Origin of the sequence: Pseudomonas sp. UBA6562, from assembly GCF_002434265.1 — a bacterium.
GTDB lineage: Bacteria > Pseudomonadota > Gammaproteobacteria > Pseudomonadales > Pseudomonadaceae > Aquipseudomonas.
Genome location: NZ_DJJS01000002.1, coordinates 1 through 56601 on the forward strand (window position 1 = coordinate 1; position 56601 = coordinate 56601).

The 56601-nt window shown below is 63.9% G+C and carries 50 protein-coding genes and 2 pseudogenes (1 of these 52 only partly in view); 30 read left to right on the forward strand and 22 right to left on the reverse strand.

Annotated elements, in window-relative coordinates; genetic code table 11:
* Positions 1-156 precede the first annotated feature (156 nt).
* The 11 genes from B4M43_RS01870 to B4M43_RS01920 all read left to right on the forward strand — a co-directional run bounded on the left by B4M43_RS01870 (position 157) and on the right by B4M43_RS01920 (position 11604).
* On the forward strand, positions 157-831 hold the full coding sequence (locus B4M43_RS01870; RefSeq protein WP_296263624.1) for a tail fiber assembly protein: 675 nt from the start codon (positions 157-159) through the stop codon (positions 829-831).
* A gap of 86 nt (positions 832-917) precedes the next feature.
* Entirely contained in the window at positions 918-2084 is a 1167-nt protein-coding gene (locus tag B4M43_RS01875) for a phage tail sheath family protein (protein WP_296263626.1), read from the forward strand.
* A gap of 12 nt (positions 2085-2096) precedes the next feature.
* On the forward strand, positions 2097-2606 hold the full coding sequence (locus B4M43_RS01880; protein ID WP_296263628.1) for a phage major tail tube protein: 510 nt from the start codon (positions 2097-2099) through the stop codon (positions 2604-2606).
* Between the two features lie 30 nt (positions 2607-2636).
* Positions 2637-2933: a phage tail assembly protein gene (locus tag B4M43_RS01885; RefSeq protein ID WP_296263630.1), complete on the forward strand. Its 297-nt coding sequence runs from the start codon at positions 2637-2639 to the stop codon at positions 2931-2933.
* Positions 2934-3064: 131 nt separating this feature from the next.
* A complete protein-coding gene (locus tag B4M43_RS01890; RefSeq protein ID WP_296263632.1) occupies positions 3065-6520 on the forward strand; it encodes a phage tail tape measure protein in 3456 nt (1151 codons plus the stop codon).
* A 9-nt stretch (positions 6521-6529) separates the two neighbouring features.
* On the forward strand, positions 6530-7375 hold the full coding sequence (locus tag B4M43_RS01895; protein WP_296263634.1) for a phage tail protein: 846 nt from the start codon (positions 6530-6532) through the stop codon (positions 7373-7375).
* On the forward strand, positions 7350-7562 hold the full coding sequence (locus B4M43_RS01900) for a tail protein X (protein ID WP_296263637.1): 213 nt from the start codon (positions 7350-7352) through the stop codon (positions 7560-7562). The genes B4M43_RS01895 and B4M43_RS01900 overlap by 26 nt, the downstream gene beginning before the upstream one ends.
* A gap of 59 nt (positions 7563-7621) precedes the next feature.
* Positions 7622-8674 carry a phage late control D family protein gene (locus tag B4M43_RS01905; protein ID WP_296263639.1) on the forward strand — a complete coding sequence of 351 codons (1053 nt, stop codon included), beginning with the start codon at positions 7622-7624 and terminating at the stop codon, positions 8672-8674.
* Between the two features lie 25 nt (positions 8675-8699).
* Entirely contained in the window at positions 8700-9269 is a 570-nt protein-coding gene (locus tag B4M43_RS01910; protein WP_296263640.1) for a glycoside hydrolase family 19 protein, read from the forward strand.
* Positions 9266-9835: a lysis system i-spanin subunit Rz gene (locus B4M43_RS01915; RefSeq protein WP_296263641.1), complete on the forward strand. Its 570-nt coding sequence runs from the start codon at positions 9266-9268 to the stop codon at positions 9833-9835. The genes B4M43_RS01910 and B4M43_RS01915 overlap by 4 nt, the downstream gene beginning before the upstream one ends.
* 230 nt (positions 9836-10065) lie before the next feature.
* Entirely contained in the window at positions 10066-11604 is a 1539-nt protein-coding gene (locus B4M43_RS01920; protein WP_296263642.1) for a TIR domain-containing protein, read from the forward strand.
* A gap of 444 nt (positions 11605-12048) precedes the next feature.
* Here B4M43_RS01920 and B4M43_RS01925 read toward each other — a convergent pair whose 3' ends face one another.
* The 4 genes and pseudogenes from B4M43_RS01925 to B4M43_RS21060 all read right to left on the reverse strand — a co-directional run.
* Positions 12049-12471 (reverse strand): hypothetical protein, encoded by a 423-nt coding sequence (locus B4M43_RS01925; RefSeq protein WP_296263644.1) that lies wholly within the window; start codon positions 12469-12471, stop codon positions 12049-12051.
* A 2-nt stretch (positions 12472-12473) separates the two neighbouring features.
* Positions 12474-13340, reverse strand: a complete 867-nt coding sequence (locus B4M43_RS01930; protein WP_296263648.1) for an endonuclease/exonuclease/phosphatase family protein — start codon at positions 13338-13340, stop codon at positions 12474-12476.
* Between the two features lie 1037 nt (positions 13341-14377).
* A complete protein-coding gene (locus B4M43_RS21055) occupies positions 14378-15259 on the reverse strand; it encodes a methyl-accepting chemotaxis protein (RefSeq protein ID WP_414707808.1) in 882 nt (293 codons plus the stop codon).
* Positions 15233-16042, reverse strand: a pseudogene (locus B4M43_RS21060) (MCP four helix bundle domain-containing protein); the annotation flags it as partial. The gene B4M43_RS21055 and the pseudogene B4M43_RS21060, both read right to left, overlap by 27 nt.
* 130 nt (positions 16043-16172) lie before the next feature.
* Between B4M43_RS21060 and B4M43_RS01940 the strand changes: the two are divergent.
* From B4M43_RS01940 to B4M43_RS01950, 3 genes are all read left to right on the forward strand, one after another.
* Positions 16173-16814: a DUF3885 domain-containing protein gene (locus B4M43_RS01940; RefSeq protein ID WP_296263653.1), complete on the forward strand. Its 642-nt coding sequence runs from the start codon at positions 16173-16175 to the stop codon at positions 16812-16814.
* A gap of 117 nt (positions 16815-16931) precedes the next feature.
* Positions 16932-17168 (forward strand): hypothetical protein, encoded by a 237-nt coding sequence (locus tag B4M43_RS01945; protein ID WP_296263655.1) that lies wholly within the window; start codon positions 16932-16934, stop codon positions 17166-17168.
* 606 nt (positions 17169-17774) lie between these two features.
* Positions 17775-18080, forward strand: a complete 306-nt coding sequence (locus B4M43_RS01950; protein ID WP_296263658.1) for a DUF3077 domain-containing protein — start codon at positions 17775-17777, stop codon at positions 18078-18080.
* 95 nt (positions 18081-18175) lie between these two features.
* Here the strand turns inward: B4M43_RS01950 and B4M43_RS01955 are convergent, their stop codons facing one another.
* Positions 18176-18445, reverse strand: coding sequence for a hypothetical protein (locus B4M43_RS01955; RefSeq protein ID WP_296263661.1), 270 nt, complete (start codon positions 18443-18445; stop codon positions 18176-18178).
* A gap of 341 nt (positions 18446-18786) precedes the next feature.
* On the opposite strand from B4M43_RS01955, the gene B4M43_RS01960 reads away from it, so the two are divergent.
* The 3 genes from B4M43_RS01960 (at position 18787) to B4M43_RS01970 (ending at position 21225) form a co-directional block, all read left to right on the forward strand.
* Positions 18787-19038 carry a hypothetical protein gene (locus tag B4M43_RS01960; RefSeq protein ID WP_296263663.1) on the forward strand — a complete coding sequence of 84 codons (252 nt, stop codon included), beginning with the start codon at positions 18787-18789 and terminating at the stop codon, positions 19036-19038.
* Positions 19039-19353: 315 nt separating this feature from the next.
* Positions 19354-20619 (forward strand): APC family permease, encoded by a 1266-nt coding sequence (locus tag B4M43_RS01965; RefSeq protein ID WP_296263925.1) that lies wholly within the window; start codon positions 19354-19356, stop codon positions 20617-20619.
* 276 nt (positions 20620-20895) lie between these two features.
* Positions 20896-21225: a hypothetical protein gene (locus tag B4M43_RS01970; protein WP_296263665.1), complete on the forward strand. Its 330-nt coding sequence runs from the start codon at positions 20896-20898 to the stop codon at positions 21223-21225.
* Between the two features lie 215 nt (positions 21226-21440).
* Here B4M43_RS01970 and cobA read toward each other — a convergent pair whose 3' ends face one another.
* The 7 genes and pseudogenes from cobA to B4M43_RS02005 form a co-directional block, all read right to left on the reverse strand.
* Positions 21441-22220, reverse strand: a complete 780-nt coding sequence (gene cobA, locus B4M43_RS01975) for a uroporphyrinogen-III C-methyltransferase (RefSeq protein WP_296263667.1) — start codon at positions 22218-22220, stop codon at positions 21441-21443.
* Positions 22221-22275: 55 nt separating this feature from the next.
* A pseudogene (locus tag B4M43_RS01980) lies at positions 22276-23943 on the reverse strand (protein kinase domain-containing protein).
* 9 nt (positions 23944-23952) lie between these two features.
* Positions 23953-25164, reverse strand: coding sequence for a nitrate/nitrite transporter (locus B4M43_RS01985; RefSeq protein ID WP_296263669.1), 1212 nt, complete (start codon positions 25162-25164; stop codon positions 23953-23955).
* 455 nt (positions 25165-25619) lie between these two features.
* Positions 25620-25793, reverse strand: coding sequence for a hypothetical protein (locus B4M43_RS01990; protein WP_296263671.1), 174 nt, complete (start codon positions 25791-25793; stop codon positions 25620-25622).
* A 54-nt stretch (positions 25794-25847) separates the two neighbouring features.
* Entirely contained in the window at positions 25848-26423 is a 576-nt protein-coding gene (locus B4M43_RS01995) for an ANTAR domain-containing response regulator (RefSeq protein WP_296263674.1), read from the reverse strand.
* A complete protein-coding gene (locus B4M43_RS02000) occupies positions 26424-27638 on the reverse strand; it encodes a CmpA/NrtA family ABC transporter substrate-binding protein (protein WP_296263677.1) in 1215 nt (404 codons plus the stop codon). It abuts the gene before it with no gap.
* Positions 27639-27699: 61 nt separating this feature from the next.
* Positions 27700-31923: a bifunctional nitrate reductase/sulfite reductase flavoprotein subunit alpha gene (locus B4M43_RS02005; protein ID WP_296263681.1), complete on the reverse strand. Its 4224-nt coding sequence runs from the start codon at positions 31921-31923 to the stop codon at positions 27700-27702.
* 586 nt (positions 31924-32509) lie between these two features.
* On the opposite strand from B4M43_RS02005, the gene nirB reads away from it, so the two are divergent.
* The 4 genes from nirB (at position 32510) to B4M43_RS02025 (ending at position 37200) form a co-directional block, all read left to right on the forward strand.
* Positions 32510-35062: a nitrite reductase large subunit NirB gene (gene nirB / locus B4M43_RS02010; RefSeq protein WP_296263683.1), complete on the forward strand. Its 2553-nt coding sequence runs from the start codon at positions 32510-32512 to the stop codon at positions 35060-35062.
* Positions 35062-35433: a nitrite reductase small subunit NirD gene (gene nirD / locus B4M43_RS02015; protein WP_296263685.1), complete on the forward strand. Its 372-nt coding sequence runs from the start codon at positions 35062-35064 to the stop codon at positions 35431-35433. The genes nirB and nirD overlap by 1 nt, the downstream gene beginning before the upstream one ends.
* Before the next feature lie 125 nt (positions 35434-35558).
* Entirely contained in the window at positions 35559-36620 is a 1062-nt protein-coding gene (locus B4M43_RS02020; RefSeq protein ID WP_296263687.1) for an ankyrin repeat domain-containing protein, read from the forward strand.
* Positions 36621-36654: 34 nt separating this feature from the next.
* Positions 36655-37200, forward strand: coding sequence for a hypothetical protein (locus tag B4M43_RS02025; RefSeq protein ID WP_296263689.1), 546 nt, complete (start codon positions 36655-36657; stop codon positions 37198-37200).
* A gap of 85 nt (positions 37201-37285) precedes the next feature.
* On the opposite strand, the gene B4M43_RS02030 is transcribed toward B4M43_RS02025, so the two are convergent.
* Positions 37286-37735 carry an RcnB family protein gene (locus B4M43_RS02030; protein WP_296263691.1) on the reverse strand — a complete coding sequence of 150 codons (450 nt, stop codon included), beginning with the start codon at positions 37733-37735 and terminating at the stop codon, positions 37286-37288.
* 278 nt (positions 37736-38013) lie between these two features.
* Between B4M43_RS02030 and B4M43_RS02035 the strand changes: the two genes are divergently transcribed.
* A complete protein-coding gene (locus B4M43_RS02035; RefSeq protein WP_296263693.1) occupies positions 38014-38835 on the forward strand; it encodes a DUF2314 domain-containing protein in 822 nt (273 codons plus the stop codon).
* A gap of 86 nt (positions 38836-38921) precedes the next feature.
* On the opposite strand, the gene tri1 is transcribed toward B4M43_RS02035, so the two are convergent.
* The gene (gene tri1 / locus B4M43_RS02040; RefSeq protein ID WP_296263695.1) at positions 38922-39938 is read right to left on the reverse strand and encodes an ADP-ribosylarginine hydrolase Tri1; all 1017 of its coding nucleotides are present in this window, start codon (positions 39936-39938) and stop codon (positions 38922-38924) included.
* Positions 39939-40247: 309 nt separating this feature from the next.
* A complete protein-coding gene (locus B4M43_RS02045; RefSeq protein WP_296263697.1) occupies positions 40248-41018 on the reverse strand; it encodes an SDR family oxidoreductase in 771 nt (256 codons plus the stop codon).
* 119 nt (positions 41019-41137) lie between these two features.
* On the opposite strand from B4M43_RS02045, the gene B4M43_RS02050 reads away from it, so the two are divergent.
* Entirely contained in the window at positions 41138-41581 is a 444-nt protein-coding gene (locus tag B4M43_RS02050; protein ID WP_296263699.1) for a winged helix-turn-helix transcriptional regulator, read from the forward strand.
* 41 nt (positions 41582-41622) lie between these two features.
* On the opposite strand, the gene B4M43_RS02055 is transcribed toward B4M43_RS02050, so the two are convergent.
* Both B4M43_RS02055 and B4M43_RS02060 read right to left on the reverse strand, forming a co-directional pair.
* On the reverse strand, positions 41623-41940 hold the full coding sequence (locus B4M43_RS02055; protein WP_296263700.1) for a hypothetical protein: 318 nt from the start codon (positions 41938-41940) through the stop codon (positions 41623-41625).
* 203 nt (positions 41941-42143) lie between these two features.
* Entirely contained in the window at positions 42144-43325 is a 1182-nt protein-coding gene (locus B4M43_RS02060) for an MFS transporter (RefSeq protein ID WP_296263703.1), read from the reverse strand.
* 99 nt (positions 43326-43424) lie between these two features.
* Here B4M43_RS02060 and B4M43_RS02065 point away from each other — a divergent pair, with 99 nt between their 5' ends.
* The 3 genes from B4M43_RS02065 to B4M43_RS02075 all read left to right on the forward strand — a co-directional run bounded on the left by B4M43_RS02065 (position 43425) and on the right by B4M43_RS02075 (position 46471).
* Positions 43425-43988, forward strand: a complete 564-nt coding sequence (locus B4M43_RS02065; RefSeq protein WP_296263705.1) for a TetR/AcrR family transcriptional regulator — start codon at positions 43425-43427, stop codon at positions 43986-43988.
* A gap of 187 nt (positions 43989-44175) precedes the next feature.
* Positions 44176-44745: a glycoside hydrolase family 19 protein gene (locus tag B4M43_RS02070; RefSeq protein WP_296263707.1), complete on the forward strand. Its 570-nt coding sequence runs from the start codon at positions 44176-44178 to the stop codon at positions 44743-44745.
* Between the two features lie 316 nt (positions 44746-45061).
* Complete coding sequence (locus tag B4M43_RS02075) at positions 45062-46471, forward strand: LLM class flavin-dependent oxidoreductase (RefSeq protein ID WP_296263708.1); 1410 nt, start codon at positions 45062-45064, stop codon at positions 46469-46471.
* An 86-nt stretch (positions 46472-46557) separates the two neighbouring features.
* Here the strand turns inward: B4M43_RS02075 and B4M43_RS02080 are convergent, their stop codons facing one another.
* A complete protein-coding gene (locus B4M43_RS02080) occupies positions 46558-47796 on the reverse strand; it encodes an acyl-CoA dehydrogenase family protein (protein ID WP_296263710.1) in 1239 nt (412 codons plus the stop codon).
* Positions 47797-48131: 335 nt separating this feature from the next.
* Between B4M43_RS02080 and msuE the strand changes: the two genes are divergently transcribed.
* Positions 48132-48695 carry an FMN reductase gene (gene msuE, locus B4M43_RS02085; protein ID WP_296263711.1) on the forward strand — a complete coding sequence of 188 codons (564 nt, stop codon included), beginning with the start codon at positions 48132-48134 and terminating at the stop codon, positions 48693-48695.
* Between the two features lie 27 nt (positions 48696-48722).
* Positions 48723-49811 (forward strand): dimethylsulfone monooxygenase SfnG, encoded by a 1089-nt coding sequence (sfnG, locus tag B4M43_RS02090; protein ID WP_296263713.1) that lies wholly within the window; start codon positions 48723-48725, stop codon positions 49809-49811.
* A gap of 167 nt (positions 49812-49978) precedes the next feature.
* On the opposite strand, the gene B4M43_RS02095 is transcribed toward sfnG, so the two are convergent.
* From B4M43_RS02095 to B4M43_RS02105, 3 genes are all read right to left on the reverse strand, one after another.
* The gene (locus tag B4M43_RS02095) at positions 49979-51082 is read right to left on the reverse strand and encodes a sigma-54 interaction domain-containing protein (protein ID WP_296263715.1); all 1104 of its coding nucleotides are present in this window, start codon (positions 51080-51082) and stop codon (positions 49979-49981) included.
* An 8-nt stretch (positions 51083-51090) separates the two neighbouring features.
* A complete protein-coding gene (locus B4M43_RS02100) occupies positions 51091-52278 on the reverse strand; it encodes an acyl-CoA dehydrogenase family protein (protein WP_296263717.1) in 1188 nt (395 codons plus the stop codon).
* Between the two features lie 547 nt (positions 52279-52825).
* Positions 52826-53884, reverse strand: a complete 1059-nt coding sequence (locus B4M43_RS02105; protein ID WP_296263719.1) for a DUF1176 domain-containing protein — start codon at positions 53882-53884, stop codon at positions 52826-52828.
* A 188-nt stretch (positions 53885-54072) separates the two neighbouring features.
* Here B4M43_RS02105 and B4M43_RS02110 point away from each other — a divergent pair, with 188 nt between their 5' ends.
* Entirely contained in the window at positions 54073-54588 is a 516-nt protein-coding gene (locus tag B4M43_RS02110) for a hypothetical protein (protein ID WP_296263721.1), read from the forward strand.
* Between the two features lie 40 nt (positions 54589-54628).
* Here B4M43_RS02110 and B4M43_RS02115 read toward each other — a convergent pair whose 3' ends face one another.
* Positions 54629-55981 carry a PBS lyase gene (locus B4M43_RS02115; RefSeq protein ID WP_296263723.1) on the reverse strand — a complete coding sequence of 451 codons (1353 nt, stop codon included), beginning with the start codon at positions 55979-55981 and terminating at the stop codon, positions 54629-54631.
* A 263-nt stretch (positions 55982-56244) separates the two neighbouring features.
* Here B4M43_RS02115 and B4M43_RS02120 point away from each other — a divergent pair, with 263 nt between their 5' ends.
* Positions 56245-56601 carry the 5' portion of an alpha/beta fold hydrolase gene (locus B4M43_RS02120; protein WP_296263727.1) on the forward strand. It continues 420 nt past the right edge of the window, so only the first 357 of its 777 coding nucleotides appear in the window; it begins with the start codon at positions 56245-56247; the stop codon falls past the right edge of the window.

Consider the following 56601-nt stretch of genomic DNA (forward strand, 5'->3'; position numbering starts at 1 on the left):
CGGCGACCAAGAAAGCGACGGGTACCAAACCGTTTCCACCAGCTCGGGCGGGGCTCACAAGCACTCCGTTATTATCGCCGCGTCCGGTGAGAGCGAGGCGCGCCCGTACAACACCGCCTATCTGCCGTGCATCAAATACTGAGACAGGACCGCACTATGCAAGAGCAAGAAACCACCAATTCCATCGACGACCTGACGCCCTGGTGGCAGTTGCCGGGCGTCATGGCCCCGCAGATCTGCAACCTGGCACCAAGCACGGGTGAATTCCTGTCGAGCAGTTTGGCTGACCCCAGCCCCTTAGAGCCGGGTGAATGGCTGTTCCCAGCGCATAGCTGCCAACTAGAGCCGCCGGAAGTAGTGGAAGGCTTCGTAGCGGTCGCGGTCGAGGATGGCAAGGCCTGGCAGCTTGTGGCCGACCATCGCGGCGCTTTGGTGTACAGCACCAAAACTGGCGAGCCGCAGCAGTGGCAAGAACTGGGCGATCTGCCGGACGGCTACACCGCCCAGGCGCCAGAAACGGCGTTCGACACCTGGCAGGAAGACAAGTGGGTGCCGGACGAGGCGGCCATTGCTGAGGCGGCGCGCCGCACGGCTTACCGCAAGCAGCTGCTGGCCAACCAGTACGCCACCGGGCGCATCAACACCCTGCAGGATGCCGTAGATCTGGACATGGTCAGCGAAGCCGAAGCCGATGCGCTCAAGGCGTGGAAGATCTACCGCGTAAAGCTGGCGCGCTTGGACATCACTACCAACGCCCCGGCCGACGACGACTGGCCGAGCAGTCCCAACGACGAAGCGCTGGCCACCTGGCTGGCTTCGCAAGCCGAATAGACGCCCCGCACTGACGGGGCGTTTTCATTTCCGCAGTACCACAAGCCCCGCGCGCGGGGCTTTTTCCATATCTGGAGATTGATTTTATGAGTGGTTTCTTTCACGGCGTTACCGTAACGAGCGTCGACGCCGGCGCGCGCAGCATTGCCCTGCCGTCGTCCTCGATCATTGGCCTGGTCGACACCTTCACGCCGGACGCCGGTGCCACCGCCAAAGCCAACGACCTGGTGCTGATCACCACCGAGCGCGAAGCCATTGCCGCCTTCGGCGCCGACGCGGCGATCACCAAGGCCTGCCAGGCGATCTTTACCCGAGCCAAGGCGGCAATCGTTGCCTGTGGCGTGGCCAAGCTGACCGATCCGGCCGAACAGACCTCGGCCATCATTGGCGGCGTGCTGGCCAATGGCACGCGTACCGGCCTGCAGGCGCTGCGCGACGGTAAAAGCCGGTTCAACGCACAGCCCCGTTTGCTGATCGCGCCCAAGCACACCGCCACCCAGGCAGTCGGCACGGCGCTGGTGGCGCTGGCGGACAAGCTGCGCGGTATCGCCATTATCGACGGTCCACGCACGACTGACGAAGCGGCCATCGCCTATGCCGCCGGATTTGGCGCCAAACGCGCGTTCATGGTCGACCCCGGCGTGCAGTATTGGGACACCGCCAAAAGCGCCACCGTCGACGCGCCAGCGTCTGCTTGGGTCGCCGGCCTGTTCGCCTGGACCGACAGCGAGTATGGCTTCTGGGCCTCGCCGTCGAACAAAGAGTTCGTCGGAGTTACCGGCACCACCCGCCCTATCGAGTTCCTCGACGGCGACGAGACGTGCCGGGCCAACCTGCTCAACAACGCAAAGATCGCCACGATCATCCGCGAAGACGGTTTCCGCCTGTGGGGCAACCGCACCCTGTCGAGCGATGCGAAATGGGCCTTCGTCACTCGCGTGCGCACCATGGATATCGTCATGGACGCGATCCTGTACGGCCACAAGTGGGCGGTCGACCGCTCGATCACGGCCACTTACGTCAAGGACGTGACCGAAGGCCTGCAGAACTTCATGCGCGACCTCAAGGCCCAGGGCGCAATCATCAACTTCGAAGTGTACGCAGACACCGAGTTGAACACGGCCAGCCAGCTGGGCCAGGGCAAGGTGTACTGGAACATCCGCTTTACCGACGTGCCTCCGGCCGAAAACCCCAATTTCCGCGTTGAAGTCACCAACCAGTGGCTGACCGAAGTCCTCGACACCGCCGCTTAAGGAGCGCACGACATGGCAATGATTCCCGAAACCCTGGCCAACCTGAACCTGTTCGTGGACGGCGTCAGCTTCCAGGGCGACGTACCCAGCCTGACCCTGCCCAAGCTCACGCTCAAGATGGAAGAGCACCGGCCAGGCGGCATGGATATGCCCGTCGAGCTGGACATGGGTATGGAGAAGCAGGAAGCGAACTTCACCACCACCGGCGTGCGCCGTGAGTCCTTGAAGTTCTTTGGCCTGGCCGATGGAACCGCGTTCAACGGCACGTTCCGTGGCGCCTTCAAGGGCCTGAAAGGCGCGATCAAGCCTGTCGCCGTCACCCTGCGCGGCTCGCTCAAAGAGGTCGACATGGGCGACTGGAAGCCCGGCGACAAGGCCGAGATCAAGCATGCCGTGGCGTTGACCTACTACAAGCTCGAAGTCGATGGCCGCACGGTGTACGAGATCGATGCCCTGGGCATGCGCCGCGTGATCGACGGCGTCGACCAGCTGGCCGCGCAACGCCAGGCCCTGGGGCTGTAACCCCCCCTCTCTTATTCAAGGAACCGAACCATGACCAAGCCACTGCCCAAGTACCTGCAACTGGACGCGACCGGCGTCACCGTCACGCTCACCAGACCGACCGATTTGAACGGCGTCGGGACCGATAAAATTCGCCTCCGTGTACCGACTGTGCGGGATATGCGCATCGCATCCAGCACTGCCGGCGGCGATGAAGAGCAGGGCGAAATGAATCTATTCGCCAACCTAGCCGAAGTCAGCACCAAGGATCTGGAGGGCATGGACCTCAAGGACTACACCCGTCTGCAGACTGGATACTTTCGCCTGGTGCGCGAAGACGAAGTTTGACGCAAAGGTGCAAAAGGGGCTGGCCAAGCGGCTGGCCACCGAACTGGGTTTTTCGTCTGCCGAAATCATGACCATGCCCTGGGAGGATATGGTCTGGTGGCTCACGGATTGAGCCGCTAAGGGGGTAACCGATGGCAAGCAAACTGGCGTTATCGCTGGTGATTGGCGGCGCTGTTGCGTCGTCGGTCGGGGCTGCGTTCCGCACGGTCGAAAGCGGCATCGACAAGCTCAAGAAAAAGGGCGACAAGGCCAAGGTACTGCAGAGCACCATTGGCGAAACCATAACGCTGCAGAGAGAGTGGAGGAAGGCGCACGAAACGGGCGCCGCCGGTGCCGACAAGCTGCTGCGCAAGCTCAATGGCAACCTCGATGCCCTGCGTCGGCAAGGCGTCGAGGTCGGCCGCCTGGGCAAGGAATACCAACGCCTGGGCCGGGATGCCAAGGCCGCCGACCTGCAGGTCAAAGGGCACGAACGTATCGCCGCCGGCCGGGCCTCGCTCAAGTCCACGGCCGGCACTGCTGCAGTGGGTATTGGCCTGACCGCCGTGCCCACCAAGATCAGCGCGGATTATCAAGCGATCATCCGTGACATTGCGATCAAGGCCGATGCCGCCAACCAGCCCGAAGAGGTGCAGCTAAGCCGTTCGGTCATTCAAACGTCGAACGAAACCGGCATGGCGCGCAACGACGTGGCCGACCTGATCAACCAGCTAGTCGGCGCCGGCATGGAGCTGGACAAGGCCATGGCCTACTCCAAGACGGCGGCAAAGTTCGCGGTCGGGCAGGGGTCGTCAGGCGTCGACACGGCCAGCATGATCATGGCACTGCAGCAGAACGCCAAGATCACCGATCCGAAGGTCATGCACCAGGCCCTTGAGGCCATCGCCTATCAAGGCCAGGCGGGGAGCTTCGAGGCCAGCGACATGGCCAAGTGGTTCCCGCAGCTGCTGGCGGGCATGGAAAAGAACGGCATCACCGGTCTGGATGCCGTGTCCTCGCTGGGCTCGATGCTGCAAGTGCAGATGAAGACTGCCGGCAGCTCGGACGAGGCGGCCAACAACTTCAAAAACTGGATGGAGAAGATCGGCGCAAGCGACGTGGTCAAAGCCTACAAGGATGTTGGCATCGACTATCAGGCTTCGCTCAATACCGGCCTGCAAAAGGGCATGAACGTCATTGAAGCGTCCATGGGCCTGGCCATGCAGTACGTGCAGGCCACGGACCCTGCCAAGGCGCAAAAGATCAAGGATGCCCAATCCAAGATCGACAAACAGGCCGACCCGGAGAAAGCCAGAGCAGCGCTGGAGGCGCTGGAAAAGACCCTGCGCACCGGCGATCTGTTTGCCGACATGCAGGTCAAGGCGGCGCTGACTGCCTACGGTCAGAACCGGGGGCTCTACAACGAGCTGAAAGCCGACGCCATGAAGTCGTCCGGCATCCTCGACAAGAACCTGGCCGAGCGGCGCGGCACGTCGGCGCAGATGTGGGCCGAAACCGCGCAAGCGGCCGACGATGCGATGCGCAGCATTGGCGATGCCATTCGCCCTGCCACCGATATGGCGGCGAAGGGGCTGACGGCAGTGGCCCAAGGCATCACCAAAATGTCGGACGACCTTCCGGCGGTGGTGATGGGCATTACCGGCGTCGTGTCTGCCGTTCTGGCGTTCAAGTCGGTTGCGAGCGCATTCAAAATCGGGCGCGGCTTACTCGATATTGCCCGTGGGAAACTGCTCGACCGTGGCGGTGATGCCAAGGATGTACAAAAGGTCTTTGTCACCAACCCGAGCGATGGCGACGGGGGTGGCGAAGAGCCCAAAACACGCCGGGAGAAACTGCTGGGGCTGGTGGAAACCGGCCTCAAGTCGTTCAAGGGCGAGGAAAAGCCGGACGCCGATGGCGAGGAATCGGAGGCGGCTGCCCCGGCCAAGCGACCTTTTAGCCTTATCGACACGGGGCTTAAGGTACTCGATGCCGTTCGCGAAGCTGGGGGCGACGATGGCAACGATGATGGCGGAGGGGATCGAGAAGACAGCGGGCCGCAGAAAGTATTTGTGGTCAATGCCTCCGATTTCGCTGGGCGAGGCGGCGCCGATGAAGGCAGCCGAAACGGGCGCAGGCGCAATCCTCGCGGCCGTCGTGCCGCGCGGCGCCGAAACGCATCCGGCGCTAATCCGCCGTCGCCTGGCCCGCGTCCCTCCCCAGGCCCGCGCCCACCATCGCCTGGGCCGCGCCCGTCCCCAGGTCCGCGCCCACCATCACCCGGACCGCGTCCCGCGCCGCCTACCCCGCCCGTGCCAAGGGGGCTGGGGCGGATAGGTTCGGCCATGAACTTGATGGGCGGCATTGCAGCTGTCGGCAAGCGTTTGCCCGGCGGCAACATCATGGATGCGGGCGCATCCATGCTCGATACGGCAATGAGCGATGGCACGCGGGAAGAAAAGGCCGAGGGGTATGGCCAAGCGGCCGGCGGGCTGGCGGGAAGTCTCGCCGGCGCTGCAGCAGGCGCGGCTATTGGCTCGGTAGTTCCTGTGATCGGCACTGCAATAGGCGGTGCCATTGGCATGGCCTTGGGCAGCCTGGGTGGTGAGTCCCTCGGGGGCTGGCTGGGTCGCTCGTTGTTTGGTGATGACGAAGACGAAGAGAAGCCCCAGCAGGACAAAAAGGAGGACGGCGATAAGCAAGACGAAGCCGCTCCGCAGTCGGCAGTACCGGCCCCTGTGGCGGCGATGCCGGCGCCAGTGCTCAAGTTGTCCAAGGATGTGCCATCCACTGTTCAACCGTCAGTCGTGGTGCCGCCTGCTCAGCCTGTGACCGTGACGCAGAGCCCGGTAGCAACTTTGCCGGAGCCTATCGCCAGGGCGCCGGCGCCGGTCACCCTCGGCCTGGCCCCGCCGCAAGCGCCGGTAGCGGTGCAACCCCCTGCTGTTACGGTAACAGCACCGGATCAGCAGCAGCCGGCACCGGTCGTGAAAGTCGAAAGGAACTCACCGCCGGCGCCGGTCAAATTCAGTCGGCAACCACCTGTGGCAACGCCTCTGCTGGCCAGTCCGAGACCGGAGCCGGCCGTGCCAGCACCTGTGCCGGGCAAGCCTAAGCAGGAGCCAGCAGCGGCAGTGCCGGCGCAGGGTAGGTCCGAACAGAAGCCAGTCGCGCCGGCCCCTGTCCCTGAGCCTGGCCAGGTGTTCCGGCCACCGGTGGCCGTAGCGCCGGCGCCAGTGGTTGTGCAGGTGCCTAAGCCTGAAAGTCGGGAGCGCCCTGCAGTGGCGCCGGGAATGCGTCGGGATGCTGCAGAGCAGGCCAGCGCTATGGGCGACGTAGTGCGTTCGCTGGTTGAAGTCCCTGCGCCGGTTGCTGCAGCACCGGCGGCGCCCAAGCCGGCCGAGCGCAACAAGTCCGAGCCTCCCAAGGTTGAACAGTCGTTTTCCATTGCCCTGAGCATGCCGGTCACGATTGAAGGGGATGTGAAAGACCCCTATCAGACCGTGGCCGCGATGGAAACGCCGCTGCGCGGCCTGTTCGAGCGTCTGCAGCGTGAGTTCGCAGGTAACCGGTTCAGCGCCCAGCTCTACGACGAAGCGCATACTTAAGGAGGTGCCATGCCTTACATGGAATTGATGAAGTCGACGCTGTCGTCGTTGGTGGCGGCCGGTGAGGCCGGCCGTACCACGGTCGACGGCATGCTGGGACCGCTTAACGGCGCCGTCAGCGACATGACCGGCGCCGCATCGGAGCTGGAAGGCCTGCCCATCATCGGGCCGGCCGTAGGGGCCAAGCTGCAGCGCAACATGCGGGCAATCAACGCGGCGCAATCGACCGTAGGCATGGTGGCGTCCAAATACAGCCAGGTCACTAGTGCGGCCACCCAGGTGCGCGAGCGCTTGGGCACGCTGGGGGAGCAGGCCAGTAAGGCGGGGTCGGCCATCAACCGGGTGGCCGGCAAGGTCAGTCCGTCGCTGGCCAGCGTTGTGCCAAGTAGCGCCTTTGCGCCAAATGTCACGCCTGCAGCCGCCGCTTCAACACCGTTCCCCCACTTGCTGACCCTGCAGCCGCTCAAGGCAGGGTCACAGCCCTTTTACTTCAACCTCGACACAGCAGCGTTTGACGAGCTGCAGCGGCGCACAGCATACCGCTGGGCTGCCCAAGAACGTCTGACGCGCGATATTGCCCAGCAGGCCGTGGGGCAGGGCGAGGACACGCTGACGATCAAGGGGGCCGTCTTCCCGTTGTTCCGAGGCGGTATCAGCCAGCTGGACGCGCTACGCGCCATTGGCCGCCTGCTGCTGCCCGTAAGCCTGACCACCGGCTACGGCGCAGTGCTGGGCAACTGGTGTCTGCGCAAGGTCGACGAGGATCAATCGTCGTTGCTCGCCGGCGGCATCCCACGAAAACAAGGCTTTACCCTGGAGTTCACGAAGTATGGCGACGACCTGCAGAACGTCTGACGGCGACGTGCTCGACACGCTGTGCCAGTCCTACTACGGCCACTTAATGGGCGCCGTTGAGCTGGTGATGGAGGCCAATCAAGGTCTGGCCGAAGAGCCGCAGCCGTTCCGTGCCGGCGTGCTGATATACCTACCCGATCTGCCAGCCGCTGAGGCTGAGGCCGAACACGTCACCCTTTGGGACTGACACCGCGTTACGCATAACAGACCTCGCCCCGTGCGGGGTTTTCCCTTTCTGGAGTCACCATGAAACCCACCTTTCGTATCGTCGCCGATGGCCGGGATATCACCCTGTTGATCAACGACCGCCTGCTGTTGCTGCGCACCCTGGACAAGCCCGGCATGGACTCGGACGAATTCGAACTGCGCATCGATGATCGCGACCAAGCCGTCACGCTTCCCGCGCGCGGCGCCTTGATCGAGGCCTTTTTGGGCTACGAGGGCAAGCCGCTGGCGCGCCTGGGCAGTTACCGGGTGGATGAAATCGAGGTGACTGGCCCGCCGGCGACGCTCACGTTACGCGGGAAGGCCAGCGACATGCGCGGCAGCGGCAAGACCATCCGTAGCGGCAGCTGGGAAGGCGTGCCGCTTGCGCAAATCGTCAGCGATCTGGCCGCGCGCAATGGCTGGAAACCTGGCTGCACCGTGCAGACCAAGGTGGCCCGCGTCGACCAGCGCAACGAGTCCGACTTTAACTTCATCACTCGGCTGGCCAAGCAGTATGACTGCACGGCCAAGGTGGGCGACGGGCAATTGCTGGTCATGCCACGCCAGGGTGGCAGCACGCCCGCCGGCAAGACCTTCGGCGCGATCACCCTGCAGCCCGGTGACATGAACCGCTACAGCTTCCGCCTGGGCGACCGCACGACGCAAAAGGCGGTGAAGGCGCAGCACCAAGACAAGAAGACCGGCGCGCTGAGGGTCGTGGAGCTGGACAACGACGAGGCGCCCGAAGGCCTGCCCGCTGTGCATACCGACCGCCATATCTACCCGGACAAGGGCGCTGCCGAGCAGGCGGCAAAAGCGCGCTTGGCGGCATTCAACCGCAGCACCGCTGGCGTGCGGCTGGAAATGCTCGGGCGCACCGACCTTTTTGCCGAACGCTCGATCAACGCCCAGGGCTTCAAAAACGGGCTCGATGGCGAGTACCTGGTGGACAGCGTGGAACAAGTCTTCATGCCCTCGGGCTGGTCGACGACGGTTGAGTGCAACGGCGGCAAAAAGGGCAAGGCCAAGGCCAAAGGCAAGAAGAAAAAGCAGACCAAACCGCTACGCACCGTCGACGTATCGGCCGCGTAGCCCCACCCATAGCAGGAGAAAGACCATGCCTATTACCGAAAAGCAGTTGCTTGAAATCCTCCCGAACGCCGGCCGCAAAGCCGGCGTTTTCGTTCCTGGCCTCAATGCCACCTTGGGCAAGTACGCCATCGTCACGCGGCGGCGAATGGCCGCATTCCTGGCCCAGGTCGGGCATGAGTCGGGGCAGCTGCAGTACGTGCGCGAACTGGGCAACGACAAGTACCTGGGCAAGTACGATACCGGGCGCTTGGCCGAGCGCCTCGGCAACTCGCCCGAGGCGGATGGCGACGGCCAGCTGTACCGCGGCCGTGGCCTGATTCAGGTCACGGGCCGAGCCAACTATCGCGACTGCAGCGAGGCGCTGTTTGGTGACAGCCGTTTGCTCAACACGCCGGAGCTGCTCGAGCAGCCGGTGTATGCCTCGCTGTCGGCCGGATGGTTCTGGCAGCGCGCGGGGCTCAACAGCCTGGCCGACAAGGTGACCAGTGCGAACGATGCGGTATTCGAGCGGATCACCCGCAAGATCAACGGCGGCACCAATGGCTTGGCGGATCGGCAGGCGCTCTACCGGCGTGCGCTGGAGGTGCTGCAATGATCCTGCCGGCGTGGCTGCCGTCCGTGTCGACGCTGGCCGCCGGCGTCGTGGCCGGTGTAGTCGTCGGCGGGGCATGCGCCTGGCTTTGGCAGGAGAACAGCTATACCCGCCAGTTGGCCGAGCAGTCGACGGGGTACGTCCGGCAACTGAAAGAACTGGGTGAGGGGTACGCACGTGAGCGCGCAGAAGCGGCCGCTGCAGCGCTGGACCAGCTGACCCAGCAACGTGACCAGCGCCGCGCGCTGGAAGAGCGCCTCGACCTGCAGGCGAGGACCCATTCCAAGGAGTTGAACGATGCTCAGAAAAGCCAAGCTCGCTTGCGTGATCAGCTGGCCACTAGCGATTTGCGGCTGTCAGTCCTTGTCGACCGAACCACCGTTGCCGGCGCGAGTTGTAACGGTAGGCTGCGAGAATCCCCCGGCGCCGCAGGCGTGGTTCATGGAGCCATTCGAGCCGACCTTGACCCAGCGCATGCTCAACGAATTGTCAGGATCACTGACGAAGGTGACCGAGGACTGATCGCCCTCAAGGCCTGCCAAGTCTATGTAAACGAAATCACTAAATAATAAAGAGTCAGACGAAGAGCGCAAGCTTCGATATGTCGGGGTTCGGGCGCTTTTCATATCTCCACAGCAGCAAAATCGTGGTGTGCAAAAGCAAAACCGCAAGGCAGCCGGCCGAGTTCATCAGTGTGCCAGGTGCACACGTCGAGATACTGAGTTACGGTAAAGCTATTTTCCATCTTTCCAGACGCCGGCCGCTTGGCTACACTCGGTTTTTTTCTTGGTTGATGATGATGACCACTACAGCCTCCGATACTGACAATGTTGAGCAGCCTACCCAGCTTCAGCATGTCTTTAAAAAAAGCGGTGTTCCTACCTATACGTTTGTCGAGCCGAGTGAGTTCAATAGAGTGGTTGTGGCACTACGGACGCCTGGTCGAGGCATGATTGTAGAGGGGCCTTCTGGTATTGGAAAAACCTCTTCAATTCTTCGCGCGATTGACCGAGTGTCAGGGATGTCCTGTAGGTTTCTATCTGGACGCAAAGCGGCTGATATTAAAGAGATTGAGGCTATTCCAGATAAAGATGGCCTTGGACTTATTATAATCGATGACTTTCACCGGCTTGATGAGAAGGTTCGTCAAAAGCTTGGAGATAAAATCAAGCTTTTATCTGATGAAGAAGATGAGTCAACGAAACTTGTTTTAATTGGTATTAATCGGGCTGGACAGTCCCTAATCGATTATGCACCTGATCTTTTGCATCGTGTTGAGATGATTCGGTTTGGTCGTACTAATATCGAAAGAATTCAAGAGCTAATTCAGAGGGGTGAGGTTGCTTTAAACTGTTCGATCTCTGCATCAGAGGCTATCGCTGAAGAAGCAGAGGGCAGCTTTGCTATGGCGCAAGTACTTTGCCATGAGGCGTGCTTGCAGGCTGATGTCCTTGAAAAAGGAACAGATGTTAAGAAAGTAGAAGCGAGCTTACCAGCAGTAAGAGAGGCTGTAATTCGTGATCTGGCTCCGGCGTTTTATCCTGTTGCTAGAGATTTTGCAACAGGGAACAAACTCCGGCGTGAAGGGCGCGCTCCCTACTTGCACCTATTAAAATGGCTATCCGCTACCTCTGAAGGTGATTTGGATACGCGAGAAGCTATCAGGGCAAACCCTACATTAAAGGCCAGTGTTTCTCAGGTTATTGAAAAAGAACATTTATCAACTCTTTTGCATTCTAATGCCCGTGTTTCAGCGATTATTCACTTTGATAGTGTAAGTCAACTTTTGACGGTCGAGGATCCCAAGTTTCTCTACTTTATACGCCATCTGGTGTGGTCAAAATTTGCGCGGCAAGTTGGTTACGATAGTATAGACTTTAAAGGTAAATACGACTTTGCGCTTTCGTTTGCGGGCGAAGATCGCAACCTAGCTCGTAGTATTTATGAGAGCCTACAGCAACGTGAATTGACAGTGTTTTACGATGAAAATGAATCCCATAGGATATTGGGTAATGATGTTGAAGAGTACTTGGCGCCTATTTATAGAAGCGAGGCCGACTATGTGTTGCCTCTGCTTAGTGGTAGCTATCCTCGCAAGATTTGGACGAAATTCGAATCTCAGCACTTCAAAAATAGGTTTGGTGATAATTCTGTTATTCCGATCATGGTTGATGATTTTTGTCCGTCGTTGTTCGATATAGCTGCAAGTGTAGGCTTCGCTAGTATTAAGAATGAGCAGCTTCAAGAAGATTTGATTCGCGTCGTTGACATGCTTTGCAAGAAGATTGTTGAAGAGCGTGAGGGAAATATCGAAACTGATGAGGATGCCCAGGTTTAATTTTGGAGCGAGTTTTGAGATCTCAGAATAAATTAAGGGTTTAACCCGGCCTTATGAAACCTAATCGGGCCATCTGCCTGATTAATATTTACTAGTTTTGTGAGCCTATACCAAATTATTGCGAGTGCCGGGCGATTTCTAAATTTCTACCTTGGTTCGGCAAGACCACAGCATGGTGGCTTGTCTCCATTGGTATAGACCACACGCAATTCGATGCCAGATTGTGCCTGTGCACACGCAGCTGCTAGAATGAAAAAAGGCGCCCAAGCCCTGTGGTTCTGGAGTTTTGGCGCCTTCACCTTCTCTTCTAGTGCCACGAACGGTTGATTCGTTTATATATAAAGTAGTTTTGCCCAATGATTCCCGCACGCCTAGATTAGCGAACTACCCGAACGGGGTACTAGCTGACTAACCGGGATATGTGGGGCCGGCTTTTCTTAAATGTTAGCTCTTCATCAGATCCGTGAGAGTCTTTCCAAATTTAGCGGAAGAAAGAAGAATTTTCATCGCGTCTGCAAGTTCATTTATATTGTTACAAATGAACTCGGCGCCATCTAAGGTCAAGATGCAAGGAAAACCTTCCTTGCTTTGTCGCCATCTTGCAACTGAAACAAGGGTGTTATCCAGAGCAAGGCAAAGTTGGTCGCTGTCGAAAAATTCTGTTGGTGCGCTGGAAGTGTCGAAAGAGGCAGTCGTTCTTTTTAGGCTGGCAATAAGTGAAGTTGTCTTCTGCAATCTAATTTCTTTGTTTGTTGCTACTTTGATTTCTTTTGAAATATCAGTTAGTAACAGATCTACCGCTTTGATATTGCTTTTGGCTTCAGTAGCCTTGTCCATTCCGGCTTGAATAAATTCCAAAAAGCTCATGATTAAATCCTTGCGACATGACTGAGTATGGGATAATGATCGGAAACGTCTTTCCATTGAGTGCTGGATTCAAAGAAAGTAATGTCTGATAAAATGGTCGCATGCTCTTTGAATTCCCACTCTCTGACGAAATGAGATGAGAAGAGTATCTGGTCAAAAATGGCTCCGCCACTACCCACGACTTTTGGATGAATGAAGGTGCCAGGAGGACCTTCCGGGTGTGGCGATAGACGAGACCAGAAAGGGTTGTAAAAATACTTGCTCGACTTTTTGACGTAATTTATGTCCCTGCTAGCACCAATTCCTCTCACGATAGATATATCGAACGGCTCATCGTTATAGTCTCCGAGCAACACGATAGGACTGTCGGGGTTTTGATCCAGAATTGTCATTGCTTTAGTACGTAGGGCATCACCAAGCCGGAGCCTCTCGGTGCTCCCGTCAGTGTATGTGCCTCGACTTTGCCAATGAGATAGCCCAAAAAATATTTCTTCACCATATGTGGGTGTGAGTCCTACGAACACTCCAGCTTTCAACCATTGGTCCGTATGCGAATCTTTGATGTTGGCAGCTAAAGCGTCCGTGGATAATGAAAGTTTTTCTGAGTTGAATATTAAGCAAAAATCGTCGATAGATTTTCCTGGGGTATATAGGTCTAGTACTTGATATCTTGAATGATCGCTCTGGTCTAGTGTCATTTGTAAGTGCTGAATATTTTCGCGGTCGACCTCGCACAACCCAAGGACATCCACGTCCCGCTGAAGAAGTGCGTTGATAACACAGTAAAATTTTTCAGTGACGGGATATTTGGTTGCGCCATTTTTTGGGGGGCTTAATTTGCAATTCCACCATGCGCATTTCAGTTCCATTATGGGTCCATCGTTAGGTTTTGTTATCGAAACTAGTCATATGCTAGGGCGTAAGCAGACGGCTCCTCTCCAGATAATACCCTCTACGACGCAAAAGGCCATCTCAAACCAGCCTGTTGTAGGTGAATTGTGAAGTTTGACAGGTGTACATCACCAGTATTCCGCAGGTAGGAATGCAGCTCGTTGGTACAAAAACGGTTCTGTAGGCTTGATAGATTGTGCTGTGGGCCTCTGAACTCAAAGGCTCCAGCGAAGGCACACTCGATTCCTCTACCATGTCCTTCAGCGGTCGGGATCAGTGATCTTCAAACCGGCTTTCGGCCTCCGAACAAGCAATCTAGGACCTCTTGGAGCTGGCGGAGGCGGGTAGGAAGAAAGATATGAGTGCTACAGAGCGTCTGGAGATGCTCGGGTTGCCGGCATCTACGAGGAGCCGGAAACTTTGAAAATCTGTTCCGCAACTGCACCGCATCCCTCTGGATTCATTGACCTACGAAGAATCTAAAAACACATTCGTGCGGAAGCTGTATCGCTTTAAGTCATTGATAAATAATAATTTTATTATCGGATTGCAAATCCGTCTAATCTAGTTTTTCCCGAGGCGACCGGAGCGGCTGGATTGCACTTAGTAGCAACCTCACCAAGGGGTTTTGGCCTAGGATAAACCAGCGGTTTTCATCCAAGCTGAGAACTGGGAATCGCGCCAGGTGGTACATAAATGGTACCGGCCGGTGATGGGTGCCCTAGAAGCCTTGCCGTATAAGGCGCTCAGCCAAAGTATTCCCAATCCATCATGGGTACGAGGCTAAAGCAGATGACGGCTCAGGGCATGGAATCTCTGGCTTTGATTCTATAGTTAGAAGCACTCAATCAAAAGGCCCGAACGCTCGTCCGAAAGCAGGCTGCCCAGCCTCGAAAGGCGTCGTTAGTCTGAACCGACACCTCACCAGGAGGTGGTTGGCCAGATTGCGCAAAGCGTATTTCTCCATACACTTCCCCCAACACCCCTGCCCGTAATCCGTCCCAACAACAGAAAATCAAGTCCGAAACCGCGCCACCATCTGATTCAAATTGATCGCCAACTGAGACAACTCCCCACTGGCAATCAACGTCTGCCGCGTCCCCTCGCTGCTTTGCAGCGCCAAGTCACGAATGCTCACCAAAGCCCGATCCACCTCACGCGCAACATAAGCCTGCTCTTCGGAAGCCGTCGCAATCTGCTGATTCCGGTCGTCGATCATCTGCGCGGCCTGGGTAATCACCTGCAACGATTGCCCGGCATCGTCCGCCGTACCCTGGGTGGTACTCACCTCACGCAAGCTGTCACCCATGGCCGTCACCACAGCGGTACTGCGCGCCTGGATCGAAGCGATCATGCCCTCGATTTCGCCCGTAGAGGTTTGCGTGCGATGCGCCAACGCACGCACTTCATCGGCCACCACCGCGAAGCCGCGGCCTTGCTCGCCCGCACGCGCAGCCTCGATTGCAGCGTTCAGGGCCAACAGGTTGGTCTGTTCGGCAATGGCCCCGATCACACCCAGCACCTTGCTGATCTCCTGGGTTTGCCCGGCCAATTGCTGCACCTGCTCAGCAGTGAGGTCTACGCGGTCTTTGAGGCTGCGCATGGCCACCAGGGTTTGCGTAACCTTCTGGTTACCCATCTCAGCCGCGATGGTCGATTCTTTGGCCGCTTGCGAGGTGGAGGTAGCGTTGCGTGCTACTTCGTCGACGGCCGTGCTCATCTGGTTCACCGCTGTCGCGGCTTGTTCGATCTCGCCGTTCTGCTGGTGCAGGGTGCGGTTGGCGCTTTCGGTGATGGCGGTCATCTCGACGGCGGCGGCGCTCAATTGCGTCGAAGCGTCTGAAATTTCGCTTATGGTCGTGCGCAAGTTGCCCTGCATGGCGTTCAGCGCCGTCATCAGTCGGCTGGCCTCGTCGACACCCACCACGGCCACCGAAGCGCGCAGATCGCCGTGGGCGATGTTCTCGGCCATCGACAGCGATGCGGCCAGTGGCACTACGATGCTGCGCGTGAGCAGCACGGCAAGCACGATGGTGAGCAGCAGCGCTGCGGCCACAACGATGGCAATCACTTCGTTGCTGCGGGTATACACGTCAGTGGCCTGAGCGCCCGCTGCAGCAGCGCCTTTTTCGTTGTGTTCGCGCAGGCGGGTGAGTGCTGTCTGGTAGGCCTCGGCATGCGCCTTTTGTTCGTTGTTGGCGTACGCCACCGCTTGTTCGTGGTCAGTAGCATCGAGGGTGACGATGTGCGCCAGACCGTCCAGGAAGGTGGCCATGCGCGCGGCGGCCGTTTCGAAGGTCTGGCGCTCCTGGTCGTCCGCAATCAGATGTTGGCGGTAATAGTCGGTGCGCTCGTTGAGGGTGTCGCGGGCGCTGCCCAATTGGGCGATGGCGGTTGTGCGGTCTTCCGGCCGGGTGGCAGCCAGCAGGCGAATGCTCTCCAGTCGCGCCTTCAGCACCGCGATCTGGATATCGTCGGCGGTCCGGGTACTGGCCAGCCAGTTGTTCTCGATGTCCTGTTCGGTACCGCGCAGCTTGCCCAATTGCAGGTAGGCGAACCCGCCCAAGGTGATCACCAGCAGGGTGATCAGGCCGAAACACAGCGAGGCCCGAGGGGCGATGTTCAGTGAGCGAAGGTTCATTGGTGCGGTTCCGGCAGTAGGCTCGCCTACCGAGCCCATACCGCGTTATCGGCCGTCCGAAGGGGAGCATGAGGGGTGGCTACATCAGGGCTGGTAAGTTAAGTTGCGTGCAATGTAACGCTGCCCCTGTAGACGAAGCTCGCTTCACACGGTTTTCAAGGAATTGTTGGTGAACCCGAGAGATAGAATCAGGAAGATTTTCGGCACGACGATCTTCAACAGGCCCCTGTTTTACGCTTATCCCGCAGGCCTACGGTTTGGACTTTCCGAAGGAGAGGATGCCAGCGAGCAGCTGGCGGTAGCACTGCGTAAATCCCAAGCCATCTGCAAGAGTATCTTTGCAGACGACCACGTCATCACTGTCTGCCTACGCACTTACTCCGACGATAATCGCTTTTGTCATCGAAAAAGCCTTCTTGCGTTAAGGCGTGCAGGTATTCATATCCCCGCTCAGCGGTGGTTGTGGAGCGAGGAAAGGGATGAGGACGATGGGTGTGATGAAGCACGCCCGGATTACTGGCTGTACCTTGCCTTTGAGAGTCCTGCTACGTCGCTTGAAGCGCTCCTGACCTGTGCGTTGGCAAAAGACCTGGACGAAGAAATCCATACCTGCTGCGATTTGTATTTATTTGATTTGGAAAAAGGCGTTGTAGCCTTTCCCTACGATGATAGAGGCATGGATGTCGTAGGGCCCAATGCAGAGGCGCTACGCAATCTTTACCATATCCATCAAGAATACATGCTTGGCTACGACCTGGAAATTATGGAGAAGACATTTGGCCCGGTGGCCTTGGATGCGAGAAAAATTTAATGTTTGGCGAGGAAGCTCGGTTAGCTATCAAGCCAAACTCCGCAGTTCAGTCCGGGCTTGATGGATGTTTGGCTGACATCCCGATATTTGAGCGGCTCTCGAGGCGGGCATTACAAGATGAACCATGAACTTTGGCAGGAACCGGATGGCTGTCAGACCTTTTGCCTGGCAGGCACGCGCGGCGAGCGCGCGCGCGCGCTGATGCAGCCTAGAGCAAAGCTGATCTGGGAGGTCGAAGCTGAAAGCTATTTCGAGGCCATGACTCTCTACTATGCGCACATGCAATGGGGCGAGTACCTGAGTGATTTTCCTGAGCAAGACATGATCCCCTACAAAGAGCGGGGCTGGGATTGAATACCTGACCGCGTTCGCAGCCTTTTCCGCATCATTGGAAAGTCAGAATTTTCCTATTCCTTGTAGTCCATTTCCCAAAGATACTCCCCCAGCCATCAATCTCTTGCGGTCAATTTTCATAGGTCATAGTCTCCGATCCCGTCGCTTCCCATTAGCGACCGGTTGTGACAGGCCGAGAGAAAAAGGACCGTACGAGCCATGCGTTATGGTGGCTGTGCGTGGGGCACCTCGTGTGCGCCGGTTTTTCCTTATTTCTCCGGTCTGTCAACCCGCGTACAGCCGCCACCCTTTTGTTTGACAGCGAAAGCGTGGCGGGTCCGTTCAAGAATAAGGAGCTCGCATGCTGAAAATTGTCCCAGACCCGCCGCCCACTGCTTCGCTAGCCATCCAGCGCACTGTCCTGTTGTGCAGACCTTCCCCAGCTTCGTTCTCTCGTTATACCCCTCATGCCCACCTGAATCCCGAAGCTCGCAAACGTTTGTCAAGCGATAGGCATCGAACGCTGCTCCGCTGGTAACCGAAAACGCCACCATACATTCAGAGCGATGTCGCCTTAATGGCCGGCTTGGCGCAGGCCATCAAGGTATGGAGGAGGGGGATTCATTTGTGAGCAGTCATTCTTCGAAGTGTGCCAAAGCAAAAACCGAATCCATCGGATCAGCCACCTTCGGCGAAGGAGCCAAGGGCAATAGCAGCCACCGCCTTTTCCGAGTCGAGCCAGGCCATGACCAGGATTATTTGCTGGAACAAGCCAATGTGCTGATGAACTGTGTGTACAAACTCACACGTGAGGCGAGCCTGGAGCCGGACGAATCCTTGATCGTTGCCGCTCACTTTTTGAGTGGGATGGCGAAGGCTTTGGTCGAGGACATCGCGATGGCGCGGATGATTGCTCCGGTTCAGGGCAGTTAGCAGGTAGTCCCGACGTCAGATAGTCACAGGTGATGTCGGCTTGCGTAATGTTCACTGTTCGTCTTTGGCAACATCGAAACGAAACCGAGAAAGGCTCACGGGCAAAACGGGCAATACAGGTTATCCAGGAAGTCCTCAGTCTCGATCCCTTTATCCAACACTTGCACCACCACCGTTCCATGCCGTTTGCATTCCAGCATCTGGCCCGCGCCGCTGTGGGTGGGCGGTTGGTCGTTGAACTCGTTGTTACCGCACCAGGGGCACTTGCTGATGGGGGTGTCGGTTTGGGCGAGGATGGCGAGGGTCCAGCCGCAGCCGGGGCAGGTGAGGCGGTTGAGGGGTTGGGCGGGGATGGGGGTTGGCATGGGGGAGGGCCTGGTTGGGGGAGGTTTTGGATTTGGCCATGTCTCGGGGTTTGGGGGGAAGCGCTGGTTATTTGAGTGGCGGGTTTTTCGGCATATGGGCTGGTTTAGTGAGGTTTTGTGGTGTTGGGGGGCGTTGTTGGTTGGCGGGTGATGGGGTTTTGGTTGGGGTGGGGCTGCTTTGCAGCCCATCGCGGCTGATCGGAGCGCCGAACCGGCCGCTCCTACAGGACGGCGCTTTGGCTCCTACAGGACGGCGTTTTGTCTGAACTTCGTGGGTGAGGGTTTATCGGAGGTTGAAGGGCGTGGGCTGTAGCCCTGATGGCTAACGGAAGGAGATCTCGATGTCCAGTACTCGCCTTGACAGCAACACCCAGCTAGCAGCCATCTTCGATCAGCTCCTGGCGCTGCGCGAAAGCGTTCATGAACTGCATGTCACGGAGCAAGAGCGCGCTATCACTTTGCGCGGCCATCAGACCGTGGACAACAACGAAGCCTTGGATCTCGCATTCGCCAAGCTGCAAACCGACATCGCGGGTATCGAAGAGGGTCTGGCAACCATTGCAGAGGCTATGGGCGATATCCCCAAACTCTGAGCTATCGGCACCCGCCCGTCAGCTCCACCGCACATCCTCTGGCATTAACCACAGCCCTCATCATCCCAAGCACCAAGCACCAAGCACCAAGCACCAAGCACCAAGCACCAAGCACCAAGCAACGGACCCGAACGCTAGGCTCCAACTCCCAGGCCTCAAGCTTCCAAGCCCAAAGCCCAAAGCCCAAAGCCCAAAGCCCAAAGCCCAAAGCCCAATGGCCAAGGCCCAAACCTCAAAGCCACCCACCCCCGACAGGAGTCGACCGTGCCCACCACCGCCGCCAAGCCCTCCCTACGCCGCGCCATCACCGGCCCCATGCTCTTCCTCTTCATCCTCGGCGACGTCCTCGGCGCAGGTGTCTACGCACTCGCCGGCACCATCGCAGGCGAAGTGGGCGGGGCAATCTGGGTACCGCTGCTGATCGCACTGTTCTTCGCCATGCTCACCGCCGGCTCCTACGCCGAGTTGGTGACCAAATACCCGCACGCCGGCGCGGCGTCGGTCTTTGCGGAGAAAGCTTTCAAGTCGCCGCTACTGTCGTTCCTGGTCGGCTTCTGCATGCTCGCGGCGGCCTTCACCAGTGCGGCGGGGTTGTCGCTGGCGTTCGCCGGGGATTACCTGAGCGCCTTCATCGATGTCTCGCCGTATCTGGCCGCCACCGTCTTCCTCGTCGCCATCGCCGCGCTCAATGCCCGGGGCATCAAGGAATCCCTGGGGGCGAACCTGGTGATGACGCTCATCGAACTGTCGGGCCTGCTGTTGGTGGTGGTGGCCGCGGCCTGGTATTTCCGCACGGGCGATGCGGACCTGGGCCGTACCTTGGCGTTCAAGCCGGGCATCAACCCCATGCTCGCCGTGCTTGGCGCGGCATTGCTGGCGTTCTATTCCTTCGTGGGTTTCGAAACGTCCGCCAACCTGGCCGAGGAAATCAAGGACGTGCGTACCGTCTACCCGCGCGCCTTGTTCGCCGCGCTGCTCACGGCGGGCGTGGTGTACATGGCGGTGGGGGTGGCGGCGTCGAGCGTCTTGCCGACCGATAAGCTCGTCGCCACCTCGGCGCCGCTGCTGGAAGTGGTGCGCGAGTCGGGGCTGAACATTCCGCCCATGCTGTTCGCCTTCATCGCGTTGGTGGCGGTCGCCAACGGCGCGCTGCTGACCATGATCATGGCCAGCCGGCTCACCTATGGCATGGCCAATCTGCGACTGCTGCCGGGCGCGTTGGGCGCGGTGCTGCCGGGGCGGCGTACGCCCTGGGTGGCGATCGTCGCGACCACGCTGGTGGCGATTGCCCTGACGCTCACCGGTACCTTGGCCACCCTGGCGCAGACGGTGGTGCTGCTGTTGCTGTTCGTGTTCCTCAGCACGAACGTCGCGGTGCTGGTACTGCGCCGCGATGCCGTGGCGGAGGAGCACTTCCGCGTGCCGACCTTCGTGCCGGTGCTGGCGATTCTGTCGTGCCTGCTGCTGCTCAGCCAGCAGGGCTGGGACACCTGGCTGCGGGCGGGTGGGTTGATGGTGCTGGGGGTGTTGCTTTATCTCTGCACGCGGGGCCGGCGACACATGGCCGGCACGTCTGATTGAAAGGGCTCGACAGCGGTCGACCAGTGCCGGAGGTGTGCCTGCACTTACCAAGTGCAGCGCAGGCAAGGGCATGATCGATCCAACCCTTTGGTACCGTTGAACAGCTGGTCGAAAAAGACTGCGATTCGTTGGCCAGAATCATCGCGCACCCACACAGGCGCTTGCAGGTGGCGACCGACTTGCAGTGCACAGTTTCCAGCCAAGGAGCGGCCCTGAACTTTCAGCCTTTCAAAACCTCAGACGTGACGCATCTCCCACTCTTGATAAGGATATTTTGTGCGCCACTTCAAATTTCTCGTTGCGGCCTTGTCATTCAGCGTATTGGCAGGCTGCGGTAACGATGCGCTGGAAGGCACTTACGAACAGACCACGACCGTGATGGGCATGAAAGGCCCTACGCAGAAGGTCGAGTTCTCCGATGACTACATCATCGCCAATGGCAACAAGCTGAAGGTCGACGAGTGGGAACGCAAGGACGATGTCGTGACGGCTCGAGACAAGAACGGCATGGCGTTGCTCAACGTTCGGGTGCTGGACGGTGGCAAACGTCTGGAAGCGATCGGTGGCAGCGACATGGCGAAGAATGTGTTCGTGCGGGTCGATTGATGGGCCCGGGCAACTTGGGCTGATCCAGTGTCGGGTCCAACTTGCCGATGAACGTATGGGGGGGGTGCCGGCTCGTCTCGTCGTCGAGGGGGCTCCCACCCTGTACGTGCAGTTTCGCTCGAATCTCCGATGCCTATCGGCTTGGGTGAAGCGCCGTTACCGTTTGCGAACATGACGGTTGCATGGCCCGACAGATCCATCGGGCATGAAAGCACTTAAAGTCCCGCCACTCGCCTGTCGTCCAGGTCCACCAGCGCCTTCACTGTGTTGCTGACTGCCTGCTTCGCACCTTGCGCCACCACCTCGCCGATCACCAACACCGCCGGCGCCTTCAGCCCGAACGCCAGCGCCGCCTCCTGCATTCCGTTCAAATCGCTGAAGCACTCTCGCTGCTGCGGCAAGGAGGCATTCTCGATCATCGCCACCGGCATCGCCCCGATCATGCCCCCCGCCAGCAGCTCCCGCCGCACTTCCTCCAGTTTCGCCACGCCCATGTACACCACCAGCGTGGTGCCGCTCTGCGCCAGCGCCTGCCAGTTCAACGCGCTGTCGTCTTCGGTATGCGCCGTCACCAGGGTCACGCCACGTGCCACCCCACGCAAGGTCAGCGGAATGTCGCACTGCGTGGCCCCCGCCAGCCCGGCCGTGATGCCGTTGACCAACTCCACTTCGATACCGCGCGCCTTCAACCATTCGGCTTCTTCGCTGCCGCGCCCGAAGATGCACGGGTCGCCGCCTTTGAGGCGCACCACGCATTTGCCCTGGCGGGCATAGCGCAGCATCAGCCGGTGGATGAACGCCTGCGGCGTGGAGCGGCAGCCGCCGCGCTTGCCGACGCCGATCACTTTCGCCGAGGGGCAATGCTCCAGCACGGCGGGGTTGACCAGTTGGTCGATCATCACCACATCGGCGCCGCGCAAGGCGCGCATGGCCTTGAGGGTCAGCAGTTCGGGGTCGCCGGGGCCGGCGCCTACCAACCAGACTTTTGCGTTCATGGGGTGTACCTCATCGGGGGAGCGGGCCGTCGGGTGCGGCCCTGGATAATGGGTTTCATGCGTGCAGCAGCCAGATCGACAGCAGCCCGTTCAGTAGCAGCGAGCCCAAGGCCAGGGTGCGCCACACCTTCAAGGGTTCGCGCTCCAGCAGCGGGCGCGGGCGGGGAGTGGGTTGCTGTTCGCCGTGTTGCAGCGCCAGTTGCCAGTGCTCGGCGGTTTCGAAGCGCTCGGCCGGGTCGGTGGCCAGTGCCTTGTCGAGGTTGTGCACCAGCCATTCGGGCAGGTCGGGGCGGTAGCGGCTGGCGGGTACGGGGGTGCCGAAGCGCGGGCGCTGGAAAGCCTCGATCTCGCCATGGGGGTAGTGGCCGGTCAGCAGGAAGTAAAGGGTCACGCCTGCGCTGTACAGGTCCTGGGCCACGCTCGGCGCGGCGCCTGCGTAGGCTTCCGGGGCGATGTAGCTGGGTGTGCCGGGCAGTTCGCCGGGGGTGTGGGCGGACAGCCCCGGGCAGTACGCCAGGCCGAAATCCAGGACGCGCAGGTCGCCGTTTTCGTCGAGCAGCAGATTGTCGGGCTTGATGTCACGGTGCAGGACGTTGCGCCGGTGCAGCATGCCCAGCGCCCGCAGCAGGTGCAGGGCGATGGCCAGGCCTTGGGTCAGGCTCAGCGTGCCGTGCTGGCGGTGGTGCTCGGCCAGCGTGAGGCCGGAATGTTCGCGCATCAGGTAGTAGAGGTGCTGGCGCTCGCTGGCGGGGTGCACCTCGGGGAAATGGCGCCCGGCCACGCGGCGCAGGAACCATTCTTCCTGGAGCAGGCGCTGGCCGGCTTCGTCGTCGCCGTCGCAGTGGGCGGGCAGGGTCTTCAGCAGCCAGGGTTACCGTTGCGTGTCGCGGACGCGGTACAGCAGCGATTGGCGCGTGTGGCTCAGCAACGTCTCGACCTGCCAGCCCTCGAAGCGTTGCCCCGGTTTCAAGGCCGGAGGTAGCGGCCACTGCGCCACCTGGTCGAGGGCATCGCCCAGGCTGGCTTCGCCGAGGTCGTCGACGCGCACCAGTACGGCGCTGGCGTTGTCCTGGCTGCCGGCGAGGTGGGCGGCAGCCACCAGGGCCTGGGTGGCCAGTTGCAGATCGGGTTCGTCGCGCAGCACGCCGGCGATCGACGCCTCGCCCAGGGTCGCCCAGATCCCGTCGCTGACCAGCAGAAAGCGTTCGCCTGCGCGCAGCTCGCCTTCGCGGTAGTCCACCACCAGATGCTGTTCCAGGCCCATGGCGCGCTTGAGCACGTGCTGCATGCCCGGCTGGCTCCAGACGTGGTCTTCGCTCAGGCGCTGCAATTGCCCCTCATGCCAGCGGTACACCCGGCAATCGCCGATGTGCGCCAGGGTGAAGCGCCGGCCGCGCAGCACCAGCGCGCTGAGGGTGGTGAGCAAGGGCTGGCCGACGCCGTTGGCGTGCAGCCAGCGGTTCTGCGCGAGCAGCAGGCGGTCCAGCGCCTGGGCCACGCCCCAGGTCTGCGGAGTGGCGTAGTAGTCGTGGGCCAGGGCCTGCACCGTGGAGCGCGCGGCCAGGCCGCCGTCGGCGCACTGGCTGACGCCGTCGGCCAAGGCGAACAGGTAGCCCTTGCTGGCCGCGAGCGAAGCGGCCGGGCTGACCAGGCGCGTGGCGTCCTGGTTCTCGGCGCGTGGCCCGCTGGCGCTGCTCTGCGCGTAGCTCAGGTGCAAGGGCATGGCGGCGGCTCAGACCCGCGCAGCGGTGAAAGCCGCCGAGCCCCAGGTGGTCCTCCAGCGGCGCTTGACGGCGCACAGCCCGAACCAGGCGACCACGCCGAGGCTGGCGAACAGCCACAGGCCCAATTGGTAGTCGCCGGTGCTCTGCTTGATCGCGCCCAGGCCCGCTGCCAGCAGGAAGCCGCCGATGCCGCCGGCCATGCCGATCAGGCCGGTCATCACGCCGAGTTCCCGGTTGAAGCGCTGCGGCACCAGTTGGAACACCGCGCCGTTGCCCGCGCCCAGGCCGAGCATGGCGCTGACGAACAGCGCCAGGGCGGCGATGGAGCTGGACAAGTGCATGCCCACCGTGGCGATGCACACGGCCGCCACGGCGTACATGCCGAGCAGTGTGCGGATGCCGCCGAAGCGGTCCGCCAGCGCGCCGCCCAGGGGGCGCATCAGGCTGCCGCCGAACACGCAGGCGGCGGTGTAGTAGCCGGCGGTCACCGGGCTCAGGCCGTACTGGTCGTGGAAGTAGCCGGGCAGGGCGCTGGCCAGGCCGATGAAGCCGCCGAAGGTGACGCTGTAGAAGAACATGAACCACCAGCTGTCGCGGTCGGCCAGGGCCTTGAAGTAGTCGGCCATGGATTTGGGTTTGCTGCGGTTGGGGGCGTTCTTCGCCAGTACGGCGAATACGATCAGCGTCAACACCAACGGGATCAACGCCAATCCGAACACCTGGGTCCAGCCGAAGGCGGCGGCCAGCACCGGCGCGGCCAGGGCGGCCAGCACGGTGCCGGAGTTGCCGGCGCCGGCGATGCCCATGGCCTTGCCCTGGTGCTCGGCGGGGTACCACTGCGAGGCCAGCGGCAACGCCACCGCGAACGAGGCGCCGGCCATGCCCAGGCACACGCCGAGCAGCAGCGCTTGCTGGTAGCTGTGGATGCCGAGCTGCCAGGCTGTGAGCAGCGAGACGATGACGATCACCTGGCCGATGACGCCGGCCGTTTTCGGCGACAGCTGGTCGGCCAGCATGCCCATGACGAAGCGCAGGATCGCTCCGGCCAGAATGGGCGTGGCGACCATGAAGCCGCGTTGCTGGGTTGTCAGTTGCAGGTCGGTGGCGATCTGCACCGCCATGGGGCCGAGCAGGTACCAGACCATGAAGCTCAGGTCGAAGTACAGGAACGCGGCGAATAGCGTGGGGGTGTGTCCGGCTTTCCAGAAGCTCTTGTTCATTCCAGCACCTCATCTGCAAAAGGGTTGTGTGCTTGCAGGTGGGCGAGCCCTCACGGCTGCTCCACCGCCTCCTGGCGCAAGGCCAGAAACGCAAAGACGTCGCCATGCCGAATCCGCTTTCGCGAACGGGCATGCGACGTCTTTGTCGGGGTGGGCAACCGCCGTTGGTTGCCTGTGGCAAGGTAGAAGCAGGTTGTGTGCCAAACCTATGGGAGCGATAAGCCGGCCGTTACAGATCACTGCTGACGCCAAGGGATACACCTTCTCTGTGGGGGCGGTCGGTTCGGCGCTCCGATTAGCCGCCCATCGCGGCTGAAGCCGCTCCTACAGGGGTATTGGTGTGCGGGTGAGAGCGGTAGGGGTTGGATTGGGGTAGCTGCGCTGCGCTTCGCGGCTGATTTGGAGTGCCGAACCGACCGCTCCCATAGGTTTTGCAATTCCCTGTGGGAGCGGCTTTAGCCGCGCAGGGCCGGGCCTGCCGTTGGCTCGGTGTTGAAACCTTCACGGCCTAAGCCAAGCAGGTTCGCTGATTGCCAAGTAATAAGGGTCTCGAATTTTTCCAGATAGGATTGTTTCAACCGACAAGGCAATCCCACACGCCCCTTGAAGCGATCGAACTGCACGCTCATGAGCCACCGGTGCCGCATCCTGGTGCACCGCCAACCGCCAACTACCATCCCCATTCAAGTCAACAACTCGTTCATCGCAATGATCTGCTCGGCCACCTGAATCAACTTCTGCTGCCGGCTCATGGCCTGGCGCCGCATCAGCGTATAGGCCTCTTCCTCGCCGCAGTGCTTCATCTTCATCAGCATGCCCTTGGCCAGCTCGATGCGTTTGCGCTCGGCCAGTTGCTGGTCGCGGGCGTGAAGCTGCGAGCGCAGCACCTGGTCGCTTTCGAAGCGCGCCATGGCCACGTCCATGATCGGTTGCAGGCGCTGGGCGTGGATGCCCTCGACGATATAGGCGCTGACGCCCGCCTTGATCGCCTGGCGCATCACCCCCGGATCGTGCTCGTCGGTGAACATGACGATGGGCCGCGGCTGGTCGCGGGTCACGATGACCACCTGCTCCATCACGTCGCGGCTGGGGGACTCGGTGTCGATCAGTACCACGTCCGGACGCACCGCTTCGACCCGTGCAGGCAGGTCGATGGTCAGGCCCGACTCGTCGATGACTTCGAAGCCCGCTTCGCTCAGCGCGCTACGCAGGCGACCGCCCGTGCGCGAGGTGTCGTTGATCAGCAGGATGCGCAGCATCTAGGCCTCCGGTGCCCGGTCGTGCCGGGCGTGCAGGGCGAAGCCGCGGGCGTAGGCGGCGGGGTCGGTGCCGTCCCAGACTGTGCCGTCCAGCAATTGCGAGTGGCGCAGGGGGCTGGCGGGTACGGCGATGTCCACCGCGCCCGCGGCCTCGCTGTACAGGTCGAGCCGTTGCACCCTGCGAGCCACGGCGAGGTAGTCCGGGTCGTCGCGCAGCAGGCCCCAGCGACGGAACTGGGTCATGAACCACATGCCGTCGGAAAGGTAGGGAACGTTCGCCGCCCCGTGGTTGTGGAAGCTCAGCGGGTGGTCGTCCTGCCACTGGTTGCCCAGGCCATCGTCGTACAGGCCCATGAAGCGTGGCTCGATGCTGGCCAGCGGCACGTCGAGGTAGTCGCGGCCGCTCATCAGGTGCGCGGTGCTGCGGCGGTTCTCCGGGCTGGCCTCGATGAAGCGGCTGGCCTCCAGCACCGCCATCAGCAGGGCGCGGGCGGTGTTGGGATACTGCTCGACGAACGCCCGCGTGCAGGCCAGCACCTTTTCCGGGTGGTCGGGCCAGATCGACTGGCTGGTGGCCACCGTGCAGCCCTGGCCGAGCGCCACGGCGTGGGCGCTCCACGGCTCGCCCGCGCAGAAGCCGTCGATGCGGGCGGCCTGCAAGTGCGCGAGCATTTGCGGCGGCGGCACCACCACGCTGTTCACGTCGTGCAAGGGATGGATGCCCTGGCTGGCGAGCCAGTAGTACAGCCACAGCGCGTGGCTGCCGGTGGGGAAGGTGTGGGCGAAGGTGAGCTTCTCGCCCCTTGCGGCGCGCTGGCCGAGGGCGGCGGGGCGTGTGATGCCGGCTTCCTTGAGCGCTTGCGACAGGTTGATGCTCTGGCCGTTCTGGTTCAGCCCCATCAGCACGGCCATGTCGGTGGCCGGTGCGCCGCCCAGGCCGAGTTCGATGGCGTAGACCATGCCGTACAGGGCATGCGCCGCATCCAGCTCGCCGCTCGACAGCTTGTCGGCGACCCCGGCCCAGGACGTTTGCCGGCGCAGGTTGAGGGTCAGACCATAGGGTTGGGCGAAGCCCTGGGTGGCGGCGACCACGACGGAGGCGGCATCGCTGAGCGGCATGAAGCCGATGTTCAGCACGCGCTTTTCCGGGGCGTCGCTGCCGGCGACCCAGGCCAGGGGCTGGCGTGGGACAAGGTCGTTGCGGGTGTCGCTCACGTTGTGGTTCCCGATCCGTAAGGGGTCGTAGAAGCGCAGGCCGGCCTGCGCCTACCGGTGTTCAATACACGTCGCGCAGGTATCGGCGCGCTTTGCTCATGTCGCTGACGTAGAGCGTGGCCGCAGCGGCGCTCATCCTGCCGTGGCGCTGCACGATGGTCTTGAGCGCGGCATCGACGTCCTTGGCCATGCGTGCGGCATCGCCACACACGCAGACATGCGCGCCTTGCTCCAGCCATTGCCACAGCTCGGCACCGGCTTCGAGCATGCGGTGCTGCACGTAGACCTTCTCGTCCTGGTCGCGGGAGAAGGCGGTGTCCAGCCGCTGCAACACGCCGTTGCGCTGCCAGTCGCGCAGCTCTTCGCGGTAGTGGAAGTCGGTGCGCGCGCGCTGCTCGCCGAAGAACAGCCAGTTGCGCCCGGCGCCCTGCGCCTGCCGTTCCTGCAGGAACGCACGAAACGGTGCAATACCGGTGCCAGGCCCGATCATGATCAGCGGCGTGTCGGGATTCTCCGGCACATGGAAGTGTGTGGAAGGTTGCAGGTAGATGCGCACGCCGTGTTCGCTGGCGCGGTCGGCCAGGAAGGTCGAGCACACGCCGCCACGCGTTTGATCGCCGTGTCGGTAGCGCACGGTGGCGACGGTCAGGTGCACTTCGTCAGGGGTGAGAGCCGGGCTGGAACTGATCGAATACAGCCGCGGTTGCAGCGGTTTGAGCAGGCGCACCCAGTGTTCGGCGTCCAACCGCAAGGGAAATTCACGGAGCAGCGTGGGCAGCTGCTGCCCCCACAACCACTCCTGCAAAGCGGCGTGCTGGTCCTCTTCAAGCAGGTCGCGCAGCCGCTCGTTGCCGTGCTGGGCCGCCACCCGGCGCAACAGGTCCGGGCCGATGCGGGCGATTTCCAGGTGCTCGCTCAGCGCGACACGCAAAAGCATGGGCGGCTGCTTGTCGAGTTGCACCTCAGTGTCGCCGTCCAGGCCGATGGTGTTCAGCACTTCCTCCACCAACTCGGGCGCATTGACGGGCCAGACGCCCAGTGCATCGCCGGCACGGTAGGGGAAGGGGTGGCCGGCCAGGTCGAACGACAGGTGACGGGTTTCCTTCTTGGCGCCTTCGCCGTTGAGCAGGCGATTACTCAGCAGTCGGGTGCGCAGCGGCTGGGTGCGGGTGTGAGGGTTGCGGTTGGCATCGGCCGGCACGGGGGAGGGCGGCTGGGGTGCGACCGCCACCTGCGACGCACCGGTGCTTAGCTTGCCGCACAGCTCGACCAGCCAGCGTTCGGCGGGGGCTTCATAGTCCGGCTCGCACTCCAGGCGTGGCTGGATGCGCTCGGCGCCCAGGGCTGCCAGGCGTTCGTCGAGCTTGCGTCCGAAACCGCAGAACTGCCGGTAGCTGGAATCGCCCAGCGCCAGCACGCCGAAGCGGCTGTGGCGCAGGCTGTCGGGGTCGGCGCCCTCCAGTGTCTGCCAGAACGCGACGGCATTGTCCGGCGGGTCGCCGTCGCCAAAAGTGCTGGCGACCAGCAGGACGCCGGTGGCGCTGCGTAGCTGGTCCAGTTCGACGCTGTCCATGCCCTGCACGCGGGTGCGCTGGCCGGCGCTGCCTAGGCGCTGCGCACACAGGGCGGCGAGCTGTTCGCCATTGCCTGTCTGCGAGGCCCAGAGCACCAGCCATTCGGCGCTGGGCGGCTGGGCGGGCATGCCAGCGGTTGGCTCGTTTGCACGGGAGAACACGCCCGCCAGCACACCCTCGAGCAACAAACGCTGTCGCGCGTCGAAGGGCGCCTGCTCGGGCAGGGTCGGTACGCCTGCTTGCGCGCCTTGAGCGCTACGCAGGCCCAGCAGATAACCGCGCATGTACAGCTGTTGGTCGGCGCTCAAGGTCGGCGGGGCCGCATCGTGCAGGTTCAGCAGCTGCGCGATACCTTCGATCCGCTCTGGGGCGAACGCCTGGGAGACAGGTTCTGCCAGGGGAGCCGCTTCCCCCCCAATGGGCGTCGTTGCCGCCTTTCCAGCCAGGGCCGCCGCGATCTGCCCGCCAAGCGATCCCGCTTCCTGGCCTGCCAGCGGAGCCGTTTCCCGTTCGGCGAAAGAGGCTGCCTGCCGTCCGACATTCGACTCCGCGCCTACCTCAGCCCCAGCCACCGCCTGCAACGCCACCGCGCAATACTTGAACGCCGGCTGCAACGACAGCGGATCGACCGCATCGCAGGTCACGGCATTGACCGCCAACCCTTCGCCGAACACATCGTTCCAGTGAAACGGCGCAAAGCAGTTCCCCGGTCGTACCCGGTCGCTGACCACTGCCGGCAGCACCGCCGCCCCCCGTCGCGAGCGCACCTGCACCGGCTTGCCTGGCACGATGCCCAAGCGCTCGGCATCGATGGGGTGGACCTCGACGAAGGGCCCAGGGTTGAGGCGGTTCAGCACCGGCACCTTGCCGGTCTTGGTCAGGGTGTGCCACTGGTGCTGCACGCGGCCGGTGTTGAGCACCAAGGGAAATTCGTCGTCGGGCAATTCGGCAGGTGGCAGGTGCGGCCGGGCGAAGAACTGCGCCTTGCCGCTGGCGGTGGGGAATACGATCGCGGGGCGCTCGGTCGTGGGTTCACCCCGCAGGTAGCGGATCGGATTGCGCACCGCCGCGTCCGCCGTAGCGCAGGGCCATTGCAACGGCTGTTCGCGCAGGCGCGCATGGCTGGCGCCGCGCAGGTCGTAGCCGGTCTTGGGGTTGGCCGTGCGCTTGATTTCCTCGAAGATCTGCGCCGCGTCGGTGTAGCCGAATGCCTCGGCATAGCCCATGGCGCAGGCGACCCGGGCGATGATCTGCCAGTCCGGCAAGGCCTCGCCCGGCGGCGGCACGGCCTGCTGGGTCAGGGTCAGGTTGCGCTCGGAGTTGATCATCACGCCTTCGGCTTCGGCCCACAGCGCGCCGGGCAGCAGAATGTCGGCGTAACGGTTGGTTTCGGTGTCGAGGAAAGCTTCTTGGGTGATCACCAGCTCGACCTGGCGCAGCCCGTCGATCACCTGCTGGCGGTTGGGCACGCTGGCCACCGGGTTGGTGCAGACGATCCAGCAGGCCTTGATGCTGCCCGTCGCCATGGCCTGGAACATGTCCACCGTGCCATTGCCGCCTTCGGCGCGCAGGCTGCCCGCATCCATACCCCACAGCTGCTCGATGAAGGCGCGGTCTTCGGCGACCAGGGCCGAGCGCTGGCCCGGCAGGCCCGGCCCCATGTAGCCCATTTCGCGACCGCCCATGGCGTTGGGCTGGCCGGTCAGCGAGAACGGGCCGCTGCCGGTGCGGCAGATGGCGCCGGTGGCCAGGTGCAGGTTGCACAGCGCGTTGGTGTGCCAGGTGCCTTGCACGCTCTGGTTCAGGCCCATGGTCCAGCAGCTCATCCAGTTCGCCGCCTCGCCGATCCAGCGCGCCGTGGTGCGGATGTCGGCTTCGGCCAGGCCCGTGACCTGCGCGACATGCTCGGGGGTGTAGGCCTCCAGGAAATCTTCCATCACCTCCCAGCCTTCGGTGAAGTCGGCGATGAAGGCGGGGTCGGTCAGGCCGCTTTTCACCAGCAGGTGCAGCAGGCCGTTGAGCAGGGCCAGGTCGGTGCCGGGGGCGATGGGCAGGTACAGGTCGGCCTTGTCCGCGGTGGCGGTGCGCCGTGGATCGACGACGATCAGCTTGGCCCCGGCCTTGAGCCGGTCGAGCAAGCGCAGGAACAGCACCGGATGGCAGTCGGCCATGTTCGCGCCGATCACCAGAAACACATCGCTGTGCTCGAAGTCGTCGTAGGCGCCGGGCGGGCCGTCGGCGCCCAGCGACAGCTTGTAGCCGCTGCCGGCGCTGGCCATGCACAGGCGTGAATTGGATTCGATATGCCGGCTGCCGATGAAGCCTTTGGTCAGCTTGTTGGCCAGGTACTGCGCCTCCAGCGACATCTGCCCGCTGACGTACAGGGCGAAGGCATCGGCGCCATGTTCGTCGATGATGCCGCGCAGGCGGCTGGCCGTGGCCTGGATCGCCTGGTCGATGCCGACGCGCACCGGGTCGCGGCTGCGCTCCTCGCGCACGAAGGCATGCTTCATGCGCCCGGCGTCGGCCACCGGCACGGCGCAGGTGCTGCCTTTGGTGCACAGGCGACCGGCGTTGCTGGGGTGCTGCTTGTCGCCCGAGACTTTGACGATCAGGTCGTGTTCCACCTGCATGACGATGCCGCAGCCCACCCCACAGTAAGGGCATACGCTGCGTACGGTCTTGCCGGGCGAATGAAGGGTGTCGGTCATGGCGGTGCTCTCGTGCGCAAACGACAAAGGCGCCCTGCGGCTTCAGCGTTTTTCAACGGAAGCTGCACGGCGCCTTTGTCGTGAGGTGTTGCCTGAATGGACGGCCATCGTCGTTGACGGCGTTTGTATAGGTGTAGCAATGGCTGGGCCAACACGGAAGCGATGTGCAGGCAGACACCGTATTGCAGTGGGTTGGCGTCCCAACAGGCTGGCAGACGAAGTGCGCGCAGGTCGTCGTCGGCGCCTCGCGTTGGGGCGGCCTTGGCAGGTTTGCACCGTTTTGGAACGTGGCGAGCGCCGGGGTCGATGCCCGATGGAATTGCGCGCAAGCCCCGGCAGTGGGCTTCACAGGCAGCTTTGCGGATTTGTGGCACAACCGCTGCATAGAGGTCAGGCAACCGCTGCGCAGTATCGGCGGGCCCCTTGTCGATCAATGGCGATCGAACGGCCTCAACCGGCCCAAGGAACAATGACTGCGTCGGGCCCACGGGCCGGCAGCGAGAACAGGCAATGGCGCCTGGGACCTTCGGGTTCCAGGCGTTTTTTTTTGCTTCGAAACAACCGGATCGGCCTCGAGAGGTGCCCCATGAACAGCGAATTGGCGAGTGATCTGCAAAACCTCGTGGTAATCGGCAACGGCATGGTCGGCCACCATTGCGTCGAGCAGTTGGTGGAAGGTGGGGCGTTGAGCCGCTACCGCATCCACGTATTCAGCGAGGAACCGCTGCGCGCCTACGACCGCGTGCACCTGTCCGAATACTTCGGCGGCCGCGACGCCGAATCCCTGGCGCTGGGCGATGCCGCGCTCTACCAGCGTGGCGGCGTGACCCTGCACCTGGGCGTCCCGGTGCTGGAGATCGACCGGGCGCGCCAGGAGGTGATCACCGCCCGCGGTTGCGTGCCCTACGCGCACCTGGTCATGGCCACCGGCTCCTACCCCTTCGTACCGCCCATCGAGGGCGCGGCCGGCGATTCGCGTCTGGTCTACCGCACCCTGGCCGACCTCGACACTATACGCGTCGCCGCCGGCAACGCCCGGCGCGGCGTGGTGGTCGGCGGCGGGCTGCTCGGGCTGGAAGCGGCCAACGCACTGCGCAGCCTGGGCCTGGAGGCCCACGTGGTGGAATTCGCGCCGCGTCTGATGCCGGTGCAGTTGGACGAGGCGGGCGGGGTGGCGCTCAAGGCACGCATCGAGGCGCTGGGCGTGCAGGTGCACCTGTCTCGCGGCACCCAGTCGATCACCCCCGGCGAGCACTACCGTTTCCGCATGAATTTCGCGGACGAAGCCTTTCTCGAAACCGACTTGGTGGTGTTCTCGGCCGGCATCCGCCCGCAAGACGCGCTGGGTAAAGCCTGTGGCCTGGAACTGGGCGCCCGTGGCGGCATCGCCATCGACGGCGGATGCCGCAGCAGCGACCCGCACATTTCCGCCATTGGCGAGTGCGCGGCCTGGAACGGCAGCGTGTTCGGCCTGGTGGCGCCGGGTTACCAGATGGCCCGCAGCGTGGCTGCGCAGCTCTGCGGGCTGGAAAGCGCCTCGTTCGCCGGTGCCGACATGTCCACCAAGCTCAAGCTGCTGGGCGTAGACGTCGGCTCCATCGGCGATGCGCAGGGCGCCAGCGAAGGCGCGCGCAGCTACCGCTTCATCGACGAAGCCACCGCCAGCTACCGGCGCCTGGTGGTCTCCGCCGACGGCAAACGGGCCATCGGCGCCGTGCTGGTGGGCGACAACAGCTACTATGACACCCTGCTGCAATACATCCAGAACGGCCTCGCGCTGCCCGCCGACCCTGCGTCGCTGATCCTGCCCCAGGGCGAAGCGGCGCCGGCGTTGGGGGTGGATGCGTTGCCCGCCACCGCCACCGTCTGCTCGTGCCACAACGTCAGCAAGGGCGCGATCTGCAAAGCCATCGACGGCGGCTGCGCCGACCTTGCCGGTATCAAATGCCAGACCAAGGCCGGCACCGGCTGCGGCGGCTGCGCAGGCCTGCTCAAGCAGGTGTTCGAGCATGAACTCACGGCCCGTGGCGTCACGGTCGACAAGAGCCTGTGCGAACACTTCGCCCATACCCGGCAAGCGCTGTACTCGTTGGTGCGCGTCGAGCGCATCGAGACCTTCGACCAGTTGCTGGCCCGCCACGGCAAGGGCCATCTGGGCTGCGACATCTGCAAGCCCGTGGTCGGCTCGATCCTGGCGTCGTGCTGGAACCGGCCGATCATGGAGCCCTGGCTGGTGCCGCTGCAGGACACCAACGACACCTTCATGGCCAACATGCAGAAGAACGGCACCTACTCGGTGGTGCCGCGCATCCCCGGCGGTGAAATCACCCCCGACGGCCTGATCGCCATCGGCGCGGTCGCCAAGAAATACGACCTCTACACCAAGATCACCGGCGGCCAACGCATCGACCTGTTCGGCGCACAACTGCACGAACTGCCGGACATCTGGGCCGAACTGATCGCCGCCGGCTTCGAAACCGGCCATGCCTACGGCAAGTCGACGCGCACGGTGAAAAGCTGCGTGGGCCAGACCTGGTGCCGCTACGGCGTGCAGGACAGCGTGCAGATGGCCCTGCGCATCGAGGAGCGCTACAAGGGGCTGCGCGCACCGCACAAGCTCAAGTTCGCCGTTTCGGGCTGCACCCGCGAATGCGCCGAGGCGCAGAGCAAGGACGTGGGCGTGATCGCCACCGAGAAGGGCTGGAACCTCTACGTCAGCGGCAACGGCGGCATGCGCCCGCGCCACGCCGAGCTGTTCGCCACCGACCTGGACGACGACACCCTGATCCGCTACATCGACCGCTTCCTGATGCTCTACATCCGCACCGCCGACAAGCTGCAACGCACCTCGGTGTGGCGCGAAAGCCTGGAGGGCGGCCTGGACTACCTCAAGGCCGTGGTGATCGACGACAGCCTGGGCCTGGCGGGCGAGCTCGAAGCGCAGATGCAACTGGTGGTCGACCGCTACGAATGCGAGTGGGCCAACGCCCTGAACGACCCGGAAAAACTCAAGCGCTTCCGCACCTTCGTCAACGCCAGCGGCGCCGACCCGGACGTGCGCTTCGTCCAGGAACGCGGCCAGCGCCGCCCGGCCCGGGCCGACGAAACGAACTTGATCGACGCAACGGAGGTGGTGTGATGGGCGATGCGAATGCAGTGCGGGTCGAGACGGGCAGCCGCTGGAGCCGGGTTTGCGGGCGCCACGACCTGGTGGCCCATTCGGGCGTGGTCGCGCTGCTCGACGGCAGCCAGGTCGCCTTGTTCTATCTGCCCGGCGAACCGGGCGAGGATCGGGTGTTCGCCTTGGACAACCGCGATCCACGTTCGGGGGCCAATGTCATCGGTCGCGGACTGATCGGCAGTGTGGCGGGCAAACTGGTGGTCGCCGCACCCTTGTACAAACAGCATTTCGGCCTGGAAGACGGCGTGTGCGTGGAGGTGCCGACGCAGCGGCTGCGGGTCTGGCTTGCGCGCCTGCGCGGGGAGGACGTGGAAATCCAGGTGGCGTGAAGGACAGCGCGCTCCTCGGGCTGTAGCGGCTCCGACATGAAGGGCGCCCAAGCCGAGGCCCGATGCAAATCGGTCTCGGCTTCTCTATGCTGGAACACCTTCCCAGCCGCCCGACGATTGCTGCCATGGCCACGCGCAAGCGCAAGACACTTCCCAAGGATTTCGACCAACTGCTGGAAAGCGCCTCGCTCGCCGAGTTGATCGCGGTGTTCGACACCTGCCAGCTCGATGCCACCGGTGGCTACAGCAAACGCACCGCCCTCGGCTTCTACAACTGCCCCGACGCGCTGGTGCGCTGGCTGGTGGCACAGGGCGCCGACATCGATGCCCGCGACGAATACCTGGGAACGGCATTGCACTGCCGCAGTTCGAGCTGGATGGGCGGGGTCGACCTGTTGCTGGACCTGGGCGCCGACATCGAAGCCCGGGATCGGCGCGCCAACACGCCGCTGCACGCGGCAATCCAGAGCCACAAGGCCGAATCGGTCGCGGCCCTGGTTCGCCGGGGCGCCGACACACGGGCCCCGGGCCGCAATGGCGAATCCATCATGCACCTCGCACTGGCCACCACCTCCAACGGCGACATCGTGGAGATGGCGCAGATCGCGCGCATCCTGTTGGACGCCGGCGTGCCCATCGACGACGAGGACCGTGCCGAGGTCCGGCGTATCGGCCTTGCCTTCGAGTTTCACCGCGCCGGCTTCAACCCCGAGTCGGTGCCGGCCACCGATGCGGCGCTCGCTACCCTCTACCATCTGTTCGATGTGCCGCCCGTGCCGGCGCGCTTCGTCCATGACGGCAAGTCCGCGATCGCCGTGACCGCCACCGACTGGCCCGCCCGGCACCGGCAACTGTGGGAGCTGCTGGTGCCATCGGCCGGTGCGGCGAAGACCGTGCAGGGTGAAGTGATTCGCCTCACCGGTCGCCTCGCCGACGAGATAAACGGCAACGGCGCGGCCAACTGGTGCGCCGATTTCAAGAAGATGCTCGGCGCGCTGGTGGGGCACCTGGGCAGCGCCATGCCTTTGCCCGAACACAGCGTGGCCGAGGCCGAACGGCTTGCGACCGCGCTCAAGGGCGGTGACGACCCGGGCGGGTATTGCGACCGCCTGTGCGAGCTGGCCGTAGAGTGGGTCATCGCCAACCCGCAGCCGGTCGCGCTGGGCAAGCCGGCCTATCGCCGGTGATCGATCACCCTTCGTATGCCTCAAGAGGGACGTCATGGCCTGGCAGTCGCTACTCGAACACCCACGGTTGCGCACGTCGTTCGTAGCGCTCGATCCGTGGCGCAAGGTGCTGGTCCTTGTGGCCTACCTGCACCGGCAACTCAGGCTGGTCCAGGCGTTCGACCACCTGTACGCACAACGGCTGACGCAGGTGTTCGTACGCGGGCTGGCATGCGCCTTGGCGGACGACCGCAAGGCGCAGCGGCGTATGCGTGCAGACGTCATGCAGTGCATACCCGATACCGACGACTATCCGGCGCAGGAGGGCGCATGGGCACAGAACCTGCTCATCGCGCTGATCCACGTGCTGGATTTTCGGGTGGAGGGCGATGCGCAAGCCTTGGCGCGTGGTCTGCGTTCGTCGCTCGACAACATCGATCTGATCCATTACGAAGCCGACGAGCAGTACGACGAAAGCCGCGTATTCGATGAAGAGGTTGGGCTGCTGCTGGAATTGACGCAGGCCGCCCGGTCGATCAATCGCGAAGCGTGCACCGACATGCGCTGGGTTGCCCAGCTGACGCATCGGTGCAGGGTGTGAGCCGCAAGGCTGGTAGCGGCTCATCGGTGTTGCCGCTTCCTCAGCGGACACCGACAGCACCCGACCGCAACCTTCCGTACAGACCCTAGTAGCCTGTGAGGATGGAGGTGATCACTCCAGTGGCAATCGCCACCAGCACGTAGTCGCCATTGACGTGCAGCCAGCGGTGCTCGGGTGGCGGGGCGGACAGGTGGCGTGCGCGCCAGTCGGTGACCCAGTAGCGGTCGTCGCGGAAGCGCGGCTCCACGACATGCCCGCGCCGCCATTCCTGATGTGGGATCGGCAGGCCGGCTTGCGGGCGGAAGTGGGCGTCGCGGTAGGCCGGGTGGCCGCCACGGCCAGGGTGTGGCTGGGCGCGGTTGGGATGGGCCTGCGGGTGTCCTGGCTGTGGGCCAGGCGGTTGCGCACGGCCTTGCTGCGGCCCCCCACGATGATCGCCCGGACCACCTTCCGGCCCGCCGCCCGGTTGGGCGAAGCTGGCCAGCGGCATGCCCAGCATCAGCACTGCGCACAACGCAGTCAGGTTCTTTTTCATCGGATGTTCCTTTCACAGTTCAAGGGCGCCGCCTGGGTCCGGCTCGTTGCCTGGCGGCGAACGAAGCACGGTGGGGGCTTGGGAAATATGACCACGGCTTTGCGTCAGTTGCCGACAGCAAGAGGTAAAGAACGGGTAAAGCCCAGGCAGAAGGCACCTTGCACCCGCGTTGAACTTTCCGCCTGCGCAAGCTCCAAAAATGGACCAGACCAGGCACGTCAGCGGTGGCCGTTTCCAAGCCATGTCCGCTACCCGAAACCTTCTCAAGGATGTCCCCCATGAGCGACCGCCCCATCTATTCCGCCGACGGCCAGAGCGCCGCGTTCCAGACCGCCGTCAGCAATGCCCAAGCCACCTTCAGGTTCTTCTGGCGCGAATTGTCGTGGGAGGCGCGGCGCATCATCCCCGCGCTGGAAGTGGCGGCGGTGAAGATGTCCTTCCCGGTCGACAGCGACGATCCGGAAGCGCCCAGCGTCGAAAACATGTGGCTGAGCGAGGTCGACTTCGACGGCACGTCCATCAGTGGCGTGCTGCTCAATGCGTCGGAATGGATCACCGAGTACGCCGAGTCGGAGTGGGTGACGCTGCCGTTCTCGAGCCTCAACGACTGGATGTACGTGAGCCAGGGCGAGGTCTGCGGCGGTTTCACCATCGATGTGCTGCGCAGCGAGATGTCCGACCAGGAGCGCGCCGAGCACGATGCGGCCTGGGGCCTGGATTTCGGCGAGCCTGGCACGGTGCGGTTGGTGCCGGCAGGCGAGGGCCAGGCAGAGGCCGTAGTGTCTCGCGGGCTGGACACGCCCTACGACCGTCAGGTGCTCGAAGCGCTGGACGCAGGAGACCATCCCATGGCGGTGAACATGCAGGAGAAGGTCGAAGAAGGCCTGCGCCAGTACCCCAGCATGATCACCGAAGCCGACGAAGCCGGCTGGCTGTTGATGCACCACCAGGCACTGGCGGGCAATTACCTCGTGGTACGCAGCCTGTTGCAGCACGGCGCCGACGCCTCGGCACGCACCGACGGCGGACAGACGGCGGCACAGTTGGCGCAGGAGGCCGGGTGGAGCCGGGTGGCGCGGCTGTTGCGCGGCGAGGCCTGATACACGTCCGCTGGCGGACCGGCTCGATCACGACCTGGCGCACGGCAGGGCCCTGCGCCAGGCCGGCCATTCAAAACGCAAGGCCCTCAGCCCTGCGGCGCCCGCTCGAACAACTGCGTCGCCAAGTCCCGAATCCGCTGCGACCCGGCCACTTTCGCCACCCACTCGGGCGGCATGCCCGACACCCCATACAGCGCACCGGCCAGTTGCCCGGCGGTGGCCGCCACGCTGTCGGCATCGTCGGCGAGGTTGGCGGCCAGCAGCACCGCGTCGCGGAAGTTGTCCGTGTGCCACACCGCCCACAGGGCCGCTTCCAGGGTGTCGATCACGTACCCGGACGAGCGGATCTGCTCGCGGACCTTGTCTTTGTACTCACCGGCATTGATCAGCAACGGGCGCGCCGACAGCGTGCAGACCCGAGGCGCCAGCGCTTCGTGCTTGTCCGCACCGTTCAGGGCCAAGTGCAACTGCGCGCCGAACAACTGGCAGCACTGCACCGCTTCTTCGGCGCGGTGGGTGACCTCGCTCTGCGCCGCGCTGCCCTGCCAGGTGGCTGGCATGGAATGGCGGTGGAAGATCGCGGTGGGCGCCAGGCGGATCAACGAACCGTTGCCGGCGCTGGAGGCTTCGCGGTTGCCAGGCCAGTCGCGGCCCTGCGCCTGCCAGCCGTGCAAGGCGTCGCGGGTGGCGTTGCCGATGTCGAAGCAGCGGCCGTTGGCGCTGTTTTCGCCGCGTTCGTACCAGCGCAGCAGGCCTTCGGCGTAGGTGGCGTAATCGAAGCGACCTTGGCTGAGGTAGGTGTCGGCCAGCGCCAGGGCCATGCTGGTGTCGTCGGTCCACTCGCCCGGCTTGAGCTGGAAAGGGCCGCCGCCGACCATGTCCTGCACATGGCCGCGGTCGCGGGGCTGGAACTCCAGCGTGGTGCCCACGGCATCGGCGATGGCCAGGCCCAGCAGGGCGCCCTGGGCACGGTCCAGGGCCTGGACGTCGGTCAGCGTACAGGCACGGGTGGCAAGGCTGCGGTCGGCATCGCTGGGGAGCAAGTGCTGATAGCGTGAAACGTAAGTGTCCAAGGTGTCTTGGGAGCTGCGCAGATCGATCATGGGCGTCCTTTCCAGCAGGTGGTGGCAGATTCGCCGTGGCATTGGGTAGGCCAGGACGGTGCAAGGTGTCGGTGTCGAGTGGGGTTTGCTCGACCGATGCCAGGAGAGGTGGGGGCGATGGGTGATCTTTTCCAGGTCAACGCCGTCCCGCGCCGTTTTCTCCCCCATTACCTTCACCCTGACATGCTGCGGCCACTGGGTCGTTGAAGCGTCCGAAGACGGCCGGGTAATCGCCACCACGCTCGGCGAAGCACAACGGCTTGACCTGTCCCACCAGGGTTTCATCGCGCTCACGCTCGGCCTGCCAGGTCACCCGCCCTGGCGCGCTGCGGCCATCTGGTCGTTGAAGCGTTCGAAGAACGCCGGGTAATCGTCCCCCCGCTCGGCGTAGCGCAATGGCTTGACCCGCTCCACCAGAATTTCGTCCGCTTCGGGCGCGTGCTGGAAGATGCCCATCACCTCGTCGATGAACTCGCGCAGCGGCATGGCCTGCGGGTCGTTGGCCTGGCGTTCGCCCATCAGTTCGGTCTGCACGTAGGGCGGTGCCAGTTCGTGCACGCGCACGGCGGTGTCCTTGAGTTGGTAGCGCAGCGACTGGCTGTAGGAATGCACGGCCGCCTTGGTCGCGCAGTAGCTCGGCGTCAGTGCCAGGGGCAGGAAGGCCAGCCCCGACGACACCGTGACGATGGCGGCGTGGGGCTGCTTGAGAAAGTGCGGCAGCAGCCAGCTATCCAGGCGGATCGGCCCTAGGAGGTTGGTGGCCACCGTGGCCTCCAGTTCGCTGGCGCCGCCTGCGGTCAGCGATTCGCCGCGCATGATGCCGGCGGCGTGGATGACGGTGTTGAGCCGAGGGTAGTCGGCGATCAGACGTTCGGCCACGCGTTGGGTGTCGTGTGCGTCGCTGACGTCGAGTACTTGGTAGCGCAGGCCGGGGTTGGCCGCGACCTCGCGCTGCAGCAGCGCTTCGCGGCGCCCGGCGATGATCACCTCGTTGCCCCGTGCCAGGAAGGCTTTCGCCAGTTCCAGGCCGATGCCGCTGCCGCCGCCTGTGACCAGAAGGGTATTGCCTGTGGTGTGCATGTCGAGCCTCGCGATGTGGAGTGGGTCGCTCGTCGTCAAGCGACATGCATTACCCTAGGCCGCTGGCGCGCCGTGCGGAAGTAGGCGCCGGAAAGTGCCGTACTTACCCCGAGGAAACCATGGCCATCGACGATCCCACCCAGCCCGCCCGGCGCAGCCCCACCTGGCCCCACGGCGACGACAAGGTCGACCCGGAACTGGACCGCCTGGTACGCGAGATCATCGGCCGGGTCGCCGACAAGTGGACGATGCTGGTGATCGAGGCGCTCGCCGAACGGGGCTGCCTGCGCTTCACCCAACTGGCGGCGCAGGTCGGCAACGTCAGCCAGAAGATGCTGACCAAGACCGTACGGCAGATGGAGGCCGATGGGCTGCTGGTGCGTACCGTCTATCCGGTGGTGCCGCCGAAGGTGGAATACCGCCTGACGGAAATGGGCATGAGCCTGGGCGAGGCGTTTTGCGGCGTGTGGTTGTGGGCCGAACGCCATCGCCAGACGATCGAGGCGTCGCGGGCGGCCTACGAGGCGCAGGCCAAGGCGCAGGACGACGGGGCGGCGGTATAGGCCCCTCGACCCGCGCTTGGCGTGAGCCAGTCCAGGCGAATTCAGTCTTCGCCGCGTAACTCCCGTTCGACGTCCGTCAGCGTCTGGTTCAAGGCATCGGCCTCGGTCCGCGTGATCGTACCGTTGCGCGCTTGCAGATTGCCCGCACGGGTCTGCACCTCGCCTACCGAAACGTGCAGTCGCTCGGCCTGTTGCGGGGACAGGGCCTTGGCTTGCGCCTGCTTGTCGATCCACAGGTTGAGCGACGCGGCCCGCTCTTGCAGGTAGTCGCTGTCGCTCTGCGGCGCGTCGTGCGTGCAGGCGGGGAGGGCCAGGCAGCAGAGGGTGAACAGGGTAGCGGGCATGAGCGCTTTGAGCATGGTGCGGTCCTGTAGAAAGGGGGCGTGGCTGTATCGGTTGGGCTGGGTGGCGAGCAGTGGGTCACGACCGCCGCCAGTGCCGGGTCATGGCGCAGCGCCCTTATAGGCATTCGCCGAGCGTAATGCCAGCGCCGCCCATCGGCGTACCTCCACGTCGGGTCACGGCCCACTGGCGGCCCACCGAATGCTGCTTGCCGAGCCTCTCAGCACGCCTGCGCGCAGGGCCGTGCCCTCAGCTTCCAGCCACTGAGCAGCGCCAACCCGAGCAGCCCGGCCAGGTAAAGCTGCGCAGCGCCCACCAGCCCCAACCGCGGCACCAGCACACTGACCAACAGCACCGGCACGCAGAACGCCAGGTAGCTGAGCACATAGAAGGCCGCCAGCAAGCCTGCGCGCTGGTCAGGCTCGGCCAGGGGCAGCAGGCTGCGCGTGGCGCCCAGAAAGCCGCTGCCAAAGCCGATGCCGGTCACCACCGTGCCGACCATCAACAGCGTCAGTTGCCCACTGAGCACCGCCAGCCACAGCAAGATCGGCCCCGCCGCCAAGGCCAGGCTGCCCAGTCGCAGCAAGCGCTCGGCGGGCCAGTGCCGCAGTCCGTGCAGGCAAGCGGCACCGCTGAGGGTCAGGCCCGCCACCGCCACGGCGCCCAGCAGCACCGAGGTCGTGCCGGTCACCGCCTTGGCCAGGCCCGGCATCAGCGACAGATAGAACCCGCCCGTGGCCCACACGGCCAATTCCAGCGGCAACACGCGCCAGAGCATGGCGCGGGCCTGGGGCGGCACCGACAGTCGCGGTCGCAGCGCCGCCAGGGTGCCGGGCCGGCGCGGCAACAGGTCCGGAACGCCGAGCAGGCACAGGGCAAGCAGCCCGAACGTGCCGAGAAACACCTTATAGGTCAGCTGCAACGGCAGCGGCGCATAGGTGACCAGCAGGCCGCAACCCACTGCGCCGGCGGCCATGCCGAGCAAAGGGGAAAGGCTGTTGAGCCAAGGGCCGCGCTGCTGATCGCTGTCCAACAGCGCCGCGCCCAAGGCGCTGGTGGCAAGACCGGTCGCGACCCCTTGCACGGCCCTGGCAGCGATCAAGTCGTTGAGCCCGTGGGCCTGGTGGAACAGCAGCAGCGAACCGATCTCCATCAGCACGGCGCCCAGCACCACCGAGCGCCGCCCCAAGTGATCTGACAGACGACCGCCGACCAACAGCGCGGCAAGCAGTCCGAAGGCGTAGATGGCGAAGACCCAGGTCAGCCAGAAGGTGGAGAACCCCCAGGCCTGCTGGTAGCTGGCGTACAGCGGCGTCGGCGCGCTGGAGGCGGCCATGAAGGTGAAGAGCAGGGCACCGAACACGCCCAGGCGGGCCTGGATGCCGAATGGAGAAGGTTTCAAAGTCAGGGCTCACTAAAGCTAATTAATTGCGTTAGAGCTTATAGCGAGCTTTTCATAAAAGCAATTTCTTAGCTTTTGTATTCGGTTATGATGCGCGCCATGACCATCAAACACTCCCGACCCGGTGGCCGTAGCGCCCGGGTGCAGCAGGCCATCCACGATGCCGTCCAGGCGCTGCTCGACGAGCAACCGCGCGATTCGCTGACCGTTCCGCTGATCGCGGCGCGCGCCGGTGTCACCCCTTCGACCCTCTACCGCCGCTGGGGCAAGCTGTCCAACCTGCTGGCCGACGTCGACCTGCAACGCCTCCAACCCGACGAGCCGCCCGAAGACACCGGCAGCCTGGCAGGCGACCTGGCCTGCTGGCTGGAACGCTATGTCGACGACCTGGTGTCGTTGCCCGGCCAGACCATGCTCCGCGACGCGATCATGGCCACCGAAGTGGGCTGCACCGTGCGTTGCACCGAGCCCACGCGCGAGCGCCTCGAGATGCTGCGCGAACGCGCCCTGGTGCGCAACGAGCCTACGCCGCCGATCAACACGCTCATGGACGGGCTGGTGGCGCCGCTGATCTTCAGAACGCTGTTCGGCGGTGAGCGGCCCGATGTCGAGCTTCAGCGGCAGTTGCTCGACCAGGTGCTGGCAAGTGCGCGTGGTGCCTGAGGCAGGCCTTGCGCAGGGGCGGGGCCATCACATGCCAAGGCTCCGCTGCCGTCCTGTCGCACCTTGGGTTGAGGCGCATACATATCTAGCCACTGCGTGATACCTGCGTCCTTACAGTCGAGTGCGGCAAACGGCAGAACCGCCGTCCATGCCAAGCACCCATCGTCTCTCGACTGGAGCACAGCCCATGCACATCACCGAACGGCAATTGCAACGCATCCTCCCCAACGCCGGCCCCCGCGCCGGCGTTTTCGTGTCTGGCATAGACACCACGCTAGGCACCTATTCCATCACCACACCCCTGCGCATCGCCGCCTTTCTCGCCCAGGTCGGGCACGAGTCCGGGCAACTGCGCTACGTGCGCGAACTGGGCAACGACGCCTATTGTGCCAAGTACGACACTGGTCGCCTGGCCGAGCGCCTGGGCAATACCCCCGAGGCCGACGGCGACGGGCAACTGTACCGAGGTCGCGGGCTGATCCAGGTCACCGGCCGCGCCAATTACCAGGCCTGTAGCCAAGCCCTGTTCGGCGACGGGCGTCTGCTCGAGACCCCCGACGCGCTGGAGCAACCGCTGTACGCCGCGCTGTCGGCCGGCTGGTTCTGGCACCGTGCCGGGCTCAACGACCTGGCCGACCAGGTGACCTGTGCTGAAGATACCGTGTTCGAGAAGATCACCCGCAAGATCAACGGCGGCATCAATGGCCTGGCGGACCGCCAGGCGTTGTACCGGCGGGCGCTAGACGTGCTGGGTTGATGCCGCCCACCGCTCGCGCACAGGCCGCCCGTGGGGCGTCCTGGCGAGCGGTATCCACCAGCGCGGTCAGCAGGCGGTCCGGCCTTCGGCCGCCCCGGCGCGCGTGGGAAACCCCTGCTGTAGACACATATTGCAACCGAGTCACTGTTGTCCGCCGAACAGTCGATCAACAACGTTGTGCCTAAAACGGCATCCATACTGTTCGAAAAAAATCCAAGTCATTGATTCATAGCGCTATTCCACCTGGCACGAATCCTGTTGCAAGCCTTGCACCCGCACCCACCATGGGTGCCCGGCTAACCGACCAGGAGCTGCCATGCCTCGCGAAATCCGTTTGAACGCCTTCGAGATGAACTGCGTGGGCCACCAGTCGCCCGGCCTGTGGCGCCACCCCAAGGACCGCGCCTGGCAGTACAAGGACCTCGACTACTGGACCGACCTGGCCAAGCTCCTCGAACGCGGCAAGTTCGACGGTCTGTTCATCGCCGACGTGATCGGTATCTACGACGTGCTCGGCGGCAATGGCGACGCCGCCATTCGCCAGGCCACCCAGGTGCCGGTCAACGACCCGCTGGCGCTGATCACGCCCATGGCGCTGGTGACCGAGCACCTGGGCTTCGGCCTCACCGCCTCGCTGACCTTCGAGCACCCGTACCCCTTCGCCCGCCGCCTGTCGACCCTGGACCACCTGACCAAGGGCCGCATCGGCTGGAACATCGTCACTTCCTACCTCGACAGCGGCGCGCGCAACCTCGGACAGAAGGCCCTGAGCGACCACGACGCACGCTATGACTTCGCCGACGAGTACCTGGAAGTCCTGTACAAGCTGTTCGAGGGCAGTTGGGAGGAGGGCGCGGTGCTGCGCGACCGCGAGCGCGGCCTTTTCAGCGACCCGAGCAAGGTCCACGAGATCCGCCACCACGGCAAGCACTTCCAGGTGCCCGGCATACACTTGTGCGAGCCGTCGCCGCAACGCACCCCCGTGCTGTACCAGGCCGGCGCCTCCAGCCGCGGCAAGGATTTCGCCGCCGGCCACGCCGAATGCGTGTTCGTCGCCGCGCCTTCGAAAGTGACATTGAAAAAGACCGTGGCCGACATTCGTCGCCGCGCCACCGAGGCCGGGCGCGATCCGCGCAAGGTGCTGATCTTCAACCTGCAAACGGTGATCGTCGACGAGACCGACGCCAAGGCCCAGGCCAAGTGGCAGGAGTTGAAGGGCTACAGCAGCTACGAAGGCGCGCTGGCGCTGATCTCCGGCTGGACCGGCATCGACTTCGCGCAGTACCGGCCCGACCAGGTGCTCAAGCACATCCACACCAACGCCATCCAGTCGGCGGTGGAAACCTTTTCCACGGCCGACCCGGACAAGCAGTGGACGGTACAGGAACTGGCCGACTGGGTCGGCATCGGCGGCTTCGGCCCGCTCATCGTCGGCAGTCCGCAGACCGTGGCCGACGAGTTGCAAGCCTGGGTCGAGGACACCGACGTAGACGGTTTCAACTTCGCCTATGCCCTGGCCCACGAAACCTTCCGCGACGTGGTCGAGCTGCTGGTGCCCGAGTTGCAGAAACGTGGCGTGTACAAGACCGAATACTGCGCCGGCACCCTGCGCGAGAAGCTGTTCGGCGACGGCCCGCGCCTGCCCGATAGCCACCCGGCGGCCGGCTATCGCGACCTCGGCCGGCACCGTGCCGCCACCCGCCCCAGCCAGGCCGAGCCGGCCTGAGCCGGAGCGCATCCGCGATGGGCGGCAAAGCCGCCCTGTTCACGACAGTGCTCCGAACCGCCTGAAGCCGATCGAAGCCTGCCGCCTCACCCCTGCTTGGCACCCCCACCGATCTGCCACACGTACGGCGGCTCGGCACCGTTGACGTGCCAGTCGCCGACGATGCGTTCCTTGTAGATCACCGGGTTGTGCGACGCCGCAGTGCGCGCATTGCGCCAATGGCGGTCGAGCTGCTTGCCGGTGCTGGTGGTCGAGGCGCCCAGCGCGTTGAACAGGTCGCTGGTGGCGCGCAGCACCAAGTCCACGACCGCCACCTGGGCCTGTGCCGATTCCAGTTCGGCGGTGACGTTGGCCTGCCGCTCGGCCGCTGCATCGTGGCCCAGGCGCGCCAGGTACGCCTGCTGCAAGGCCTCGGCGGCGCGCAGCGTGGCGGCCTCGGCGGCATACACCAGACCGCTGGCCTTGCCGATCACCTGCAACACCTGGGCGTCCTGGCTCACCGCCTCGGCGTTGCCATGGCTGAACACGCGCTTGCGGGTGCGGGTTTCGGTGCTGAAGTCGCGCACCGCCGCACGCCCCGAGCCGACGATGACCGCCAGCAGCACCAGTTGGTAAAACGCGGTCTGGTATTTGAAGCGGGTAGAGAAGTCGATGATGTTGGCTTCCTCCACCACGGCGTTGGTCAGTACCGACGTGCCGCTACCGGTGGTGCGCTGACCGAAGCCGTCCCAGTCGTCGCTCAAGGTGATACCTGGCTGGTGCGCGCGGACCGCAGCGATCACGTCGGCGCCGGTGTCGTCGCGACGGGCGAAGAGGTCGATCCAGTCCGAGAAGATACTGCCGGTGCTGTAGTACTTGGTGCCGTTGACCACCCATTGCTCGCCCTGGCGCGATACCCGGGTGATGACGTCGCCAATCTTCACCGCGCCGATTTCGGTCCAGGCGCAGCCCACCAGGTCGCCCGCGACGAAACGTTCGAACCACACGTCCTGGGCGGTGCTGGCGTGGGCGTTGAGACGGTCTTCGACGAAGGCGAAGTGCCCGCGCAGGGCTTGTGGCAGGTTGGAATCGGCTTCGGCCAGCTCGATCAGCAACTGGAACAGCTGACCTAGCGAAGCACCGGCACCGCGGTGCTCCACGGGCACGCGCACGGCGCCAAAGCCGGCCTCCTTGAGCCAGCGGATCGGCTCGAAGGGCAGGGTGCGTGTGCGCTCGCGCTCGAGGCTGCCTTCGGCGATGCGTGCGAACAGCGGTCGAAAGCGTGCGGCAAGGGTGTGGTAGTCGGTGCCGGTGGACAGATGGGGGACGTGTGCTTGAGCGGTCATCGCGGTATTCCTCGAATGGATGCGAATGCAGACGGCAACTGCTTCGCAATCTCCATGCCTCTCCAGAAAAGTCCTTATGAATCAGCGCGTTGTATATTTTCGGGGAGTGCCTGCTGTGGCGCCTCCAACAACCTGTTGAACGGGTGTTGGTGGCGGGACAGTAGCGCAGCGTCGTTTTGCTGTTGCTCGGCGGTCAGCGCTTCGACAGTCTGCGGCCCACGAAGCAGTGGGCGCGTTGCTACCTTTCGTAAGTCATTGATTAAAAAGAATTAAAGCGCTTGGCACGGTTGCTGCTCCTGCTCTTCGCACAACCCCCAAGGGCAGGAGGAGCACGCATGAGCACAAACGCAATCAAGGTCGTGGTGGTGTCAGGCAGCCTGCGCTCGCCGTCGCGCACCCACGGGCTGCTCGAGGCGCTGGTGCAGCGATTGCGCGGCAGGCGCACGCACCTGACGGTGCACTGGGTGCGCATCGCCGAACTGTCCGCCAGCCTGGCCGGTTCCCTGGAGCGGGACCGCGCCGCCCCGGCGTTGCAGCCGCACCTGCAAGCCATCGAGCAGGCCGACCTGCTGCTGGTCGGCTCGCCGGTCTACCGCGCTTCGTACACCGGCCTGTTCAAGCACCTGTTCGACCTGGTCGACCACCAGTCGCTCAAAGGCGTGCCGGTGGTGCTGGCCGCCACCGGCGGCAGCGAACGCCATGCGCTGATGGTCGACCACCAGTTGCGCCCGCTGTTCGCCTTCTTCCAGGCCCACACCTTGCCCTACGGCCTGTACGCCAGCGTCGAGGTCTTCGACGACCAGCACCGCCTGGTCGATTCCGCACAGTTCGAACGCATCGAGCGGGTGCTCGATACCGTCGAGGCGTTCTTTCCCCTTCCGGTCGCCAGCGCGGCCTGACCCTACCGAGTGACAGGAGACTTCCTCATGAGCCAAGCGATCAGATTCGCCTACTGGGTGCCCAACGTCAGCGGCGGCCTGGTGGTCAGCAAGATCGAACAGCGCACCAGCTGGGACATCGACTACAACCGCAAGCTGGCGCAGATCGCCGAACGGGCGGGCTTCGACTACGCCCTGTCGCAGATCCGCTTCACCGCAGGCTATGGCGCCGACAACCAGCACGAGTCGGTGACCATCAGCCACGCGCTGCTGGCCGCCACCGAGAGGCTCAAGGTCATCGCCGCGATCCTGCCCGGTCCCTGGAGCCCGGCCCTGGCCGCCAAGCAGTTGGCGACCATCGACCAGTTCACCGCCGGGCGCGTGGCCGTCAACGTAGTGTCCGGCTGGTTCAAGGGCGAGTTCCGCGCCATCGGCGAGCCGTGGCTGGACCACGACGAGCGCTACCGCCGTTCCGAAGAGTTCATCCGCGCCCTCAAGGGCATCTGGACCCAGGACAACTTCAGCTTCCACGGCGACTTCTACCGCTTCAACGACTACACCCTCAAGCCCAAGCCGGTGCAGCGCCCGCACCCGGAAATCTTCCAGGGCGGCAGCTCGCGCGCCGCGCGCGACATGGCTTCGCGGGTGTCTGACTGGTACTTCACCAACGGCAACAGCGTCGAAGGGATCAAGGCCCAGGTCGACGACCTGCGGGCCAAGGCCGCCGCCAACGGCCACTCGGTGAAGGTGGGAGTGAACGCCTTCATCATCGCCCGCGACAGCGAAGAGGAAGCGCGGGCGGTGCTGGCCGAGATCATCGCCAAGGCCGACCCCGAGGCGGTCAACGGTTTTGGCAGCGAAGCGAAGAACGCCGGCGCTTCCAGCCCGGAGGGCGAAGGCAACTGGGCTAAATCGACGTTCGAAGACCTGGTGCAATACAACGACGGCTTCAAGACCAACCTGATCGGCACGCCACGGCAGATCGCCGAGCGCATCGTCGCGCTCAAAGCCGTGGGTGTGGACCTGATCCTGTCGGGCTTCCTGCATTTTCAGGAGGAAGTGGCGTACTTCGGCGAGCACGTGCTGCCGCTGGTGCGCGAGCTGGAGCAGGCCCAGGCCGTCACCCAGGCGGCGTGACGCAAGCAGGCCTGCATGGAGCGTGGCGACAGCGGCGGGCTGGCCTGCGGCACGGTAGCCCGCCTGCTTGACGCTCCGGCTCGGCGCCCAGCGCTCCGGGCCTGCTCAGCGGCCGGGGGCTGTGTTCATACCGACACGCCCGTTTCGGCACGTTCACATCGGCACGTTCATATTGACAGCTGCAAGGCCCGTTCCGAATGCGCCTGGTCCTGCACGCGACGGCGGTTGACCACCAGCTCGCCGATGGCGATCAGCCGCGCGCGGGTGATGTTGCGGCTCAGGCCCAGCAAGCTGGCGGTGTGCACCTGATTGCAGTGGCAGAAGCGGTAGGCGCTGCGCAGCAGGCTGTCTTCGACTTTCTCGTGCAAACCGCCAGCCTGTTCTTCGAACAGCCGCTGGAAGGCACGCAGCAACTGCTCTTCGGCGTTTTCCGCAGGGGCCGCCGCAGCCTGGGCCTGGCGCTCGATGCGCAGGTGCGACAGACGCAGGTCGTCGGCCTGCACCAGGCCGTTGCGGCACACCAGCAGGGTGTGGTGGATCACGTTCTCCAGTTCGCGGATGTTGCCCGGCCAGTCGTAGCTCAGCAGCTTGCGCTCTGCCTCGCCGCTCAGGCGCACGTCGCCGTAGCCCAGGCGGTTGCAGTAGGTTTTGATGAAGTGGCGGGTCAGCGGCAGGATGTCGCCCGGTCGTTCGCGCAGTGGGTAGAGCTGCAGGCTGACCACATTTAAGCGGTAGTAGAGGTCTTCGCGGAAGTTGCCGGCGCCGATGGCCTTGTCCAGTTGCACGTTGGTGGCGGCGACTACGCGCACGTCGATGGGCAAGCTCTTGCGCGAGCCCAGGCGCACCACTTCGCGCTCCTGTAGCACGCGCAGCAGCTTGACCTGGATGGCCATGGGCAGATCGCCGATCTCGTCGAGGAACAACGTGCCGCCGTTGGCCTCTTCGAACCAGCCGGCTTTGGACCCCAGCGCGCCGGTGAAGGCGCCTTTCTCATGGCCGAACAGTTCGGCCTCGACCAGCGACTCGGAAAACGCACCGCAGTTGACCGCAATGAACGGCCCGTTGCGCCGCGCGCTCAGGTTGTGGATGTGGCGTGCCACCAGCTCCTTGCCTGTGCCGGTCTCGCCGATGATCAGAACACTGGCCTCGCTGGGGGCGACCTGTTGCAGATGGGCGAGCAGCGCCTGCGAGCGCGGGTCTTCGAACACCTGTGCGGTGGCCCGGATCGAGGTGGCCAGGGAGGGGGACGGGGGCAGGGTCAGCAGTTGCATGGGAATCCCTATGAGTAGAAGGAAGGGGTAGGCCGTGTCTGGTTCAGCGCCCAGTCGCCCAGCTCGTGGAGCTTGTAATCCAGCGGGTCGTGCAGGCTCTGGGTGCGCAGGTTGCGCCAGTAGCGGTCCAGGCGCAGCGAGGCGTGGGTGGCGCGGGCGCCGGTGACCTCGAACAGGCGGTTGCAGATGTCCAGCCCGGTGCGCGCCGCCGCGACCTTGGCCGTGGCGATGGCCAGCGCCACTTGCGCGCGCTCTTCGACGCCCAGCGCCTGCTCCTTGTGCCAGGCCTGGTCGAGCAGGGCGGCGGCGCGTTCCACCAGCAAGCGCACGCCTTCCAGGGCCACCCAGAATTCCCCGTAGTGGCGCAGGATGTACGGGTCTTCGCTGGCGTGCCGGGCGTTGGAACGGAACCACGGGCGGCCTTCCTTGAGGGTGTATTGCCGCGCTTCTTCCAACGCCCCTTCGGTGATGCCGAGGAAGATGTGCGCAAAATGCAGCTGCGCGATCAGCGGGCGCAGGCCGGCGAAAGGCGTGCTCAAAGGGCCCGGGTCGAGGAGCATTTCGTTTTCTTCCACCCGCACCCGCTCGAAAGTGGCGCTGCCGCTGTCGGTCTGGCGCTGGCCGATGTTGTTCCAGTCCCCGTGCAGGGTGATGCCGGTGCGGCCCGTGGGGATGGCGGCGATCAGCAACTTGCCGCCGGCGCTCTCGTCCACTGCCGAGGCGATCAGCATCTGTGAGTCGCTGGCCCCGGAGCAGAAGCTTTTCTTGCCGGAGAATTCGTACCAGCCGTCGAAGCGCTTGAGCACCGTGCGGGTGTCCAGCGGGTTGAGGGCGTTGCCCCAGAACCAGTGCTGGCGGGCGGACTGTTCGAACCAGGGCTGCCACTGGTCGGGGCGCGAGAACAGGCGCACGGTGGCCAGCATCAGGTGGTGGAAGCCGAAGACGTGGGCGACCGAGCTGTCCACTTTGGCGAATTCGCGCACCACGCCCAGGGTTTCGCTCCAGCTGGCGCCCAACCCACCGAAGCGGGTGGGAATGCTCAGTGCCAGCAGGCCGCTGTGGCGGATGGCGTCGCGCTGCGCCTTGGGCGTGCCGCCCGCTTCGTCGCGCTCCACGGCGGTTTCGGCGAAGGTTGCGGCCAGGCGGCGCGCGGTCTGCATCGGGTCGAGCACGGTGGGCTGGGTGTGGGTCTTCATGCGATGTCCTTCGCGGGTGGGGCGTCCTGGCAATGGCCAATGGTGCTCATGTGTGCTTCGCGCACTGCGGCGTGCGGGGACGGCGCCAGGGGGGCGAAGGGCGAGCGGTGGGGTGCTGTGACGAGCTGTTCATGCGGGATTTCCCTGCGGGAGGGTGAAGTGCGTGGGGTATCGCTTGGTTGGCTGCGTACCGAGGGCGATGTCGTCGGGTTGGCTGGCGTGGAATTCGCGTTGCTGCAGCGACGACGGCCCAAGTGTTGGCGAATGGGCAGTGAGCGACTGTGTGCTGTTGGGCAACGGCTCACCCATTACACGGCGGGGCACAGGGGATGAATTTGGGACGTGGTACATCGGCGAACCGCAACACAGTGGGTGTCGGGACTTTATAGAGGCATGAGGAATATTTAAAAAATAATAAAAAATCCTATTTATATGTCTTTAAAGAATAAAAAAGCCATTGCGGTGTTGCCCGTGCAACAGTTGTCCGCTTAGACATGCCGACAGGCACAGGTAGATTCGCGACCTATGCCCGTCATTGGCGAGCATCTCACCGCTTCGTTGCGCTTTGCCACAGCACGGGCCAGTCCCGCTCGTTCAGCCCCGCGCAGGCGGACATCTGCGCTGCGCGGCTCAGCACGAAGCGAGCGCCGTCGTAGCGCCAGCGTGCCGCGACGCCGCAGCCGCCCATGCCCGAGGCCAGGGCCAGGCTCGTCAGCTCGCCTGTCGCCGGGTCGAACGCCACGCTGCCGTTGGGCGCGAGGTCGGGCAGGTTGGCGACGCGTTCGAACGGCGCGGCATGTGCCTGCTCGGGGTGGGCCAGCGGCGTCAGGTACAGGCTGTAGGTGCAGTTGTAGGCGCCGCATCCGGCGCGCACGATGAGCAGCGCCTCACGCGCGGTCAGCGCATGCACTTCGCCCTTGGGCTCGTCGCCGTCCACCAGGTCTTGTTGCCAGTGCGCGCGCGTGGCGGCCATCGCCGTCTTCAGCACCTGCTTGGCCTGCGCTTCGTCCAGCGCGGTGGGCGCGCTCCAAGCCGGTATCACGGGGGGCGCTGGTGCCGCAGGCACGCTGCTGGCCGGCGCGTCGCCCGGGTTGGCGAGGGCGGTGACGGTGCCCACTCGGCCCTGTATGTCGTCGATCAGCAAGAGGGCTGCGCGCATGCCGTTCAGCGACGCAGAGGTCGGTCCGTCCGGGGTGTCGAACGCCAGCCCGTGCGCGTTGCGCAAGGCCTTGATGAACGTGAGCGCATCGTCGCCGGTGGCGCTGCGCAGCTCGGGCACTTCCGATACGTCGTCGGCCGAGCCTTGGTGCGACCGCAGGGGGAGGGACGCGGGCTTGGCGTCGATCGACGGATCGCCGTAGATCGCGTTGTAGCTGAACACACTGACCCGCAGTACGCCGTCCGGGCCGGCTTCGCGGACGATGCGCAACGGAAAGGACAGCGCATCGGCTTCGGCGCTGGCGGGCCGGGTGGACACGGCGGTGCAGGTCCGCAGGTTGTCGCAGGTGACGTTCCAGTCCTTGAGGTCGCGCGACAGGGGCAGGGTGTCGGCGGCGTGGCTGGCGCAGGCGATCAGGCAGGGCAGCAGGGCGAGGAGGCGGCGCATGGCAGGCAGATGACCGGATGTGAAAGGGAGTGTGATTAGCGCATGATTGGACGGGACGAAACCCAGCCGTGGGCGCTGTGCACAATAGAAAAGCCCGAACGCACAGCTAATCGGTCTGCATGAGGGGGCCGGCCCGGCGATCATTCAACGTTGCATCGACCCCAATCGCCATAAAGGAACGCCCCGACATGCGCTCGCTGAGCAGCTACTTCGCCTTCGGCACTTTGCTCTACCTGGTGTCCAGCCCAACCCTCGTAGTGGCCGCGCCCGACGCGAGCTGCGGCGATGCGCGTCCGGTGTTCGCCTGCGAGCTCAAAGGTGGCGGCACCCTGGCGCTGTGCGCCCAGCCCCTGCAAGGGCCGCTCACCGGCCTGCAATACCGCTTCGCTCGCCATGGCAACACGGAACTGCAATATCCGCGCGACGGCTACTCGCTCAAGGATTTCAAGGCCAACCACTACACCCGCTATCAGGTAGACCACCAGCAGATCAGGTTCACTTCGGGCACTTACAGCTACAACGTCTACAGCCGCTACGAAGGCGATGGCGGCCAGACCGAGGTCAACACCGCCGGGGTGGCGGTCCTGGACTCGGCGGACCGTACGGTAGCCGACAAGCAGTGCGCGCGCGTTACCGTAGACCGGCTCAGCGAAGTGCTCGATCAAGTGCCCTGCGATCCGGACGATGCGTTAGGTTGCCCTTGAGATAGCGAGCCTGCGCGCGTCGATTGCTGCGACGGCGCAGTCAGTACAGGTGCGCCACACGCGCCTCGTCCAGCGCCCCTTGCCTGACCAGATCCTGCAACTGCGCCTTGATCGCCGAGCGCTGTGCCTGGGGCGTGACGGCGTCCCTGAACCCGTATGCGCGCTCGCACCATGCGGAAAGCGTGTCCAGCCACCGCGCCCGCTGTGTCGGCTCGCTCGCCAAGCGCTCGAGCAGGTAGCCGAGCTGCTGCCAGCCGGCCAATAGCGCCAGTACCCGTTGCCGGCGTGGAGGGGCGAGCACATGCCACTGCCGGTCCAGCAGGGTGCGGACTGCGGGATCCAGCGTGACCCAGGGGAGGACGTTGAGGCGGCTGACGAGAGCGTCGAACACCCGCTCGGAAGGGTCGTCCACCGCCTCCAGCAGCGCAGCAAGGGGGCGCTCGCCGGGCGATTGCACCGCCGCCAGGCGCACCGACCAGGGCGCAGCGTGCATTGCCGCGTGCCACCACCCGCCAGGTACTTCCATCTTCAAATCGCGCGCCAGCCCTAGCACGCCCAGCCAGTGCGCCTTGGCAACCGGCGGTGGCCCTGCGAACCGTTGCGCCAGCACGGCTGGCGCATCCACTGCGTATCGCGCACACGCCCACAGCGCCAGATTGCGCACCCCGCCTGAGCTGTGCAGCAACGCGTCTTGCAGCAGGCCCTGTGGGGCTGGCACTACGGGCAACACCACCCGCAACAGACGTACGCGCAGTTTGGCCGACGCCTTGGGCAAGGCGCCAAGCAGCAGTTGGTGGGCCTGCGCGGTGGCGAGCGCTGCGCAGGCGTCGACCGCTGCCAGGCGCACCAACGGCTCGCGATGGACCAAGGCCTCATGCAGCAGCGCGTACGGCTCGCTGGCCGACTCCAGCAACACACCGAACAGGTAGCACGCCGCCTTGCCCTGTTGCGTGAGAAAGCTTGCGTGGACTTCGTCGCGTGCTTCGGGCGCCTGCAGCAGTGCGCGCACGGCCGCCAGGGTCGCGCTGTGATCGACCCGCTGCCGTGTCGCCAGCGCCATCAGCGGCCCCTGCGCGAACAGCAGCGAAGCCAGGTGCTCGCGCTTGAGGTACGTCTGCACACCGGCTTTGGCTGCATCGCGCACCTGCGGCACCCAATCGTTCAGCCGTTCGACCAGCGCCACCAGCGCCTCACCGTTCGGGCGTTCGGACAGGGCTTTCACCGCATTTTCGCGGACATAGCCGGAGGGGTGCCGGCTGGCTTCCAGCCAATTGCCAGTCGTGGACATGGGCGGCGGCTCCTGAGGGGGTGCGTCAGGGAGGGCGTAGGGCGCTGGCGCACGTGCGGTCACCAGCAGTTTCTTCAAGGGGTCGAGCCAGCAGCGCAGGGTCATCGACAGGGTGCCTCCTTGGCGCATTTCAGAAGGGTGACGCCTGGCCACGGCCAGGATCGGACAGGCGCAGGACGTGCGCTATCTCAGGCTTGGGGCTAAGGCCCTCCAGCCTACCAGCGCACGGTGCCAAGCGGCCTATCGCGGGGCGAGGGCAACTATACCCATCCATCGCCGTCACCGTGCAACGGGCGCAGCCCCGCAAATAAATGAACTCCTTTTCGCGCGCCTCTCTCCATTCATAAACCCCACGAGACACACGTGCGATGCTCCCACACAGCCAACAGGGCCACGGCCCGATCACCTTCGTTCTGATGCACTTCCTCGGCGGTTCCCACCGCACCTGGGGCCCCACGATTCCCTTTCTCGACCGCGAGCACACCTGCATCGCGCTCAACACACCCGGCTTTGGCGACGCCCATGCCATCGGCGGCTATTCGGTCGAAGAGATGGCCGACCAGGTCGATGCCAGCATCCGCCAACTCGGCCTCGAGCGCTGCATTCTCGTCGGCCATTCGATGACCGGCAAAGTGGCCGTGGTCCTGGCCTCGCGCCGTCCCGACTACCTGCACGGCCTGGTACTGGTAGCGCCTTCGCCGCCCGGTCCGCAGCCGATGAGCGAC

What these genes read in the sequence shown, in the direction of transcription:
- B4M43_RS01995 (WP_296263674.1), bottom strand. Translation starts at nt 26,423, where the DNA reads ATGCTGCGCATCCTGCTGATCAACGACACCTCGCGCACGGGCGGTCGC.
- B4M43_RS01905 (WP_296263639.1), top strand. Translation starts at nt 7,622, where the DNA reads ATGAAACCCACCTTTCGTATCGTCGCCGATGGCCGGGATATCACCCTG.
- B4M43_RS02105 (WP_296263719.1), bottom strand. Translation starts at nt 53,884, where the DNA reads ATGCGCCGCCTCCTCGCCCTGCTGCCCTGCCTGATCGCCTGCGCCAGC.
- B4M43_RS02100 (WP_296263717.1), bottom strand. Translation starts at nt 52,278, where the DNA reads ATGAAGACCCACACCCAGCCCACCGTGCTCGACCCGATGCAGACCGCG.
- B4M43_RS02065 (WP_296263705.1), top strand. Translation starts at nt 43,425, where the DNA reads ATGACCATCAAACACTCCCGACCCGGTGGCCGTAGCGCCCGGGTGCAG.
- B4M43_RS02025 (WP_296263689.1), top strand. Translation starts at nt 36,655, where the DNA reads ATGGCCTGGCAGTCGCTACTCGAACACCCACGGTTGCGCACGTCGTTC.
- B4M43_RS02020 (WP_296263687.1), top strand. Translation starts at nt 35,559, where the DNA reads ATGGCCACGCGCAAGCGCAAGACACTTCCCAAGGATTTCGACCAACTG.
- B4M43_RS01885 (WP_296263630.1), top strand. Translation starts at nt 2,637, where the DNA reads ATGACCAAGCCACTGCCCAAGTACCTGCAACTGGACGCGACCGGCGTC.
- B4M43_RS01930 (WP_296263648.1), bottom strand. Translation starts at nt 13,340, where the DNA reads ATGGAACTGAAATGCGCATGGTGGAATTGCAAATTAAGCCCCCCAAAA.
- B4M43_RS02050 (WP_296263699.1), top strand. Translation starts at nt 41,138, where the DNA reads ATGGCCATCGACGATCCCACCCAGCCCGCCCGGCGCAGCCCCACCTGG.
- B4M43_RS02075 (WP_296263708.1), top strand. Translation starts at nt 45,062, where the DNA reads ATGCCTCGCGAAATCCGTTTGAACGCCTTCGAGATGAACTGCGTGGGC.
- B4M43_RS01965 (WP_296263925.1), top strand. Translation starts at nt 19,354, where the DNA reads ATGCTCTTCCTCTTCATCCTCGGCGACGTCCTCGGCGCAGGTGTCTAC.
- B4M43_RS02095 (WP_296263715.1), bottom strand. Translation starts at nt 51,082, where the DNA reads ATGCAACTGCTGACCCTGCCCCCGTCCCCCTCCCTGGCCACCTCGATC.
- B4M43_RS02080 (WP_296263710.1), bottom strand. Translation starts at nt 47,796, where the DNA reads ATGACCGCTCAAGCACACGTCCCCCATCTGTCCACCGGCACCGACTAC.
- B4M43_RS01985 (WP_296263669.1), bottom strand. Translation starts at nt 25,164, where the DNA reads ATGAACAAGAGCTTCTGGAAAGCCGGACACACCCCCACGCTATTCGCC.
- B4M43_RS01955 (WP_296263661.1), bottom strand. Translation starts at nt 18,445, where the DNA reads ATGCCAACCCCCATCCCCGCCCAACCCCTCAACCGCCTCACCTGCCCC.
- sfnG (WP_296263713.1), top strand. Translation starts at nt 48,723, where the DNA reads ATGAGCCAAGCGATCAGATTCGCCTACTGGGTGCCCAACGTCAGCGGC.
- nirB (WP_296263683.1), top strand. Translation starts at nt 32,510, where the DNA reads ATGAACAGCGAATTGGCGAGTGATCTGCAAAACCTCGTGGTAATCGGC.
- B4M43_RS01945 (WP_296263655.1), top strand. Translation starts at nt 16,932, where the DNA reads ATGAACCATGAACTTTGGCAGGAACCGGATGGCTGTCAGACCTTTTGC.
- nirD (WP_296263685.1), top strand. Translation starts at nt 35,062, where the DNA reads ATGGGCGATGCGAATGCAGTGCGGGTCGAGACGGGCAGCCGCTGGAGC.
- B4M43_RS02045 (WP_296263697.1), bottom strand. Translation starts at nt 41,018, where the DNA reads ATGCACACCACAGGCAATACCCTTCTGGTCACAGGCGGCGGCAGCGGC.
- B4M43_RS01880 (WP_296263628.1), top strand. Translation starts at nt 2,097, where the DNA reads ATGGCAATGATTCCCGAAACCCTGGCCAACCTGAACCTGTTCGTGGAC.
- B4M43_RS02110 (WP_296263721.1), top strand. Translation starts at nt 54,073, where the DNA reads ATGCGCTCGCTGAGCAGCTACTTCGCCTTCGGCACTTTGCTCTACCTG.
- B4M43_RS21055 (WP_414707808.1), bottom strand. Translation starts at nt 15,259, where the DNA reads ATGACGGCGCTGAACGCCATGCAGGGCAACTTGCGCACGACCATAAGC.
- msuE (WP_296263711.1), top strand. Translation starts at nt 48,132, where the DNA reads ATGAGCACAAACGCAATCAAGGTCGTGGTGGTGTCAGGCAGCCTGCGC.
- B4M43_RS01915 (WP_296263641.1), top strand. Translation starts at nt 9,266, where the DNA reads ATGATCCTGCCGGCGTGGCTGCCGTCCGTGTCGACGCTGGCCGCCGGC.
- B4M43_RS01900 (WP_296263637.1), top strand. Translation starts at nt 7,350, where the DNA reads ATGGCGACGACCTGCAGAACGTCTGACGGCGACGTGCTCGACACGCTG.
- B4M43_RS02005 (WP_296263681.1), bottom strand. Translation starts at nt 31,923, where the DNA reads ATGACCGACACCCTTCATTCGCCCGGCAAGACCGTACGCAGCGTATGC.
- B4M43_RS02115 (WP_296263723.1), bottom strand. Translation starts at nt 55,981, where the DNA reads ATGACCCTGCGCTGCTGGCTCGACCCCTTGAAGAAACTGCTGGTGACC.
- B4M43_RS02030 (WP_296263691.1), bottom strand. Translation starts at nt 37,735, where the DNA reads ATGAAAAAGAACCTGACTGCGTTGTGCGCAGTGCTGATGCTGGGCATG.
- B4M43_RS01870 (WP_296263624.1), top strand. Translation starts at nt 157, where the DNA reads ATGCAAGAGCAAGAAACCACCAATTCCATCGACGACCTGACGCCCTGG.
- B4M43_RS01910 (WP_296263640.1), top strand. Translation starts at nt 8,700, where the DNA reads ATGCCTATTACCGAAAAGCAGTTGCTTGAAATCCTCCCGAACGCCGGC.
- B4M43_RS01960 (WP_296263663.1), top strand. Translation starts at nt 18,787, where the DNA reads ATGTCCAGTACTCGCCTTGACAGCAACACCCAGCTAGCAGCCATCTTC.
- B4M43_RS01920 (WP_296263642.1), top strand. Translation starts at nt 10,066, where the DNA reads ATGACCACTACAGCCTCCGATACTGACAATGTTGAGCAGCCTACCCAG.
- B4M43_RS01925 (WP_296263644.1), bottom strand. Translation starts at nt 12,471, where the DNA reads ATGAGCTTTTTGGAATTTATTCAAGCCGGAATGGACAAGGCTACTGAA.
- B4M43_RS01890 (WP_296263632.1), top strand. Translation starts at nt 3,065, where the DNA reads ATGGCAAGCAAACTGGCGTTATCGCTGGTGATTGGCGGCGCTGTTGCG.
- B4M43_RS01990 (WP_296263671.1), bottom strand. Translation starts at nt 25,793, where the DNA reads ATGAGCGTGCAGTTCGATCGCTTCAAGGGGCGTGTGGGATTGCCTTGT.
- cobA (WP_296263667.1), bottom strand. Translation starts at nt 22,220, where the DNA reads ATGAACGCAAAAGTCTGGTTGGTAGGCGCCGGCCCCGGCGACCCCGAA.
- B4M43_RS02055 (WP_296263700.1), bottom strand. Translation starts at nt 41,940, where the DNA reads ATGCTCAAAGCGCTCATGCCCGCTACCCTGTTCACCCTCTGCTGCCTG.
- B4M43_RS01895 (WP_296263634.1), top strand. Translation starts at nt 6,530, where the DNA reads ATGCCTTACATGGAATTGATGAAGTCGACGCTGTCGTCGTTGGTGGCG.
- B4M43_RS02035 (WP_296263693.1), top strand. Translation starts at nt 38,014, where the DNA reads ATGAGCGACCGCCCCATCTATTCCGCCGACGGCCAGAGCGCCGCGTTC.
- tri1 (WP_296263695.1), bottom strand. Translation starts at nt 39,938, where the DNA reads ATGATCGATCTGCGCAGCTCCCAAGACACCTTGGACACTTACGTTTCA.
- B4M43_RS01875 (WP_296263626.1), top strand. Translation starts at nt 918, where the DNA reads ATGAGTGGTTTCTTTCACGGCGTTACCGTAACGAGCGTCGACGCCGGC.
- B4M43_RS02070 (WP_296263707.1), top strand. Translation starts at nt 44,176, where the DNA reads ATGCACATCACCGAACGGCAATTGCAACGCATCCTCCCCAACGCCGGC.